We start from the raw sequence: 55,698 nt of genomic DNA, 5'->3' as shown, positions 1-55,698 counted from the left end.
CCTCAGGGAACGTGCCGACCACCGAGACGCCAGGATCGGCGGCCGCGTCGGTCTGATAGACGATGCCGTAAGGCGCTTCACCTCGGGACACCAGAGCGAGCGCGGCACGCACGCTTTCGGCGCTGGCGACGCTCTTTTCCACCGAGGACCAGACGCCGAGCTTTTCGAGCGCCGCCTTGCCGTACTTGCCGGCGGGAACCGCATTCGGCTCACCCATGGCAAGCCTGCCGCCCTTCAACAGACCGGCGAGATCGAAACCGGGCTTGATGTCGACCGGTGCGGCATTGTCCCTGGCGGCGACCAGCACGATGCGGTTGCCGAGCCAGTTGGATTGGGTGCCCTCCTTCACCAGCTTCCTGTCGGAGACGTATTTCATCCAGTCGAGATCGGCGGAGATGAAGATATCGGCCGGCGCGCCGGCCTCGATCTGCTTGGCGAGCGCCGAGCTGGCGGCGTAGGAAACCGTCACGTCCCTGCCCCCCTGGGCGCTCCAGGCCTTGTTGGCGTTGTCGAGCGCGTTCTTCATGCTGGCTGCGGCAAAGACGGTTACCTTTTCCTGCGCTGCGGCCGGGGCGGCAAGGCTGGTCAGCGACAGAAAGGCAGCCGTAGCGGCAGCGGCGGCTGCCTTGATCCAAGAGCGTCGGTTGATGGTCATCATTTCCCTCTCCAATCCTCAAGCGGAATATTCTCCTGAATATATCGAAGGCCAGGGTTTGACTAGCGTTATATACCGCAAAATATCTTGATCGGAGGAAGATGGAAAAACGCGGGTCGCCCGCCGCAGCGGATCTGGCTGCGGCGGATGCGAAGCCTGCGGGTGGGCCTAGATGCCGAGTGCCATGCCGTCCTTGCGAGGGTCGGAACCGCCCCGCAGAACGCCGGTTTTCCAGTCGATCCAGATCGCCTGAGCCCCGCCCATAGCCGGTTCCGGCGCCTTGACCTGGAAACCGCGGCGCTTGAAATCCGCACCGATCGTGTTCCGCAGCCGATGCTCCATCTCCACCTGATTGGTGCCCGGCAACGGGAAGAGGCGCGGCAGGTCGATGGCGCTTTGCAGGTCCATGCCGTAGTCGAAGACCTTGGAGAGGAGATGGGCGTGGCCCATCGCCTGATACTGGCCGCCCATGACGCCGAAGGACATGACCGCGCGGCCGTCTTTCGTCACCATGCCGGGAATGATCGTGTGCATCGGCCGCTTGCCGGGCGCGATCGCGTTCGGATGGTCCGGATCGAGCGAGAAGCTGAAGCCGCGATTGTGGAAGAGCACGCCGCTTTTCGGGTCCATGCGGCCGCTGCCATAGACGAAGAAGATCGAGTTGATGAAGCTCACCACGTTGCGGTCGCCATCGACCACCGAGAGGTAGATCGTATCCTTGTGCGGCACCTCGTCGAATTTCGGCAGATCCTCGATCGCCTTTTCCGGGTCGATCATGTCTGCAAGCTCCCTCGCGAGCGTCTCGGAAAGCAGGTAATCGACCGGCACGTCCACCTTGGCCGGATCGGCGAGGAACCGCTGGCGCGCCGCATAGGCAAGCCGCGTCGCCTCCACTTCGATATGCAGCCGCTCGGCAGACAGCGGATCGCCGGAACCCGGGAAATGGGCGAGGATGTTGAGGATCATCAGCGCGATGACGCCCTGGCCGTTCGGCGGGCATTCGTGGATCTGGTGGCCTCGGAACGTGGTCTTGATCGTCGTCACGTATTCGCCCTCGGCACCGGCGAAATCCTCCAGCGTGTGAAGGCCGCCGATGCTGTTCAGGTAGCGCACCATGCCCTCGGCGATCGGGCCGCGATAGAAGGCATCCCTCCCCTCCCGGCCGATCGCCTCCAGTGTCTCCGCCAGCGCCTTCTGATATTGGATCGAGCCGGCCGGCGGCGCCTTGCCGTCCACCAGGAAGGTGCGGCTAGCGGCGGGGTCCGGGCGGATCACGTCGGCCTGCGCCGCCAGGTCGTGCGCAGTACGCGGCGCAAGCACGTAGCCATCGCGCGCGAGTTTGATCGCCGGCGCCAGAATGTCCGCCATCTTCATGCGGCCGTGATCGGCGACGAGCCGCGTCCAGGCGTCCACAGCACCCGGCACGGTGATCGTATGCGGCGACCTTCGCTCGAGACTGGCGACGCCGAGGGAGCGGAGATGTTCGACGGTCGCGGCCGCTGGCGCCCGGCCTGAGCCGTTATAGGCAAGCACATTGTCCGTGCCGCCAAGCGAGATGAGCGCGAAGCAATCGCCGCCGATACCGGTGGAACCCGCTTCCACGACGCATTGCACGGCGCAGGCGCCGACCGCCGCGTCGATCGCATTGCCGCCGTTTCGCATGATGTCGATCGCCGTCAGCGTCGCCAGCGGTTGGGACGTGGCCGCCATGGCCGTGCGGCCGACGGCCAGCGAGCGGCCGGGTAGTTCGAAGTCTCTCATATCGCTCTCGTCATGGGAAAATGGCGGAGGGTTTCGCGGCGCTTCATGATCTCGTCACGCAACAGACCATGCCGGGAGCCGGCTATCAAGGCCCGATTCATTCCTCCCCGATCGAACTTGATGTATCGCGTGAGGCCTGCCGAAATAATTTGATGTCAAACTATCTTGCTGATTCCCCTGAATTCCAGTAGGTTCCTCCGGGGAGGATAGGGCATGACTGTGGAATCATCTGCTCGGCGTACGGAAGGGGATCGGACAGCCCCTGCGGAGAACGACGCGTTCGTTCCGGCCGCATTTCACAATCTCATCGGCTATCATCTGCGCGTGGCGCAGGAGGCATCCTTTCATGCCTTCGCCAAGGCAGCCGGGAAGGCGGACCTGAAGCCCGGCTGGTATGCGCTGCTGACGGTGCTTGCCGAGCGGGAGAGCATGACGCCTTCCGAACTCAGCCGCATCTGCGGCCGCGACCGCTCGACACTGACGTCGAGCCTCAAGGGGCTTGCCACACGCGGACTGATCGAACGGCGCTCGAACCCGGAGGATCAGCGCAGCTACAGCGTTCGCCTCACGGAAGAGGGGCGAAGCATGCAGCAGCGGTTGCATGCCATCGCCGATGCGCATGACCGCCGTCTCGACGACATAGCCGGAAAAGACAAGGCGCTGCTGATTGCCGTGCTTGGCCGGATCGCGGCGATGCTCGAAGCCTAGCAGAATTTTGAGGGCGGCGGCAGTTCGCATGCCCCGCTGTGGAGGAGAATGTCATGACCGCGACCACGGCCGAGAGCATCACCGCCGGCGGCGCCATCCTGGCGCGCCTGAAGGTGGTCGGCGTCGATTATATCTTTGCCAATTCCGGCACGGATTTCCCGCCGATCATCGAGGGGCTGGCGGAGGCCGCGGCGAAGCAGATCCCGCTGCCGAAAGCGGTCGTCATTCCGCACGAGAACGCCGCAATGGGCATGGCCTACGGCTATTATCTCGCCACCGGTAGGGCGCAGGCGGTGATGGCGCATACCAATGTCGGGCTCGCCAACTGCGCGATCGGCGCGATCAACGCGGCGACCGAACACATTCCCATGCTTCTCTTTTCCGGCCGCACGCCGGTCGTCGAGAAAGGCAGGCTCGGCGCCCGCACCGTGCCGATCGGCTGGGGCCAGGAGATGCGCGACCAGACGGCCATGATCCGCGAGGCGGTGAAATGGGACTACGAGCTGAAATTCCCCGAACAAGCGGTGGAGATCATCGACCGGGCGCATGCCATCGCCACGTCCACGCCGCGCGGGCCGGTCTATCTGAGCCTGCCGCGTGAAGTGCTCTGCGAGCCCTGCCCTGCCGGTGAGTTGAGCGACCCGAGCCGTATCGCGCCGGCGATCGCAGCTCCCCGTGCTTCGGATCTCGAAACGGCAGTCAAGCTCCTGAGCCAGGCCAAGCGTCCGCTGATCATCTCGCAGCGCGGGGCCGGCAGCGAAGAGGGCTTTGCGGCATTGTCTGAACTGGCGCTCGATTGGGGCATCCCGGTCTGCCAGTACTGGGCCGTCCAGCTCGGCGTGCCGACCGATCATCCGATGGCCGTCGGCGTCGATCCGGGCCCCTGGCTCGCGGATGCCGATCTCGTGCTGGTGATCGACTGCCTCGCCCCCTGGTCGCCGGACATCCATCCGCTGAGTGAGGGCTGTAAGGTCGTCCATATCGGCCAGGACCCGCTCTATTCCCGCTTTCCGGTGCGCAACTTCCCGTGCGACCTGGCGCTGACGGGTGACACTTCCGAAATCATCCTGGCGCTGGCACAAGCGGCAAAACCCTATCTCGATGCCACCGTGAAGGAGCGCGACGCGCGACGTGCTGAGGTGAAGGGCGCAGCCGCAAAACGCCGCGCCGAGGTTCTGCGCCAGGCGGAGGCCGGCAATGGCGAACAGATGACCAAGGCCTTCGTCAGCTTCTGCCTGTCGAAGGCGATCGAGGGACGCAGGGCGACCGTGCTTTCCGAGCTCGGCGCCCCGCTCGAACCGCTGACCCTCAGGGACCACGGCTCCTGGTATCAGGAGCCGCATTCGGGGGGCCTCGGCTGGTCCTTCCCGACAGGTCTCGGCATGAAGCTTGCCGATCCGGACCGGCTGGTGACCGCCACCATGGGCGACGGCTCCTACATGTTCTCGAACCCGGTCGCCTGCCACCAGATCGCCGAGGCGCTGGAGATCCCCCTCCTCGTGCTGGTGCTCAACAATGCCGAATGGGGTGCGGTGCGCCAATCGGTGCTCGGCGTCTATCCGGATGGTTATGCGGCGAAATCGAACGATATGCCGCTCGTGTCGCTCGCGCCCTCGCCGGATTTCACCAAGGTCGCCTCCGCCAGCCGTGCCTGGACGACCAAGGTCGAGCGCGGCGACGAGCTGCTTTCCGTCCTGAAGGCGGCGATCGAGCATGTGACGGTCGAGAAGACCCAGGCGCTCGTCGAAATCCGCATCGCATAAAGAAAAAGCCGGGGAAGTTTGCCTCGCCGGCCATTCCGTTTGGGAAGGTCGTCAGAGAATGTGCGTGCCGCCGAGGTTCCTCACGGCCCGGCGGGTCATGACGGCGACAAGGTGGGCGCGATAATCGGCCGGCGCATGCATGTCGCCCATCATCTGCGACGGATCGATGGTGAGACCTTCGAGTGCCTCCGCCGAAAGGTTCTCCGTCAGCCGCTCCTCGGCTTCGGTCCAGCGGAACACGCCTTCATTGCCGGCGCCGGTGATTGCCACGCGGATATGGCCGTCGCGATGCTTGGCGACGAAGGATGCAGCCATGGAATAGCGCGAAGCCGGATTGCGGAACTTGGCGTAGCCGGCGATCTCCGGGATCTTGAACTCGACGCGGACGAGGATTTCGCCCGGCTCCAGCGCCGTCGTGTAGAGGCCCTGGAAATAGTCGTCGGCCGGGATCGCACGGCGATCGGTATGGACGACGGCGTCGAGCGACAGAACTGCGGCGGGATAGTCGGCCGCCGGGTCGTTGTTCGCGGTCGAGCCGCCGATCGTGCCCATATGGCGCACCTGCACGTCGCCGATCGAGCCGGCAAGGCCTGATAGCGCCGGGATCGCCGCCTTGATTTCCCTGGAAGCGGCGACGACCGCATGCTTGGTGGCCGAGCCGATGATCACCTTGTCGGCGCTCACCTCGATGCCGGAGAGTTCCGGAATGGCGCGGACGTCGATCAGGTGTTGCGGCGCGGCAAGCCGGCTCTTCAGCGTCGGGATCAGCGTATGGCCGCCGGAGAGATAGGACGCCTCCTCGGAGTTCTCATAGAGGCTGACGGCTTCGGAGAGCGTCTTCGGCTTGTGGTAGGTCGTTGCATACATGGCCTGATCCTCTCCGCTTACTCGGCCGCCACGGCATGCGCCGCGCGATGCTTCTCGGCGGCGTCCAGCACCGCCTTGACGATGTTGTGATAGCCGGTGCAACGGCAGAGATTGCCTTCCAGCTCATGGCGGACCGTGTGCTCGTCGAGCATGCCGTCATGGCGGCGGATCATATCGACGGACGCCATGATCATGCCCGGCGTGCAATAACCGCACTGCAGGCCGTGGTGCTCGTGGAAGGCCTGCTGGACCGGATGCAGCGTGCCGCCGTCGGCCAGACCCTCGATCGTCGTCACTTCGGAACCGTCGGCGGCGACGGCAAGCACGGTACAGCTCTTCACGGCCTGTCCGTCGAGATGGATCGTACAGGCACCGCACTGGGTCGTGTCGCAGCCGACATGGGTACCGGTGAGGCCGAGATGCTCTCGGATGAACTGCACGAGCAGCGTGCGATCCTCGACGTCGCGTGTCTGCGGCGTGCCGTTGACGGTGATAGTGATGCGGGACATGCGCCCCTCCTCTTCAAATCCACAAAATTCAAGGCCGAGTCCCGATGACAATTCCGGGCAAGCCCGTCGGCCGCGATATGTCAGGTTATGATATATGCATCTCGTTGCGTGTCATCCGTTCCGGAGGGCATCCGCCGTCATTTCCCACCGGTGACCGCCTCGAAGAACGAGAGGTCGAGATATTTGGAAATATCGGTCAACTGCCTGCCGCCCTTGCCGTAGCGCGAACGCAGGTCGAGGACCGTCTTCATGCCCTCCGGCAGGATTTTGGAACCGGGCGTCAAGCCCGAACGCGGCGACAGGAGGCTCGCCATGATCGACGGAACGGCGGCGGGCTGGATATCCGGCATCTTGGCCTGCAGCAGTTCGGCGGCCGCCTCGCGGTTCTTCGGGTCGAGCGTCCATTCGAGACCCTTCAGGTAGGCGCGCATGAACGCCTTTACCGTTTCCGGATTCACGGCGGCATAGGCACGGCGGGCGGCAATCGCACCACCCTGATAGCTGTCGAAATGGTTCGACGAGACGTCGAGCACGTTGAAGCCGGAGCGTTTGGCGATGCTGGTGAAAGGCTCGATCGTCAGCGTCGCGGCATGTTCGCCTGATTTCACCGACTGCCAGCGTTGCGGCGTCGCGCCGACGGCGGCGAAGGTCACGTCGTCGCGGCTGAGGCCGCTCTTGGCCATCATCTCGAAGAGCACGAAGGCAAAGCCGGTGGTGAGAGCATCGAGCGCGATCGAACGGCCCTTCAGATCCTCGTAGGTCTTGACCTCCGGCGCCGTGACGATCGCAAGTTCGAGCTGGGTCGCCCCCATCAGCACGACATAATCCGGATTGACGCCTTCGGCCGCCGCGCCCTGACCCTCGCCATAGGCGACGACATTGTCGAAGGCGGTAAACACGATATCGAACTCCCCGGCGGCGGTCTTTTCGGCCTGGGCAACGGAGCTCGGTGTCAGAGAGACTTCGACATTCAGGCCCTCGGCCGCAAAGAAACCCTGCTCAATCCCAGCAAAGGTCGGCAGGTTCGGCGCGCCCGGAAATGCGATGACGCGAACGGTCTTCAAATCGGTCATGGAAAAACTCCTCAGGACGCCTTGCGTCCGCTGTTCATGGCGCGCCAGACATTGGCCGGGGTGACCGGCATCTGGATGTCCTTGACGCCGAATTCAGAAAGCGCGTCGACAACGGCGTTGACGACGGTTGCAAGCGCCGGCGTCGTGCCGCCCTCGCCGCCGGCCTTGATGCCCAGCGGGTTGGTGGGCGAGATGACCTCGGCGATCTCGCATTTGAAGCTCGGCATGGTGTCGGAGCGCGGCAGGCCGTAGTCCATGAAGGAGCCGGCGAGCGGCTGCCCGCTGTTCTGGTCAATGGCGCAGAGTTCCCACATGGCCTGGCCGACGCCCTGGGCGATGCCGCCATGCGTCTGGCCGTGGACGATCAGCGGGTTGATGCAGCGGCCGACATCGTCGATCGTCGTGTAGCGGACGATCTGCACGTGGCCTGTGTCGCGGTCGACCTCGACCTCGCAGACGGCCGCACCATTCGGGAAGACCGGCGTGTGCATCTCGTTGTCCTTGACGACGCGCAGCGGCCCGTGGCTGGCGCGCGTGCGACGGCCAAGCTCGAAAATGTCGATCGTCCGATTGGAATTCTTAAGCTTGAAGACGCCGCCTTCGAAATCGATCCGGTCCGGTGTCGAGCCGAGCAGTTCGGCGGCGCGCTTCCTGCCCTCGGCGAGAAGATCGGCCGAGGCCATGGCCATGACAGTACCGGCATGACGCATCGATCGGCCCGAATGCGAGCCGCCGCCGACGCTGACGATGTCGGTATCGCCGATGACGATCCAGACCTTTTCGACCGGCACCTGGATCATGTCCGCCACCACCTGGGCGAAGCTCGTCTCATGGCCCTGGCCGCTCGGCTGGGTGCCGATGACCACCTCGATATTGCCGTCGTCCTTGATCTCGATCTCGGCGCGCTCCTTCGGCGTGCCGATCGAGGATTCCACATAGTTGGCGAAGCCGCGGCCGAGCAGCTTGCCACGCCTGGCGGCCTCCGTCTTGCGGGCTTCGAACCTATCCCATTCCGCAAGTTCGAGCACGCGGTCCATGTTCTTTTCGTATTCGCCGCTGTCGTAGACCGAGCCGACCGCATTGGTATAGGGCATGGCCGATGGCGGGACGAGGTTCATGCGGCGCAGTTCCAGCTTGTCGAAACCAAGCCGGTCGGCCGCAAGCTCCACAAGGCGCTCGATCGCATAGGTCACTTCGGGACGGCCGGAACTGCGATAGGCCTGGGTGCACATGGTGTTCGAAAACACCGCGCGGGCGCGCAGCGTCGCATAGGGAATGTCGTAGGAGCCGGTGATCAGGCCCGAGCCCTTGCTGAGCGGTGACAGCGACACGGCCCGACCGCCGACATTCGAAAGGTTGTCGGCGCGGAGGCCCAAGAACTTGCCGTCCTTGCGGATCGCAAGCTCCACCTTGGTCACGAGGTCACGGCCTTGATAGTCGGTGAGGAAGGATTCCGAGCGGGTCGCGGTGTATTTCACCGGCCGGCCGATCTTGGCGGAAGCCCAGAGAACCAGGCCGAACTCCACATAGACGCGGTTGCGGGTGCCGAAATTGCCGCCGACGTCGAAGGAGAGCACACGCAGGTCTTTCGCCTCGATGCCGAGCACTTTGGAAAGTTCGTTCTTCTGGCGCACCGCGCCGCCGCTGCCGGCATAAAGCGTATAGCGCCTGGTTTCCGGATCGTAGGAGCCAAGCGAAGAACGCGGCTCCATGGTGACGCCGGTGACGCGGTGGATGTGGAACTCAGCCTTCACCACATGGTCGGCCTTGGCAAAGGCGGCGTCGGTGCCCTCCTTGTCGCCGAAGGTCGTGTCGATGAAGACATTGTCCGGAACCTCATCCCAGATGGTCGGGGCGCCCGGTTCGGCAGCCTTGGCAGTGTCGGTCACGTAAGGCAGTTCTTCCCAGTCGACGACGACCCTTTCCGCGCCGTCCGCGGCCTGTGCGGCGGTTTCGGCAACGACGATGGCGACCGCCTCGCCCACATGGCGGGCCTTGTCGGCGGGCAGGAGATAATGCGGACCGGTGAAGGCATGGCTGCCGTCCTTTGCCCGCAATTTCATGTCGAAATTGGTGGACGGGACGGGATTGTGCGGGATTGGCTTGATGTCGTCGGCAAGGATATCCTCGCCGGTCAGGACGAGCAGTACGCCTTCACTTGCCAGGGCTTCGGCCTTGTCGATACCGAGAATGCGGGCATGCGGATAGGGCGAACGGACGATCGCCGCATAGGTCTGGCCGGGCAGCGAGAAATCGTCGGAGAAGCGGCCCTTGCCGGTGATCAGGCGGCCGTCTTCCTTGCGCGGGATCGGTTTGCCGACATGCTTGAACAGCGCCTCCCGCACCAGCTTCATCTCGGGCGAAAGCTCGACCGATCCTGGCTTCGGCTGCTTCAGCGGGTGCATGATCACGTCAGGCGCAATGGTCTGCAGCGGGCTTTTCATAAGACCTCTTCTGTTTGAATTCACGGCGGTTTCTCCCGTCCGCCAATCCGTCCAGGAACTCTCTTCGAGCACTTCGAGATGCTGTTGCTCTTCGTATTAATGTATGACAATATGGCAGTATAATGCAATCGAAAAGATCGCCCTGCATTCAGAGGAGCGGTTGCCTCTCACGGCTCGATGCCCTCAGTTTAAGGAAGACACCGGCTTCCCGACCTTCTCAGGCGGCAGCCGGAGCGGTTTGGGAGTGAAACTTACATGACCACGTTCGCGCGCAAGGCGCCCCTCGATCTGCAGGAGCACCTGCAGCGGCTGGACGCTCTCGGGCTTCTGACGAAGATCCAGGTTCCGATCGACAAGGACAGCGAGCTGCATCCGCTTGCCCGCTGGCAGTTCCAGGGCGGCCTGCCGGACGAGCAGCGCCGCGGCTTCCTATTCACCGAAGTGAAGAGCGCCAAGGGCGAGAAATACGACATCCCGGTCGCCGTCGGCGTGCTTGCCGCCTCGCCGGCCATCTACGCGGCCGGCCTCGGCGTTTCCGAAGACGAGATCGGCGATGTCTGGGTCAACGCCATGGAGCGGCCGATCGAGCCGGTCATGGTCGATGAAGCGCCCTGCCAGGAAGTGGTCGTCACCGGCGACGAGCTGAAGCGGGAAGGCAAGGGCCTCGGCTCCCTGCCGGTACCGATCTCGACGCCGGGCTTCGACAGCGCGCCCTATTTCACCGCGACCCTCTGCGTCACCCGCGACCCGGAAAACGGCATCCGCAACATGGGCACCTATCGCGCCGCTCTGAAGGCGGAAGACCGCCTCGGCGTGCGCATGGCGAGCCGCCTTTCAGGCGCCGGCGGCTACCAGCACTGGCTGAAATACCAGAAGATGGGCAAGCCGATGCCCTGCGCCATCGTCATCGGCTGCGCGCCGGCGGTGCTCTTCACCGGACCGCAGAAGCTGCCGATCGACCAGGACGAACTGGGCGTCGCAGGCGGCCTGATCGGCGAGCCGATCCGCATCGTCAAGTGCAAGACGATCGACCTCGAAGTGCCGGCGGACGCGGAAATCGTCATCGAAGGCCTGATCGATCCGGTGCTTCTGGAGCCGGAAGGCCCGTTCGGCGAAAGCCACGGCCACGTGGCGCTCGAAGACTTCAACATGTCGATGACGGTCACCGCCATCACCCGCAAGAGGAAGCCGGTCCTCGTCTCGATCGTCTCCCAGGTGACGCCGAGCGAATCGAGCGTACTGAAGCGCGTCGCCTACGAACCGCTCTTTTTGAACCACCTGAAGAAGGTGCTGAACGTCAAGGGCATCAGGCGCGTCGTCATGCACGAGCCGCTCACCAATATCCGCAAGGTGATCTTCCTGGAATTCGACCACTCGGCGCCGCAATCGGAAATCTGGCGGGGGCTGCAAGGGGCCGCGACGCTGCAGGCGCAGTGCGGCAAGATCGTCATAGCGGTGTCCGACGATATCGACAGCCGCAATGCCGATGCCGTCTTTTGGTCGCTCGCCTATCGCGCCAACATGATCGACGACGTGCATATCACGCCCTACCGCTCCGGCGGACACGGACCGAAATCCGGTTCGAAGAGCGCCGAAGGCACGATGCTGATCGATGCGACGCTGAAGGCGCCGATGCCGCCGCTGGCGCTGCCGGCCGAACCCTACATGGTCAAGGCGCGGCAGATCTGGGAAGACCTGCAGCTTCCCCGCCTCACGCCTCAGCCGCCATGGCATGGTTATTCGCTGGGCGACTGGAGCGACCTGTGGTCCCGGTTCGCCGACGATGCGGTCGCCGGCGACTGGCGCCAGACCGGCGAGAACACGCTTGCCCGCCGCAAAGGCGGCATGAAGCCCGAAACCCCGGCCCGTGACATCGAAAACCCCGAGGGTGGCAAGGGCTGATGCAATCTGCCGGCGCGGATGGTTCGGAGGCCGTCCGCGCCTCTGGCATTTTCAGATCAATCCATACCTATTCAAAACCTTTGCATGCCTTTTGGAGGAACGATGCTGAAGATCGGCCAGTCGCAACTGCGTTTTGAGGACGATGCGCTGATCACCGGCCGCGGCCGCTACCTGAACGACCTCGCCGGCAAGGGCGAGGCTGCGGCCGTTTTCGTCCGTTCCCAGACCGCCTCCGGCAGGATCGTCTCGATCGATACCAGCGCCGCCGACGGAATGCCGGGCGTCGTCGCGATCGTCACCGGCACCGACCTCAAGGCCGCAGGTGTTCAGCCCATCCAGCCGCGCGGCAGGCATCCCGGCCCCGACGGCGGCGAGATGCGCGTGCCGGTCTTCTATCCGCTGGCCGTCGATGCCGTGCGTTATGTCGGCGACCCGGTCGCCGTCGTCGTCGCCGAAACCAAAGAAGCCGCGCTCGCCGCCGCCGAAGCCGTCATGGTCGAGATCGAGGAGCGGCCGGTGGTGATCGATCCGCTGGAAGCCGTTTCCCCCGATGCGCCGCTCGTCTGGGACGAATTCCCCGACAACCGCTGCTTCACCTTCGAAAAGGGCGACAAACCGGGCGTCGATGCGGCGATCGCCTCGGCCCATACGGTCGTGCGGCAACGGCTGAGGATTTCCCGCGTCGTCGCCGCACCGATCGAGACGCGGGGCGCGATTGCCTCCTACGATCCGGCAGCCGGCCTCTACCGGCTCGAACTCGGAACCCAGGCGCCGCACCGCGTTTCCGGCGATGTCGGCCCGGTCCTCAGCGTCTCGCCGGACAAGGTGCATGTGGTCGCCTCCGATTGCGGCGGCTCCTTCGGCATGAAGAACGCCGGCTATCCCGAATATCCGGCCCTTCTCTTCGCCGCGAAACAGACCGGCCGCACGATCCGATGGACCGCCGACCGGCTCGAAGCCTTCCAGTCGGATGCCCATGCCCGCGACATGTGGGCCGATGCCGCGCTCGCGCTCGACGCGGACGGAAAGTTTCTGGCGTTCGACGTGCGTGTTCGCGCCAATCTCGGCGCCTATCTGGGGCCTGCGACGGTGCATCCGCCTGTCGCCAATATCGGCGGCATTGCCGGTGTCTACCAAACCCCGAAAATCCACGCCCGGGTGGACGGGGTCTTCACCAATACCCAGCAGACCGCACCCTATCGCGGCGCCGGGCGGCCGGAAGCGACCTATATCATCGAGCGGATGATCGACCTTGCCGCTTATGAAACCGGCATCGACCGGGCGGAACTCCGCCGCCGCAACCTCGTGCCGAAGGAAGAGATGCCCTGGTCGAGCGGCTTCATCTTCACCTATGATTCCGGCGACTTTCCCGGCGTCCTCGACAAGGCGCTGGAAATGGCCGACTGGTCCGGCTTCGAGGCCCGCCGCGCCGAAGCCAGGACGCGCGGGAAGCTCCGCGGCATCGGGATCGCCAATCCGATCGAGATCGCCGGCGGCCCGGCCGCCAAGCCCAACCCGGAGTTCGCCCGTATGGAAATCTCGCCGGACGGCAAGGTGCGCATCCATGTAGGCTCGATGGACAGTGGCCAGGGCCATGGCACCGTCTTCCGCCAGATCATCGCCGATAAGCTCGGCCTCGACACGGACGGCATGGAGATCGTCACCGGCGATACGCATGAAGTGCCGCAGGGGACCGGCACGTTCGGCTCGCGGACATTGGCGGCTGCCGGAGGCGCCATCTGGACGGCTGCCGATACGATCGTCGAAAAGCTGAAGGAGCAGGCCGCCGAGCGCCTGGAAGCCGATGAGGCGGATATCGTCTTCCAATCCGGCGAATACCGGATTGCCGGTACCGACCGTGCAATCTCCTTTGCGGAGGTGATCGCCGAATCGGATTCCGTATCGGCGGAGAACTTCGTCAGCAACGAAGGCGCCACCTTCCCGAACGGCTGTCATATCTGCGAGGTGGAGGTCGATCCGGAGACCGGCCATGTGGAGCTTGCCGCCTATTCGGTGGTCGACGACGTCGGCCGCATGGTCAATCCGCTGCTGGTGAAGGGCCAGATCACCGGCGGCGTCGCGCAGGGGCTCGGCCAGGCGCTGATGGAAAACGCCGTCTACGATCCGGGCTCCGGACAGCTCCTGTCGGCGACCTTCATGGATTACGCCATGCCGCGCGCCCATGACATGCCGGGTGTGGAGATCGCCGGCTTCCCCGTTCCGACCAGCCAGAACCCGCTCGGTGTCAAGGGTGCCGGCGAAGCGGGCACGGTCGGCGCGCTTTCTGCCGTCATCAGCGCGGTTTCGGACGCCTTGTATCCTTTCGGCATCAGGCACATCGATATGCCCGCCACGCCCGAACGGGTCTGGCGCCGGCTGCAAATGCAACGTACGGAGGAATCGGTACTCTGAGCCCGGTATATCCTTTTGGAAATATCGATTGAATGGAGAGGTGACGGATCGCAAGTTTGTTTGTATGACAGACATGTGATCACACTGGTTTGAACACCGTCGTTTCGAGGAGACATATGGCCAATCCGCTTGCAGAGCCTCTCAACCCGCTTGTTCACGAGCCTGCTCCCCTGCGGAACAAGATCATGAACTCCCTGCGGCGAGCGATCGAGACCGGCGTGCTGGAGCCGGGCACCCGCCTCGTGGAAAAGGACTTATGCGAGAGGCTCAATGTCAGCCGCACCTCGCTGCGCGAGGCTTTGCGCCAGCTTCAGGCCGAGGGCATCCTGACGGACCTCAACAACCGGGGCCTCACGGTCGCCACCGTCACCCGCTCCGATGCGGAAAACATCTACCGCATCCGCGGCGTGCTGGAGCCGCTGATCGTCGAGCAATTCATCGAAAACGCGCCCGACGACGAGGTCCAGGCGCTGAAGGCCCAGAGCGAGGTCCTGAAAAAGGCCTATCGCGGCGGAAATGCCGAGGAGATCGTGGCGACCAAGCGCGATTTCTACGACCGTATCTGCACCGGCGCGCGCAATCCGATCGCCTTCGATCTGTTGAAGAAGCTGACGCTTCTCACCTCCCCGCTCCGCCGCCGCTCCGTCGTCCGCCCGGAGCGCCAGAGCCAGAGCATCACCGAGATCGACACCATTGTCGCCGCGATCGTCAAGCGCGACAAGACCGCCGCAAAGGCCGCTGCAGAAAAGCATGTGGCGAATTCGGCGATCTCCGCCTTCCGGGCCGCAGACGGGGCGCGATAACTTTAGGATCCTATACCCATGCGCCGCATCATCATCGCCATTACCGGAGCTTCCGGGGTCGTTTATGGCGTCCGCGCGCTCCAGCTCCTGAGGAAGATCGAGGACGTGGAGACCCATGCGGTGATCTCGCCTTCCGCCTTCCGGACCGCGACCGATGAGATCGACATGAGCGCGGACGAGATCAAGGGGCTCGCCGACGTGCTCTATAATTACAGGGATATCGGCGCGGCGATTTCCTCCGGCTCCTTCCGCACCGCAGGCATGCTCGTCGCGCCCTGCTCGGTGAAAACGCTGAGCGGGATTGCCAACTGCTACAATGACGAGCTGATCGTCCGCGCCGCCGACGTCTGCCTCAAGGAGCGCCGGCGCGTGGTGCTGCTCTTCCGCGAAACGCCCCTGCATGCGGGCCATATCGCGCTGATGGACCAGGCGACCCGCAACGGCGCGATCGTCATGCCGCCCGTGCCGGCCTTCTATTCCAAGCCGAAGACGCTCGACGACATGGTGACCCAGACGGTGGGCCGCGCGCTCGACCTCTTCGACATCCACCTGCCGATGGTCAAGCGCTGGAAGGAAGGCCCGGACGGCCTCGGCCAGCACTAGGCACGAGATTCAGAGCGCGGCGAGAGCCCTTTCGACCGCAGCAAGCGCTTCGCAGGCTTTGGCGTCCGGCTCGGGGCCGCGAAAATACCGCAGCACGCGCGAGAGATTTTCCCCGGCATCGCCCGATCTCGACCCTGCCGCGATCAGGGTCTCTCCTTCCGTCTCCAGCACCGCCAGCTCGATCTTTTCCGAATTGAGCTCAGCACCCTTCACGCCATTGCGCAGTGCTTCCGTTTCCTTCGTCGGCGCCGGATACGGCCCATTTTTCAGCCGGCGGCGGATGGTCCGCAACGGCTTCACCACCTCGTTCCGCCAGTCGGCGACGAGACCGTCGATACGCGCGAGCTCCGCCTCGCTCAGCGGCACGGAATGCTTCTTGGCAAGCCAGGCGGAAAAGAGAAGCACCGGCACGTCGACGCCGCTTTCGTCCTGCAGGACGAGGCAGGCATCGGCCACATCCGGCGCGGCATAGAGGCGCAGCGCGAAATCCCAAAGTCTCTCCCGACTGTCGGCGGTCATCGTGCCTCTCCCTTTTCAAGCCAGGCTGTTGCGCTTATCAGCCCGGCAGCAAAAGAGGCAAGCTTCGGGAGGAAAATGCGTTGGTTTCCGACGGCGAAAAGCGCGAAGGCATTCATCAATGATGCCAAAGCTATCCGCTTTCGTTGTTGCGTCGCCTCCTTCTTTGTCATACAGTACTATCATCATAGTATCTGACCAATACGGGACGTGCCGGGAGGGCCGGCCCAAGGGAGGGAGTTCTGAATGCTCAAATCGATTCACCTTTTGGCCGTCGCTGCGGCGACGGCCTGTGCCACCATTTTCGGCGCGGTCTCGGCTCAGGCAGATGCCGTTTCCGACTTCTATAGCGGCAAGACCGTCACGATCCTGATCGGCCATCCGCCGGGTGGTTCATACGACCTTTACGCGCAGCTGCTCGCCCAGCATTTCGGCAAGCACATACCAGGCAAGCCGACCGTGATCGTTCAGGGCATGCCGGGCGGGGGCGGCTCGCTGGCGGCGGCGCATTTCTACACCAAGGCGCCGAAGGACGGCACCATGGTTGCGCTCCTGCCGGAATCGCTCGCCCAGGACCAGGTCCTCGACCCGAAGAAAAGCCGCTGGGACGTTTCCAAGATGCGCTTCATCGGCCGTGCCGCCGACGTGACGTCGGTCATGATGGCCCGCAAGGATTCGCCGGTGAAGTCGATCGAGGATTCGCTGAAGACCGAAGCCAACGTGAGCTGCTCCGGCCGCACCACGTCGAGCGCCCAGACCGGCGCGGTGCTGAAGTCGCTGATCGGCTCCAAGTTCAACATGGTCTGCGGTTACGACAGCGCGACTGCCAGCGCGCTTGCCGTCTTCCGCGGCGAAGCCGACCTGACCACCACCGTCTGGGCCAACTGGTCGGTCAATTACGCCCAGCAGCTTGCCGCAGGCGACGTCGTCCCGGTCGTCCAGTTCTCCGAAAAGCGCCTGCCGGACCTGCCGAACACCCCGACGGCTGTCGAGCTGACCAACGACCCGGCCAAGAAGCAGGCGATCGAGTTCTTCGGCGCCGGCGGCGATATCGGCCGCGCTCTGATGACCCCGCCCGGCACTCCGGAAGACCGGATCGAAGGCCTTTCCAAGGCCTTCGACGAGCTGGTGAAGGATCCGGAATTCCTCGCCGACGCCAAGGCCCGCTCGATCCCGATCGTGCCGATGACCGGCAAGGAGGTCGACGAGATCGTCAAGAGGATCATCTCCACCCCGCCGGAAGTCGTCGCGACACTCCAGAAGGCGATCGCGGACGGCTTCAGCAACTGATCCGATCAACCGCGCGGCATTCAGGCCGCGCGGCTTTTGCCTTCGGGCGCTTTTGTCTTTTCCCTTCAAAATTTGAGGAGTCCGACCATGGACCACCAGGGCACGAAGCATTTCGTCCCGGTTGAAACCGGTGCGCCTAAATACGGCAGCGACCTGATCGCCGCGACGATCCGGGAACAGGGTTTCCCCTATATCTGCCTCAATCCCGGCGCGAGCTATCGTCACCTCCATGACAGTCTGGTCAATTATCTCGGCAACGAAAAGCCGAAGATCATTCTGTGCATGCACGAGGAACACGCGATCGGCATCGCGCAAGGCTGGGCGAAGATCACTGACAAGCCGCTCGCCGCGGCCGTCCATTCGAATGTCGGCCTGATGCATGCCACCATGGGCATTTTCGACGCCTGGTGCGACCGCGTGCCGGTCGTGGTCATCGGCGCCACCGGCCCGCTCGACGCCACCAAGCGCCGGCCCTGGATCGAGTGGATCCACTGCACGATCGACCAGGGCGGTCTCGTCCGCGACTTCACCAAATGGGACGACGAACCCGCCTCGCCGGAAGCGGCGGTCGAATCGATCCGCCGCGCCACGATGCTTTCGACCGTCCGCCCTTCCGGCCCGACCTATGTGAACCTCGACGTCACTGTTCAGGAAATGGAGCTCGACAAGGTTCCGGCGCTGCACGACATCTCCCGCTTCAAGGTGCCGGCCGATCCCGAGCCGCCGCGCCGCGATCTTGAAGAGGCGGTCGAAATCCTCGCCAAGGCGAAGCGCCCCGTCATCCTTTGCGGCCGCACCTCGCGCAGCGAGGAAGGCTGGGCCGACCGCGTCAAGCTTGCCGAACTCATCGGCGCCAAGGTGCTGACCCATGTGAAGCTCGCGACCAGCTTCCCGACCACGCACCCGCTGTTCATCGGCGAGACCGGCTGGAAGCTTTCCAAGAACCTGCTCAAGCACCTGACGGAAGCAGACGCGATCCTCTCGCTCGACTGGCTCGATCTCGCTGGCACCGTGAATCAGGTCTTCCCGGCTGGAACCCCGAGCGCCCCGGTCATCAACGTCTCGAACGACTTCAACATCCATCGCGGCTGGAACATGGACTATCAGGGCCTGCCGGCCGTGGACGTCAACATCCCAACGGTACCGGAAACCGCTGTTTCAAGGCTTCTGGAAGCGCTGAGGCCGCGCCTGCCGGTTCCGAAGAAATACGAAAAGCGCCGTCTCGACCCGGAACCGTCCAGGACTTCGGGCGAAATCAGCCTCATGGATCTTGCCAAGGTCTTCAACAAGGTGACGCGCGACATCGACGTCTGCCTCACCTCGCGTCCGCTCGGCTGGCCTGTGAATGCCAACGAGCTCGAGCATCCGCACGACTATCTCGGCCATAACGGCGGCGGCGGCGTGGGCTCCGGCCCCAGCATCGGCATCGGCGCGGCGCTGGCACTGCGCGACATGCAGTCTCCGCGCGTACCGATCGCGATCGTCGGCGACGGCGATTTCACCATGGGCAATACGGCGCTCTGGAGCGCGGCGTCGCAGGGCATCCCGCTGCTCTACGTCATCTCCAACAACAATTCCTACTTCAACGACGAACACCACCAGGCGCAGGTCGCGGTGAGCCGTGGCCGCCCGCCGGAAAACGCCTGGGTCGGCCAGCGCCTGCAGGACCCGGTTCCGGATCTGTTGATGCTGGCGAAGGCCCAGGGCATCGACGGCGAAGGCCCCATCACCGATCTCGCCGCTCTCGCCAGCGCGCTCACGCGCGGCATCGAGAAGGTCAAGGCAGGCCAGCCCTGGGTGATCGACGTCCGCGTGCCGCCGGAATACTGCCGTGACCCAATGGTCGAGCTCGCCTGAAGACGGCTACTGTTTTCCCAGTGCCTTGGCCCCGCTCACCTGAGCGAGGCTTCTTTTTTTGGATAGTGTGATCCGACGAAAGTGTGCTCAACGGCTCCGAATTTTCAATTGGAATCTTTTTCTAACTGATTTCTCTTAGAGTTAGGTATGCCAGTTTCAGGCCAGCTATACATCTAGGTATTTCATGCCGCATGAGCTGCCTTCTCGACAATTTCAGGCGCCTGCTCAATTACCTTAAGCAAAAGGCGGCCGGCCGGATCAGGGGAGCGCCGGCCCTGTTCCCAGTTATTGACAGTGGCGGCAGGGATACCAAAACGACGCTCGAACTCCTTTGCGGATTTCGCGACCTTCTTGCGAATGGCTCGGATGCGCTCGACCGGCATTGGATCGATATTGACCGTTTCGAGCGCGAGTTCGCCGCGCTTCCAAGCAAGCGCTTCCTTCAGCCCGTCTTCAAGAGCAACCCCGAGTTCAGTTCTTTCATCAGTCATTGTCCAACTCCTTGAGCAAAGCCAGGATCACCTTTTTGTCCGCCTGCGAAAGATCGGCTTTCTCGTTCTTGGCATAGGCCGTGATCATCAGAACCGTGTCGTCCGAGAGCATAAGGAAGTAGATCGCCCTTCCGCCTCCTCGCTTGCCACGATTACCAAAACCAAAGCGAATTTTTCGAATGCCACTCAGGCCCTGAATAACATCGCCGGCAGTCGGATTTGCAGCAATCTCCTGCTCCACTGAGGCCATGTCGGCGACCGAAGCACCGATCCGTTTCATATCCTTCAGATAACGCCCGGTACGAACGATTTTCATGATTGACGACTACGCCGTTGGCGTAATTGCGTCAAGAAAAAATGTGCCGTTGGCGTATTAGCCGACCGGCGTCATTGGCCAGCTGTGAAATTCAGGCAGCCGATTTTTCCCACAGCTCCTGCAGAAGGGTGACGAAGGCCGGAGCCGACGGGTCAAGGCGCCCTTTCCGTTTCGAATGACCGCGCCTCAGATGATGTCCGAGACCGCGGTGCGCAGCGCCGGGAAAGCATCGCCGAGATAGGATTGCGGCCAGGGCATGTTCAAAAGATTGTCGAAGAGGACGAACATAGCGACCCAGATGACGAGCGCGATCACCAGCGTATGGATCCAGGGCTGTTTGCCCTCGAAGCGCATGTAGCCGATCATGAAGAAGAGCAGCGTCGGCAGCAGGCCGATCAGCAGCGTGCCCACGAAGACCGAAAGCACCCAGGCGAACATGATGCCCATGCGCTTGTAGAGCTCGCGGTCCGGCATGGCTTCCAGCGGATCGGCTTCGTTCACCTTGCGCGGCTTGACGATCGTCTCGCCGGCCCGCTTCCTCATGTAGATGCCGATCCCCGAGCAGATCACCACGAGGAGACCGACGGCCGAGACCGTCTGCGGCATCAGCCTTGCGGCAAGCGCCCATTCGGTCGAGGTGGCGAGCGCCGTTGCGAACAGGATCGCGGCGAGGACCCACATTCCCGGCAGCATAATGCGGTCGACCAGGGAAATCGGGCCGGCCGGCTCCACCAGTTTCGGCGCCGCAGGTTCGCTGACGGCTGCCCCGACCGCGGCCAGAGCCGGCGTGCGGCGCTTCAGGAAGAATTTTACCGCACTGTAGGCGAAATAGAGAACCGGGATCGCCAGAATGACGACGACGCCGGGACGGGTGAGCCAGTCGGAACCGTAACGGCTGGTGGAGATGAACAGATACTGCTCCACCAGACCGCCGAGGACGAGGCCGAGCAGCACGGGCGCGCGCGCCCAGCCGAAACGTTTCATGCCCCAGCCGATCACCGAGAAGATCAGGAGCACGATGATGTCGCCGATATCGCGGGTGGCCGAATAGGCGCCGATGAAGACGATCGCGAGCACCGTCGGCACCAGGATGCCGGCCGGCACCAGCGCCAGCTTGGCGAGCTGCGACACGAAGGCGAAACAGATGAGCACGCCGATGATGTTGGCGATCATCAGGCTCCAGACGATCGTGTAGGTTATGTCGAGCTGTTCGGTGAGCAGCTTCGGGCCTGGCTGGATACCGTGCATCATGAAGGCGCCGAGCAGGATCGCCATGGTGGCGCTTGCCGGAATGCCGAAGGCGAGCGTCGGGATGAGCGCGCCACCCTCCCGGGAATTGTTGGCCGCCTCGCAGGCGATGACGCCGCGCACGTCACCGGTGCCGAAGCTCTCGGTGCCGCCCTTGACCGACTTTGCCGCCGAACCGTAGGCGATCCAGTCGATCGCCGGACCGCCGAGGCCGGGAACAGAGCCGAGGATCGCACCGAGCCAGGAGCTCTGGAAGACGAGGCGGATGTTCTGGAGCGCATCGCGTACGCCGCGGAACTGGTCGCGCAGGATGCTTTCGCTGCGGTGAAGGGCGACCGACTGGCGCGCGGCGCCGAGCTCGATCAGTTCCGGCACGGCGAAGAGGCCGAGCACGAGGGCTTCAAGCGGTACGCCTTCCCAGAGATAGATGGAATCGAAGGTCCAGCGCAGTTCGCCGGTCTGCGCCTCGTCGCCCACTGAGGCGATGACCACGCCGAAACAGGCGGCAACCAGGCCCTTCATCATGTTGCCCTGGCTGACGGCCGCCACGAGCGTCAGACCGAGCACACAGAGCGCCAGAAGCTCCGGCGTGCCGAAAGCCATCATGAAGGGACGCAGGATCGGGATGGCGATGCCGAGCAGGACGGCGCCGAAAATGCCGCCGATCAGCGAGGCGGTGTAGGAGGCGCCGAGCGCCCGCCCGCCCTCACCGCGGCGTGCCATGGGATAACCGTCCATGACGGTTGCCGCCGAGCCCGCCGCTCCGGGCACCCCGATCAGGATCGAGGGGATCGTATCGGCCGTCGGCGTCACCGCCCACATGCCGATCAAAAAGGCAAGCGCCGTATAGGGGTCCATCGTGTAGGTGAACGGCAGAAGCAGCGCCATGCCCGCCAGACCGCCGATGCCGGGAATGACCCCAATGAAAAGGCCGAGTAGGCAACCCAGCATGATGATCAGGAAGCGCATCGGGTCGAAAATGACCGTAAACGCCGCCATGGCCTGTTCCAGAAGATGCATATGTCCTCCACCGCCCCGCGGCCCGCGAGGCTTATTGTTCGTTTAGCGCTTTGCGAGGCGCCTCCTCCCTCGTTTCCGGAGCTATCACTCCGGGACGGCATCCGCCAGCGAAGCGCCGTGCGTCGAGGGGCCGTCCAAATACGCATGCACTTACACGTGTGATTTCCATCACAAGCGCCTGTGTAGTATTGTATTTTTGTACGACAATGGTGGACTGACCGAACGGCCATTGGCAAATTCAAAAAGCGAAGAGTATTATCATCCAGATGAATTTAGCGAATGTCGATCTCAAGCTCCTGGTGGTCTTCGATGCCATGATCGTGGAGGGCAGCGTTAGCCGCGCCGCTGAAAGGCTCGGCATGTCGCAGCCGGCGCTGTCCAACGCGCTCAACCGCCTGCGGCTGCTCCTCAACGACCGGCTTTTCCTGCGCACGGCGGACGGCATGCGCCCTACCCCGCGCGCGCTGGAGATCGCCGGGCCCGTCCAGGCTGCCATGCGGCAGATTGAGGAGGCGCTGGAGCCGACCACCTTCGAGTCTGGCGATCCGGACTGGACCTTCAGCCTCGCGGTATCCGACCATGCTTCGGTGGTGCTCCTGCCGCTGCTGATCGAACATATCGGGCGGGTCGCGCCGCGGGTCAGTCTCCAGATCCAGTCGCGGCCGAACGAGGAACTGCCGGCGCTGCTCGACAGCAGCGAAATCGACCTTGCCGTTGGCGTCATTCCCAACCTGCCGCGCCGCTTCAAGCATATGCCCCTCTTTGAGGACAAGTATCTCTGCATGATGCGGCAGGGCCATCCGCTCGCCGGCCGTCCGATCACACTCGGCGAGTTCCTTGCGGCCGACCAGCTTGCCGTCAAGCCCGGCATGAGCGACGTAAGCCGCGCCGACCGTTTCCTGGCGCAGGCCGGCCTCAAGCGGCGCGTCGCGACCACGGTCCATCAGTTCCTGGCCGCACCGGCGATCGTTTCCCGATCCGATCTCATCGTCTTGGTGTTCGAGAAGATGGCGCCGATCTTCGATCCGTCGCGGTTTTATTTCTGTCCCGTACCGGTGCCGAACATGCAGGTCTCCGCCACGGCCGTCTGGAGCGACGTGCATACGGACCTTCCCGCCCACAAATGGCTGCGCCGCCAGCTCGCCCAGGTCGCCCGCCAGCTGGCCGAAGAGACCGGCGCGGAGGGTCTGGCACTTTCCGCCGCCGGCTAGGTCGTCCACCCACAAACGCGGCAATCGTCAGATCGGCTGTTGTCTCCCGGGCGCGATTTGCTATAGGAATTGTCATACAGTATGACGCAATGGCGATCCAGGAGGATTTCGAAGTGAACGATCCGTTGAACAGCACCGCCACCACCCGCGACGGCACGAAGATCTCCTATCGCCTCGTGAAGGGAAGCGGCGGAGGCCGCGTCGCGCTCGTGCATTCGCTCGCCATGGACAAGACCTTCTGGGAGCCGACGGCGGCAGCGCTCGATGGTTTTGCCGATGCCTTGATTTACGACTGCCGCGGCCACGGCGCGTCGGGCAAGCCCGCCGGCCCCTACAGCGTCGAGCTTTTCGCCGATGATCTCGCCGATCTCATGGATCATGTCGGCTGGCCTTCTGCCGTGGTTGCCGGCGCCTCCATGGGCGGGTGCGTGGCGCTTGCCTTCGCCGGCAACCATCCGCAGCGCGTCGAAGGGCTCGGTCTTTTCGACACCACCGCCTGGTATGGCGAGGATGCTCCCAAAGCCTGGGCGGAGCGCGCCGACAAGGCGCTTGCCGAAGGCATGGGTGCACTCGTCGGTTTTCAGAAGACCCGCTGGTTCAGCGATGGCTTCCGCGAAGCCAATCCGGACGTGGTCGAAAAGGCGATCGGCGTTTTTCTGAAGAACGAGCTGCCGGCCTATGCGGCGACCTGCGCCATGCTCGGCAATGCCGATCTGCGCGCTGCTCTCCCGAAATTCAACCTCCCCTGCCGCATCGCTGTCGGCACCGAGGACTATGCGACCCCGCCGGAGATGGCGCGTTACATGACCGAGAACATCCCCGGCGCATCGCTTTTCATCATGGATGGCGTGCGGCATTTCACGCCGCTCGAAGTGCCCGCAACCATTGCCGGGCATCTCAAGGAGCTGGTGAAGGCCGCCGAGGCTTGACAGGTCAGCGGGGACGCGATCGGCCTGCAGTCCTTCAATGCAGGCCGCCGACGCCGAGCAGGCGTTCCACCGTACCGTGATCGGTGGCGAGCGCCTGGGGCGTGCCCTGCCAGGCGATGCGGCCGCGTTCCAGGATGATGACGCCATCGGCGAAATCGAGCGCGCTCTGGATGCGTTGCTCGACGAGCAGAATGGTCATTTCGCCGGATCGGGCGAGCGTTGAAAACGCCACCATCAGTTCCTCGCAGATGACCGGCGCCAATCCTTCCAGCGGTTCGTCGAGCAGAAGCACGGTCGGCTTTCCGAGAATGCTGCGGGCGGTCGAAAGCATCTGCTGCTCGCCGCCGGAAAGCTGCCGGCCGAGGTTCTTCCGCCGCTCCTTCAGCCGCGGAAACATGTCGTAGGCCTCGGAAATGGCGCCCTTCGGCCCGTGCTTCAACCCGACGAAGAGGTTTTCCTCGACCGTCAACGTCGGGAAAACGTCGCGGGTCTGCGGCACGTAGCCGAGGCCGGCGAGCGCCCGGGCCGCGCTTGGCTCGTTTGCCATGTCGCGGCCGTCAAGACGGATTTCACCGTGATAGCGCCGGGTCTGGCCGGCGAGCGTGGCAAGCAGGCTGGTCTTGCCCACCCCGTTGCGGCCGAGCACCGCCAGCCGCGAACCGGCGGGCACGAAGAAGGAGACGTCCTCGATCACGCGCGTCGGGCCATAGCCGGCCGAGAGGTTCTTGATTTCAAGCGACGCTGCCGGCATCGGCGTAGTTCCCCAGATAGGCCTCCCGGACACGGGCATCGCCAATCACGTCCTTCGGCGGACCGTCGAAGATCACCGTGCCCGCGGCCAGCACGATCACCCGCTTGGCGAAGCGGAAGACGAGGTCCATGTCGTGATCGATCATCAGCACGGCAAGGCCAGCGGGAAGCCCCTTCAGCGCCGCCTCGATGCGCGACGTTTCCGATTGCGGCACCCCGGCCGCCGGTTCGTCGAGCAGCAGCACTTTCGGCCTGAGCGCGAGCGCCAGCGCGATCTCCAGAAGACGCTGCTGACCGTAGGCAATCTCTCGCGTTTTGATGTTAGAAAGTTCAATAAGACCAAACTGATGCAGTATTTCTCTTACCTCCCGCATGAGCATAGGTCGCCCCGAATAGTGGCCGAGCATTCGGCCGGCGTGGCCTTCCCGCTGCAGGATGGCCAAGGCCACATGCTCCTCGGGCGTCATGTCGAGAAAGAGCCGTGTCACCTGGAAGGAGCGGACGAGCCCTCGGCGCACCCGCTCCGCTGCCCTGAGCGTAGTGATATCCTCATTTCCGAGAAAGACGTGGCCAGAATCAGCCTTCAGATTGCCTGTGACGAGATTGACGAAGGTGGTCTTGCCGGCGCCGTTGGGGCCGATCAACGCGACCCGATCGCCCGGCGCCATGCCGATCGACACGTCGTTGGTGACCGCAAGGCCGCCGAAATTCTTCTTGAGGTTACGGACCTCGAAGAGCGCGCTCATGCCCGCCTCCGCCTGAAGCGGCCGACAAGCGCCACCGCCGAGCCATACAGTCCCTTCGGCGCGAACAGCACGACCATGACCAGCAGCGCCCCGATGATGGTGAGCCAGTGGAATGGGTTGATCGCCGAAAGCGTATCCTCGAAGAACATGAAGACGGCCGTGCCGATCATCGCGCCGTAGAGCGAGCCTGCACCGCCGAGAACCAGCATGACCAGCGCTTCCGCCGAAAGCGTGAAGGAAAGGCTGTCGAGGCCGACGACTTGCGTGGAGATGGCCGAGAGCGCGCCGCCGATGCCTGCCACCGCCCCGGAAATCATGTAGATTCTGAGAAGCACCGAGTGGACCGAGGCGCCCATGGCGCTCACGCGGACAGGGTCTTCCCTCACCCCGCGCGCCAGCATGCCGAAGGGCGAGCGGACGAGAACTTTAAGCGCCACGAAAACAAGGATCAGCAGCGCGAGACCGTAGATATAGGCCGTCTGCCCCCAGAGATCGAATTCGAAGAGGCCGAAGATGGCATTCGGCATGATGCCGGAGAGCCCGTCGCTGCCGCCGGTCCAGCTCGACGCCTTGTTGGCCGCCTCGTGGAAGAGGTGGATGACCGCGATCGACAGAACGAGCTGCGCCAGGCCATGCGCGCGCAAGATCACGAAGCCCGCTGCGAGCCCGGCCACGGCGCCGGCGACGGCTCCGATCAAGGTCATGGTGAATGGCTCGGCAATACCGAAATGCGCGGCCGCGATTCCCGCACCGTATGCGCCTGCCCCGAACAATGCCGCATGCCCGAGCGTTGCGACGCCGCAATAGCCGGTGACGAGATCAAGCGACAGGACCAGGAGCGCCGTCGCCGTCATCCGCGTCAGCAGCGCCAGGTTGTTTGGAAAGAGGTAATAACCGGCTACGCCGATCACGATAATTGCCAGAACCCCGATCAACCCGCCATCAGCAAGACGCCGGATAATCGGGGGGCTGGCCGTCGCACTATGCTCCATCGGTACCGTCATTGTTTCGACCGTCCCAGGAGCCCGCGCGGAAACAGCGTCACGATCACGATCACCGCCAGGTAGAAAAAGAACTCGCCGTATTCAGGCGCGAGATAGCGGCCGGTCGTGTCGATTGCGCCGAGAACCAGACAGGCAAGCAGCGCGCCCGGAATGGAGCCCGCCCCGCCGACCGAAACGACCACGAGAAAGGTCACCATGTAGCGCAGTGCGTAATAGGGTTCCACCGGCAGGAGCTCGGCCCCGACCACGCCCCCGAGCGCTGCAAGCCCGATCGCTACCGCAAAACTCACCGCATAGATGATTTCCGTCCGCACGCCGAGGGCCGCGGCCATCGCGGCATTGTCCACCGCCGCCCGCAGCCGGATGCCGAAGGCGGTGCGTTCGATCAGGAACCAGAGCGCCAGCGCCACGATGAGGCCGCAGACGATCGCGAAGACGCGGTGCGCGGCGATCGAGCGGAAGCCGAGGTCGACAGAACCCTGCAACGCCGGCGGCAGAGGAATGGTCTTCAGCGTCGGGCCGAAGATGAAATTGGCGATTCCGATGACACAGAAGGTGATGCCGATCGTCATCAGCACCTGCGTCAGCTCGGTGGCGCCGTAGAGACGGCGGTAGAGGAAGCGTTCCAGGGGAATGGCGATGATCACCGTGCCAACGACCGCAATCAGGATACCGGCGGCGTATCCTAGGCCCAGATCGCGCGCCGCGTAGGAGGCAAGATATCCGCCGATCATCGCGAAGGCCCCGTGCGCCAGGTTCACCACCCGCATCAGGCCCATCGTCACCGAAAGCCCGATCGAGATCACGAACAGCACCATGCCATAGGCCAGCGCATCGACGGCTATGCTGAACACGGTCTGCATGGTTTGGTGGTTCCTCGATCGATGCGGAGAGCTTTCCCGTGCCTGAATGCCCCTAACCCTCTCCCCGCTCGCGGCGAGAGGGGATGTGCCCGGGCAGCGCCTTCAATCGGGAAAGCGGTGCGTCATAAGTCCTTCTCCCCGCAAGCGGGGAGAAGGTGCCGGCAGGCGGATGAGGGGCAAACAACCCGAAAATCAAACCTATTTCTTCGCAAAAGCCAGACCCGGATCGCCTTGCTTTTCAAAGGTCTGGATCTCCTTGTTGATGTATTTGCCATCTGCGTCCCTGGCGACCTCACGCAGGTAGACGTTCTGGGTGATGTGCCTGCTTTCCGGATCGATGGTGACCGGCCCGCGCGGGCTCGTCCATGAAAGACCCTTCACGGCCTCGACGGCCGCCTTGGCGTCCTTCTTCCCGCCGGTCGCCTCGATCATCCTGGAGATCACATACATGCCGTCATAGGCGCCGACCGCCGGGAAGGTCAGCTCTGCGGGATTGCCGATCGCCTTCTCCGCGGCCGCGACGAAAGCCTTGTTCTCCAGCGAATCGTGCGAGACGGAATAGTGGTAGGTGGTCGTCAGGCCGAGGCCGGCATCACCCAGCGCCGGCAGATCCGACTCCGGCGTCAGGTCGCCGGTCGCGAAGAACTTGATGCCGGCCGTCTTCAGCCCGTTGTCGTTATAGGCCTTCACGAAGGCGAGCGTCGGCGGTCCCGACGGCAGGAAGGTGAAGAGCGCCTCCGCCCCCGAATCCCTCACGCGCTGCATCAGCGGCGCGAAGTCGTTGGTGGAAAGCGGCATGCGGATCGTTTCGACCACCTGGCCGCCCTCCTTCTCGAAAGCTGCCTTGAAGGCGTTTTCCGCATCGATGCCCGGACCGTAGTCGGAAACCAGCGTGATCACCTTGATGACGCCCTGATCCTTCGCCACTTTGGCGATCGGCGTCGTGTTCTGCCACATGGTGAAGGACGTGCGCACCACATAGGGGCTCGCCGTGACGATCGCGGACGTTGCCGCGTTCATCACCACCATCGGCACATTGCCCTGGCTCAAGAGCGGCGCGGCGGCCATGGCATCCGGCGTGAAGTAGAAGCCGGCGAGATATTGCACCCCCTCGCGCACGATGAGCTCCTGCGCCAGCGATTTGGACTGCGCAGGATCGGCCTGCGGTATGTCGCGATAGACGATCTGGATCTCGTTGTCGCCGACCTTGTTGCCGTTGACCGCAAGCCAGGCATCGATGCCCGCTTTGAAATTCTTGCCGGAGATGGCGAAAGGTCCGGAGAACGGACCGATGACGCCGACCTTGATCGTATCGGCATAAGCCGCACTCGACAGAACGGCGACCGCAAATGCGGCTATAACAAGTTTCTTCATAAGGCCCTCCCTAAAAGCCCATCGCCCGGCGGGCGTCTCGCTTACCCGCCACTCAACGGAAGCGGCGGACACTACGTCATGTGAAATAGTCAAGCATTCAAACCGGACTACGGACTGCCCTCCGCCCTTCTAATCAGGCCTCTGGCACGAGCAATTCCACCTGCGGAAAATAGGTCCGGTATTTTCTGATGTCACGTGTAAGCAATGGAGTGCCTTCCGCCGCTGCTTGAGCCCCGATGAAGAAATCCGACAAAACGCCTGTCTTCCTGCCCCCTGCATTGCGATACAGAAGATGAGCTTTTGCGGCGATGAACAAGGCAGACCTTGATATCGGAGCCATGATCAGGCCGCTTCCGTCCACAAAAGCGTTAAGCTCTTCAATCCGTTGATATCGCGTGGCCAGCTCGGCATAGATAATATCATTGATGAACACTGGTCCTCGCAGCGCGGCGGCCTCCAACTGCCCTTCTGACCAGTTCGCCCATCGAGGATCGGCGGTGAGAAGGTCCAGCAGAACGTTCGTATCAACGAGCGTCAATCATCCCCCCGAAGCAAATTCATAAGCTCGTCGGTGTTCATGAGCTCGTCGGTGTTCATGCCCGGCCCGGCGTGGCCGCGAAACTTAGCAAAACGCCCCGTTGGCTTTTTACCGTCAGCGCGCTTTATGATCACATTACCATCATCGGCTCTCTCAAATTCGATCTGAGATCCCGGCACGATACCCAAAAGATTGCGCACTGCCTTCGGAATAGTCACCTGGCCTTTGGCGGTTACGGTCGTGCTCATGGACAAATACCTCGGTAATGCTTTGCTTGAAAAAGGTATTACATGAGGGCACAATTTTCAATGAAGCGCCGTCATCACTTCCCGAGCGACCTGACATTGCCGGCAAGTTCCGCGGCAAGGCGCAGCGACGCACCCGTCGCCATCACCATGGGCGGCAGGATCAGCCATTCGAGCGTCCAGGCGGCGCCGGAGCGCTCCTGCTCGTGCACCATGGCCTGCTGCATGCCGGAAAGCTGCACCGCGTTGAAACGGCCGAGCGAGACCAGCACTTCGGCCGCAACCGGGTTCTGCTTGTGGGCCATGGCGGAGGAACCTCCGCCGCCGGCAAGTTCCATCTCGCCGCCTATTTCGGCAAGCAGCGCCACGTCCTGGCCGAGCTTGCCGAGCGAGCCCGAGATCAACGCCAGGATGCCGGCGAATTCCGCCAGGCGGTCGCGCTGGCTCTGCCATTGCGGCGCATCCGTGAGAAGCAGTTCCCGGGCGAGCGCCTCGCGCACCTCGGCAGCCTTTCCACCCAGTTTTTCCAGGGTGCCGGCGGCCCCGCCGAACTGTACGGCGAAACCATTTTCGGAAAAGGCATCCAGCCGCCGGCGATGCCGCGTCAGAGGGTCCCGCCAGGCGCGGATGCGGTCGGAGACGGTGATCGGGATTGCCGCCTGCATGCGCGTATGCCCCATCAGTGCCCGCGTGCCGAATTTCGCATCGATTTCCCCGAAGGCTTTTTCGAGCGCGGCAAGCCGTTCGATGAAGAGGATGCAGACCTTTTTCAGGCGGATCATCAGCGCCGTATCGATGACGTCCTGGCTGGTCGCGCCGAAATGCACGTGCTTTCCGGCCTCGCCGCCGAGAGCCCCGCGGAGCTGCTTGACGAGTTCGGCAACCACGACGCCGTCACGGCCGGTTCCTTGGCGCAGCCCGGCCATGTCCGGCTGGAACGTGCTGCAAACGGCCGAAATGCGTTCGGCCGCATCGGCGGGGATGACGCCGAAGGCCGCCTCGGCCCTGGCAAGGCCCGCTTCGAAGGCGAGCATGGCGCCGATCTCGACTTGCGCCGAAAACAGCTTTCCGGTCTCGTCGTCGCCGACGAGACCGGAAAGAAACGGGTGCTCGAATGCCGAGACGCTCATGTGCATTCCCGTCGCCGGGCCTCTGATTCTCCGGTTTAGATATCGAAGAATATCGTCTCGTTCTCGCCCTGAAGATAGATGTTGAAGGTGACGGTGTCGCCTTCGCGCTTGCCGATCAGGGTGGGGACGCGGACGCGGTGCTCGATGCGCGACAGGATCGGGTCCGCCGCATTGGCTTCTTCCTCGTCGGAGAAGTACATGCGGGTGTTGAGGCCGAGGTTGATGCCGCGCGCGACGATCCAGAAATTGACGTGCGGAGCCATCGGGCGGCCGTCGCGGAAGGGCACTTTCCCGGGCTTGATCGTCTCGAAGGCGAATTCGCCGGTCGCCATGTCGCCCGGCTGGCGGGCCCAGCCGAAGAAGTTCGGGTCGGCCTTGCCGCGGGTTTCCGAGGGGCTGTTGTAGAAACCGTCGGCATCCGCCTGCCAGATCTCGATCAGCGCGTCCTTGAGCGGCGTCATGGCGCCGTCATAGACGAAACCGCGAATGGTGATGCGCTCGCCGCGGGTCTTCTCATTGACCAGCGAGCCGGAGCCCAGATCGGTCTCGTAGACACCGGTAATGCCGGAAAAGTTCGGCGTGCAGCCGATATGCACATACGGTCCCGCGGTCTGCGAGGCGGATTCCTTCAAGTAGTGAAGCTGCTGGACCATGGATCAGTTACCTTCCTTGCGGTTCTCGAAAAATGTCGAGCGACGGCCGCGCAAGATGATGTCGAATTTGTAAGCTCTCATGTCATGAGGAATTGTGTTCTGCATGTCGAGAGCGGCGATCAGGCCCTTGATGGCGTTCTCGTCCGGAATGGTCTTCACGATGGGACAAATCCAGATCATCGGATCGCCCTCGAAATACATCTGGGTGATCAGGCGCTGCGCGAAACCGTGGCCGAAGACCGAGAAATGTATATGCGCCGGACGCCAGTCGTTGACGCCGTTCGGCCACGGATAGGGCCCCGGCTTGATGGTCTTGAAGAAATAGCCGCCGTTCTCGTCGGTGACCGTGCGGCCGAAGCCGCCGAAATTCGGATCGAGCGGCGCGAGATAGGTTTCCTTCTTGTGGCGGTAGCGGCCGCCGGCATTGGCCTGCCAGAATTCGACGAGCGCACCCGGCACGCCGACGCCGCGTTCGTCCAGCACGCGGCCGTAGACGAGGATGCGTTCGCCGATCGCCATCTCGCCGGGCTTGGCGTAGTTGACGATCAGGTCGTTGTCGAATTCGCCGATGATGTTATGGCCGAACACCGGGCCGGTGATCTCGCTCTTGGTGCCCTCGAGCGAAATCAGCGCGCGCTGAGGCGAGCGCAGCACGGAGGTCTTGTAGCCCGGCGTGAATGCCGGCGGATGCCATTCCCGGTCACGGGGAAAGAAGGGTGTCGTTTCAGGCAGTATGTTCTTCATTTTTGCTCTCCCGCGGAATCGACCGCGTCCATTTCGGCATAAGTGGCCTTGGCGACCTTGAAGGCATGGTTGGCGGCCGGAACCCCGGCATAGATCGCCACATGCAGCAGGGCTTCGCGGATATCGTCCTTTGTCGCACCCGTGTTGGCGGTCGCGCGAATATGCATGGCGACCTCGTCATATTGGCCGAGGGCGGCAAGCAGCGCGATCGTCACCATGGAGCGCTCGCGCTTGGTCCAGTTGGGGCGCGACCAGACCGTGCCCCAGGCGCCTTCGGTGATGAGCTCCTGGAACGGCTGGTCGAACGGGGTCTGGTTCTTTTGCGCCCGGTCCACATGCACGTCGCCCAGCACGGAGCGGCGCGTCTTCATGCCCTGGGCGTAACGTTCCGACGGTGCGGAATTGTCGGCCATGTCTATTCCTCAAGTTGTTCGATGAAGCCGCGAACCAACGCAGCATGGGCGGCAGGCGCCTCGACGCATGGGATATGCGCGGCGTCCTCGATGATCTCAAAGCGGGAGCCGGGAATGAGACCGGCAAGCGACTTGACCAGATCCGGCGGCGTGGAACCATCTTCTTGGCCGGCGATGCAGAGTGCCGGCACGGCGATCTTCTTCGCAGCTTCGGTGAAATCCGCGTCGCGGATAGCCGCGCAGGTGCCGCTGTAGCCAAGGGCCGGCTGGCGCACGAGCATGTTGCAATAGCCCTGGTAGGCGGCATTCGCCGGCTTGCGGAACGGCGCGGTGAACCAGCGTTCCATGATCGCATCGAGAATGCTGCCGATGCCATTCTCTTCCACAGCGGCGATACGCGCCGCCCACATCCCGGCTGTGCCGATCCTGTGCGCCGTATTGGAGAAAATGAGCGCCTTCACGAGGTCCGGACGCTTCTCGTAAAGCCCCAGCGCGATTAGCCCGCCGACCGACAGGCCGCAGACGATCACGTCGGAAAGCTCGAGATGATCCAGCAGGCCGGCGAGATCGGCTGCATGATCCTCGATCGAATAAGGCGGGTTGCCGAGACCGGAAAGCCCGTGGCCGCGCTTGTCATAGGTGAGGATCGTGTGGTCCTCGGCAAGCTTGGGCAGTTCGTTATGCCAGATGCGGCTGTCCGTTCCGAGCGAATTGATGAAGACGATAACGGGCTTGCCGTCGCCTGCGCGGCGGATGTCGTAATGGATGACAATCCCGTTGATGTGTACAAACTGCATCCGCGCCTCCTCACACATTTGTAGATTGCACTAGTTTCCGGTTAGGTAAAATGATATTTCGGCGTAATCTCCTAACCGCAAGGTTATTTGATCTTGATCAACTCCCGAGTCAAGTTTCGGCATCTGCATACATTCGTCGAGGTCGCTCGGCAAAAAAGCGTCGTCAAGGCTGCCGAAATCCTCAACGTCAGCCAACCGGCCGTTACCAAGACCATCCGCGAGCTCGAAGAGGCGCTTGGCGTTTCCGTCTTCGAGCGCGAAGGCCGCGGCATCCGCATCACGCGTTACGGCGAAGTCTTCCTCCGCCATGCGGGCGCGGCGCTGACGGCGCTTCGCCAGGGCATGGACTCGGTTTCCCAAGAACTCTTCGACGCCGCTCCGCCCGTCCGCATTGGCGCACTTCCCACCGTCTCCACCCGGGTCATGCCGCGCGCCATGACGTTGTTCCTTGCGGAAAACACGGGCAGCCGCGTGAAGATCGTGACAGGGGATAATGCCGTTTTGATGGAGCAGCTGCGGGTCGGCGATCTCGATCTCGTCGTCGGACGCCTGGCGCCACCGGAAAAGATGACCGGACTTTCCTTCGAACACCTCTATTCCGAACAGGTGGTGTTTTCCGTCCGCAACGGTCATCCGCTGCTTGAGGCCAAACAGTCGGTTTTCGAGGGGCTCGCGGATTATCCGGTGCTGATGCCGACGCGCGGCTCGATCATCAAGCCCTCGGTCGAGCAGTTCCTGATCGCCAACGGCGTGGCGGGCCTGCCGATCCAGGTGGAAACGGTGTCGGATGCCTTCGGCCGCGCCTTCGTGCGTTCGAGCGATGCGATCTGGATCATTTCGGCGGGCGTCGTCGCCGCGGATATCGAGGACGGCCTTCTCGCGATCCTGCCGATCGACACGAGCGAGACCCGGGGACCTGTGGGACTTACCATGCGGGCCGACGCCCATCCGCCGGCTCCGCTTTCCATTCTCATGCAGACCATCCGCCAGGCAGCGACAGAGATCATGCGGGGGCGGTGATCCGAGCTCAGCCTGCCCGAAGCTCCGGGAACTTTCTGTTCAGCTCGCCCGCCGAGGCGATCACCGTATCCTCGGCGCGCAGCGTCACGGAAATGTTGTCGGCGACGTTCAGCGTCTCCTCGAAATGCACGGGCATCTTCTCGCCGCTCTGGCGCACCAACGTCGCTTCGTTGCGGAAACCCTGCTTCAGCAGCCAGTCGCGCGGCGCGGTCAGGCTCACCGCCACCCGGAAAGCGCCGTCGTCTTCCCTGCGCGCCTTCAGTTTGTAAGTCACGGGCGACCGGCTGCCGGCGATGTCGATCTGCCCGGGATAGCCGGCTTCCTTCAGATGTTCGGTCATATGCCGCTGCTCCTTTCCGTTCGGTGGGCCTGAGGGAGAACCGGTGCCTATCCGCTTTGTTCCGTCTGAAAGAGCCCTTGGCGATCAACACCGGTTGACGCCTGTCAACCACCGTGATCGAAAGAGCCGCTTATCGGCCAAGCGGAGGAAGACGATGAAGGACCGGGAATTGCTGCAAGCGTTGTTCGGCGCTGCCGTGAAGGCGGCCGATCCGCTGACCGGAATTCGGAAGCATCTGCCCTCCCCGCCAAGGAACGGCCGCACCGTCGTCATCGGTGCCGGCAAGGGCGCCGCCCAGATGGCGGCAGCCCTCGAAAGCGTCTGGCCGGAACCGCTCACCGGCGTCGTCGTCACCCGCTATGGCTACGGATGCGAAACGAAATCGATCGAGATCCTCGAAGCCTCGCATCCGGTGCCGGATGCGGCAGGCCTTGCCGGAGCAAGGCGGCTGGTCGAGACCATGTCCGGCCTTTCCGAAAACGATCTCGTCATCGCGCTGATCTGCGGCGGCGGCTCGGCGCTCCTTCCCGCTCCACCGGAAGGCCTCACACTCCAAGACGAGATCGCGCTGAACGAGACGTTGCTTGCCTCCGGTGCACCGATCTCGGCCATGAACGTCGTGCGAAAGCACCTTTCGACCATCAAGGGCGGCAGACTTGCAGCCGCCACGAAGGCTCGTGTCGTCAGCCTGATCGTTTCCGACATTCCCGGCGACAATCCGGCCTTCGTCGCCTCCGGGCCGACCATTCCGGACGTCACGACGCGGCAGGATGCGCTCGCCATCGTCGAGCAGTACCGGCTGAACCTGCCGGAGGCGATGATCGCCCATCTGAATTCGCCGGCCGCCGATGCGCCGCAGCCGGACGATCCGGTCTATGCCCGCCACGAACATCATGTGATCGCGTCCGCCGGCGTGTCGCTGGAGGCCGCCGCCGAGGTCGCCCGCGCCCGTGGCGTGACACCTTATATCCTTTCCGATTCCATCGAGGGGGAATCCCGCGACGTGGCACTGGTACATGCGGCACTCGCCCGCGAGATGAGTTCACGCAACCGCCCCTTCGCCAAACCGGCCGTGCTGCTTTCCGGCGGCGAGACGACGGTGACGCTGAGGAGCAAGGGGGGCAAAGGGGGCCGCAACGGTGAATTCGCGCTGGCCCTGGCGCTGGCGATCGACGGCTACGGAATTACGGCGCTGGCCGCCGATACGGACGGGATCGACGGCTCCGAAGCCAATGCCGGCGCCTTCGCCGACGGCACGACAGCGCGCCGGCTTCGGGCTGCGGGCTTCGACGGGAGAAAACTGCTCGACGGCAACGACAGCTTTTCGGGATTTGCGGCAATCGGTGACGTGTTCACCACTGGGCCAACGGGAACGAATGTCAACGATTTCCGGGCGATTTTGGTGAGGTAGGCGGCAAGCCCTCCCGTGTTAAAGGAACGTGGACCCGTTGAGGCTCACTCCCACTTCTCCCGTCGGATGAGAAGTGGGAGCAAATGGCGGGTGAACTACTGCAGCTGCGGCTTCCGCAAAAAATCGTTCCGATCGGCGGATTTGACCCTCAGCCAGGCCTCGCGGCCATCGCGCAGGATGCGCATCGGGATTTCCGATCCCGGCGGGCCGCTTTCCCAGATCTTGCGATAGAAATCCGCAAGCCCGTCGACCTCGCCGTCGCGGATTTCCGAAATGACGTCGCCGCGCCTCAAGCCTGCCTTCGCGGCGGGGCCGTTTTCCGTCACGCTCATGACGACGACTTCGCCGTTGCTTTCAGCCGAAAAAGCCCCGAGCCAGGGCCGCGGCGGCCGGTTGAACTCGCCGCGATGAAGCAGATCGTCGAGGATAGGCCGCAGCAGATTGATCGGCACGGCCATGTTGATGTCGGCGATCTCGCCGCCGCGGCTCATCTGCAGGCGCAGCGAACCCACACCCAGAAGCTTGCCTTCCGCGTCGATCAGCGCCGCGCCACCCCAGGACGGATGCGCAGGCGCGATGAAGATCGCCTCGTCCAGCAGGTATTCCCAATAACCGGCGAATTCCTGCTTGGCGACGATATTGCCGCGCAGATACTGGCCTTCGCCATCGGCAAAGACGATCGGGTCGCCGATCGTGGCCGATGCCGAATCGCCCATTTCCAGCGCCGGAAGATCAAGCGGGGCGAGCGCCTGCACGAGGCCGAAGCCGCTCTCCTGGTCGTAGGCCAACGCATGGGCGGGCACGACGCGACCGTCATGACGCGTCAGCCAGACTTCCTCTGCCTCGGTAATGAGATAGCCGATCGTCAGCACCAGTCCGTTGTCGCGAATGACGACGCCCGACCCTTCCCGGCGGACGCCGAGCGTATCGGCCGTGAAGGCGTTTTCCGGAATTGAGGCTCGCACGGCCACGATGGACCGCAAAATTCTCTCGATATCCATGATGCAAATCCTGATGAGGCGATACGTGGCTCACGAGGCCCGCCGGGGTCTGCAGAACCGAACGTATCGTACCTTTAAGGTATGAATATGAACGGTTCGGTGCAAGGGGATGGGACTGGGCGGTGTGCTTTGGAACGCCTATGCTCACCGGTTCGTAGACGTTTTCTCCGGCTTCCGCTAATGGCTGGAGCAACAATACAACCGGAGAACGGAATGCCGGAGCAGGATGTCATCGTCGTGGGCGCGGGTTTCACCGGCCTCACCGCCGCATTGGAACTCGCGCATGCAGGTTTGGACGTTCTGCTGCTCGAGGCGCGCGATCGCGTCGGCGGCAAGGTCGAGTCCGAGGTGCTGCCGGACGGCACCCGCATCGATACCGGCGGACAATTCTTTTGCCGCGACATGCCGGAGCTGATGGCGCTTATCAAGGCGCACGGCAAAACGCCGGTGATGACCTATGCGGAGGGCAACACCGTTTTCCGGCCACCCCTTCCGCCGCAAAAGGGATATGATCTCTGGCGCCAGGTGGACGCATTGCGCGACCGGATGATCGCCACCGATCCCGATGATCCCGAGCTCTCGGATCTCACCGTCGCCGACTGGGTCGCCCGGCAGGACATCCCCGCGGATGTTGCAAAAAGCTTCCTGCGCCTGGTGAAAGGTCTGTGGTGCCGGTCGCCCGACGAGATTGCCTTCACCTATCTCGCCTCGAACGACCGGCGCATCACCAATACCCATTCGGAAATGGAAATGTTTCTGGGCGGCACCGCGCATGCGCTTGCCGACGAGCTTGCCGCAAAACTCGGCAACCGGCTGAAGCTGAACACCGCCGTCTCCCGCATCGATCATTCCGCCGGGGGCGTCGAGATCTGGAGCGGCGCGCAGCGGTTCTCCGCCGGCAGGCTGCTCCTAGCCCTGCCGCCCGTCACGGTTCGCAAGCTCGTCTTTTCCCCTGCCCTTCCCGCCCACGTGGACCAGGCTTTGCGGGCCTGGGCTCCCGGTTATGCGATCAAGGTGCAGGTTAGCTACGCCAAACCTTTCTGGCGCGACCTCGGGCTGAACGGCACGGTGATGTGGCAGGAGCCGCAGGGTCTCTACGCCTGCGATACGAGCCGCGGCGATTATGCGGGTCTTGTCATGTTCATCGGCGGACCACTGGCGCTGCAATGGCACGGCAAGCCATTGGAAGAGCTGCGCGGCTTCGTTCGGGAACGGCTCATCGATGCTCTCGGCGAGCCGGGCGGGGACATGCGGGATATCCACGTTCGGGACTGGATCGACGATCCCTGGAGCAGTGGGGCCTATAGCGACGTCATCGTCGATCCCGACGCCCGCGATGCGGAAGACGTGCTCAACGCCGGGGTGCCGCCGATCCATTTCGCCTCGTCGGAGCTCGCAATATCCTATCCGGGTTATATCGAAGGCGCCATCGTGGCGGGCAGGCAGGCCGCCGCACGGCTTCTTCGAATTGGGGGCTGATCGATCAGCGTTTCCGATCCTTCGCGGCTTCTTTTTCATTGGCATGAATCGGCAAGGCCGGCATGATCGGCCCATGATCAGAAAGCAATCCCTCGACACCTTCGCCGTCACGGCGATGCTCATCCTCTGCTCTCTCTGGGCCCTGCAGCAGATCGCGATCAAGGCGATCATCCCGGACGTGCCGCCGTTCTGGCAGGCGGGCATCCGGTCGCTCGGCGCCGCCATCGTGATCGCGGGCTGGTTCCGTTATGCCCGGCTGACGTGGACCCGGGGCCTTTTCTGGCCGGGCCTTCTGGTCGGCACGCTCTTTTCGGCGGAATTCGGGCTCCTCTACGTCTCGCTCGGATATACCGATGCAGCGCGCGCCGCGCTGCTGCTTTACACCGCCCCGTTCGTCGTCGCGATGGGCGCGCATTTTCTGATGCCCGGAGAACGGCTGTCGATCGCGGGTTGGATCGGTATCGTCATTGCCTTCATCGGCACCGGGCTGGTGCTGCGGGCATCCGTTTCCGTCGACAGCCAGAAATTTTTCGGCGATGCCTGCGCGCTTGGGGCTGGAATCCTTTGGGGCCTGACGACGCTCGCCATCCGCATGACCGGTCTGGCGCAGGCCCCCGCCTCGCAGACACTGCTCTACCAGCTCGCCGTATCCGCCGTGCTGCTGACGGCAGCGGCCTTTCTTTTTGAGGGACCGCCTGTCATGCCCGGTTCCCTCATGGCCTGGTCGTCGCTGGCCTATCAGACGGTCATCGTCGCGGCGCTCTCCTTCCTGGCCTGGTTCGCCTTGATCGCCCGCTACTCCGCGACCAAGCTTTCCGTCTTCACCTTCCTTACGCCGCTGCTGGCCGCGCTTGCGGGCATCGTGCTGCTCGGCGAGCGGATCGACGGGCACCATGTCCTGGCGCTCGTCTGCATCGTGGCGGGCATCGTCGTCGTCAATATCTATGGCCATCGGCGAGCGCCGGCGGGGGGCGTCCGAGAGAAGCCATGAAAACCGGAAAGGTGCATTCTGCCGAATGTAGCGTCGGGATACCGATGGAAGATGAATTTCCTGTCGACAACACGTATGCAAATATGTTTTCAGCATGAGCATGCGCCGCAGAGACGGCAGATGATGGTGAGAATGGAACCGGCAGAAAACGACATTCCCCGTGTACGCGGCTCGGGCACCCAGAGCGTCTATACGATCCTGCGCCGGGAAATCCTCGCCATGACGCTGCCGCCGGGAAGCCCCCTGGATGAGGTCCGCCTTTCGGAGCGGTTCGGCATGTCCCGCACGCCGATCCGGGAGGCGCTGCTGAGGCTCTCCGGCGAGGGCCTGGTCACGACGCTTCCAAACCGCAACACGATCGTCGCGCCGATCGATTTCGCCTCGCTGCCCACCTATTTCGACGCGCTGACGCTGATGTATCGCGTCACCACCCGTGGCGCTGCGATCCACGGTTCTCTGGAGCTCATGGCCGATATCCGCAGACGGCAGGAGGAATTCGCCGCGGCCGTCGATGCGCATGACGCCTTCGCGATGATCGAGGCGAACCGCGAATTCCACGTCGCCATCGCCGAACTCGCCGGCAATTCCTATTACACGACCTTCTTCACCCGGCTTCTCGATGAAGGGCGGCGCATCCTGCGTCTTTATTACCGCACCTTCGACGACCGCCTGCCGCGCCAATATGTCGATGAACACGAGGAGATGATCGCAGCGATAGAGGCCCGGGACATCGAAAAAGCCGATCGCCTGGCCGTCCGGCACGCCGCCCAGATCGTCAGGCAGATTCAGGATTACATCGCCCGCGATCTTGCATATCCCCTCGATCTTTCGGCCACCTGAACCCGCATCTTCCGCATTTGTCACACAGGATAACGTCATGAACAACCCTTCGGTGGACGCCGTCGTCATCGGGACAGGCATCATCGGCGCGATGGCGGCGCATTATCTGCGGGAAGACGGGCGCACGGTTTTGATGATCGAGCGCGGCGAGGTGGCGAGGGGCGCCAGCAGCGGCAATGCCGGCATCCTCGCCTTTCCGGAAATCATCCCGATCGCGGCACCCGGCATGATGTGGAAAGCGCCGAAATGGCTGCTCGATCCGCTCGGCCCCTTGAGCCTTCCGCCTTCCTATGCGCTGAACATGGCGCCGTGGCTGTGGCGCCTGTGGCGCGCCAGCGCCCGCCCGGCCTTCGAACGCACGGTCGCGATACACGCCGGGATCATGCCGCTGGCGCGCAGCGAAATGCTGCGGGTCATCGAACGCGCCGGCCTCAAGGCGATGGTGAGCCGGACCGGCACGCTCGATCTCTATGACAGCGAAGCGAGTTTCGATGCGGCCGCCGCCGACTGGGCGGCGAAGCGGAGGGCAGGCTTCGAGTTCAGGCGGGTGGGCCGCAGCGAGATCGACGCCCTCCAGCCCGGGCTCGCACCGCAATTCCGGCACGGCATGTTCACGCCTGACGGCCTGCAGGTCTCCGACCCTTACGAATTCACCAAGGCGCTCGTGGATCATGTCATCGCACGCGGCGCCTCGATCCGGATCGGCGAAGTGACGGGCTTCGAGCCGACCGCGACAGGCGCCCGCGTGATGCTGGCAGATGGCTCAGCCTTCGAAGCGAAGACCGTGGTGCTCGCCGGTGGCGCCTGGTCGAAGGCGATCGCCGCAAGTCTCGGCGACCATGCGCCGCTTGAAACCGAGCGCGGCTATAACACGACCCTGCCGCCCGGCGCATTCCCGCTGCAGCGCCAACTCTACTTCAACAACCATGGCTTCGTGGTGACGCCGCTCTCCTCCGGCATCCGAGTGGGCGGGGCGGTCGAGCTCGGCGGGCTCAGGATGCCGCCGAACTACAAGCGCTCCGAAGCCATGCTGAAGAAGGCGAAGGATTTCCTGCCGGACCTGAAGACCGAAGGCGGGCGGCAATGGATGGGCTTTCGCCCGTCCCTGCCCGATTGCCTGCCCGTCATCGGCCCGTCGGGCGCAACGCCGGCGGTAATCTACGCCTTCGGCCATGGGCATCTCGGCCTGACGCAATCGGCAGCGACCGGCCGGCTGGTCGCGGATATCGCGGCAGGGCGGCCATCCTCCCTCCCCATCGAACCGTTCCGCATCAGCCGTTTCCGTTGATCTTTCTAGCAACACGGGTGTCGGATTAGCGTACTCAAATGTCATGTCGACAAACTAAATACAAACCTGTATAGACCTTTTCCAGAGCGAAAAAGGAACCGGACATGTCCTGGCCTCACCCCGTCCAGAGGATTGCCGATGACGAGCGGCAGCAGCGCCTTCGGCGGCTGCAGGCTGCGCTCGCGGAAAGGAGATTCGGCGGCCTGCTGCTCGGCTCGACGGAAAGCCTGCGTTACTTCACCGGCCTCGAATGGCATCCGAGCGAGCGGCTTGTCGGCGCGCTGGTGACGCCGGATTCGGTCACCTATATCGCGCCCGGCTTCGAGCGGAGCCGCGTCGAGACCCTGCCGCACCTGCCCGGCGAAATCGTCGTCTGGCAGGAGGATGAGTCGAGCGCCGCCTTGGTCGCCTCGCTTCTGCCCGCGGACGCGAAGCTCGCGCTCGACGACGCCCTGCCGCTCTTCGTCTGCCATCAGCTCGCTGCGGTTTTCGGCGCGGACCGGCTCGCAGATGGGGGCCGGCTGGTCCGCGACCTCAGGCTGCGTAAGTCGAAGGCCGAGATCGCTCTCATCCAACATGCGATGAACCTGACGCTGGAGGTCCACCGCCGCGCGCATGCCTTCATCAAGCCGGGCGTCAGGGCCTCCGAAGTCGTTCTCCATATCGACGAACAGCACCGGGCGCTTGGCGCCGAGGGCGGCTCATCCTTTTGCATCGTCTCCTTCGGACTGGCGACCTCGCTACCCCATGGTGCCGATGGCGACCAGGTCTATGCGCCGGGCGATGTCGTGCTGGTCGATACCGGCTGCCGGCTCGACGGCTATCATTCGGACCTCACCCGCACCTATGCGCTGGAGGAGCCGACGCGGGAATTCTCGGATGCCTGGGCGATCGAGCGCGAGGCGCAACAGGCCGTTTTCGATGCCGCCCGTCCGGGCGCCACCTGCGGCAGCCTCGACGACGCGGCCCGCCTCGTGCTTGCCAAGCACGGGCTCGGGCCGGATTATGTCCTGCCCGGCCTGCCGCATCGCGCCGGCCACGGGCTCGGCCTGGAAATTCACGAGGACCCCTATCTGGTGCGCGGAAATTCGACCGTATTGGAGCCCGGCATGTGCTTCTCCAACGAGCCGATGATCGTTTTTCCCGATCGGTTCGGCATCCGCCTCGAAGATCATATCCACATGACCGAAACCGGGCCGCAATGGTTCACGCAGCCGGCCAAGAGCCCGACCGAACCCTTCGCGTGACAAGAATTGCGGCGAGCGCGCACAGTATGATCCATCAACCAGAGGAGTTCCTGCGATGACAACCGGCTGGACCGGGGTTTTCCCCGCGGTGACGACACAATTCAACGAGGACTTCTCCGTCGACCTCAAGGCGACGCAGGGCGTGCAGGACGCGCTGGTGCGTGATGGCGTCAATGGTCTCATCGTCATGGGCACCTGCGGCGAGAACAATTCGCTCGACCCGGAAGAGAAGCGCACCATCCTGAAGGCCGCCGTCGAGGTCGTGAACGGCCGTGTGCCGGTCGTGACCGGCGTTTCCGAACTCGACACCCGCCGCGCCGTCGCCTATGCGAAGGATGCCGAAAAGCTCGGCGCCGACGGCCTCATGGTGCTGCCGGCCATGGTCTACGTGCCGAAGCCGGAAGAGCTCGTCGCCCATTTCAAGGCGGTTGCCGAAGCGACCTCCCTGCCGATCATGCTCTACAACAACCCGCCGGCCTATCGCGTCAACATCGGAGTCGACGTGCTGCGCCAGCTGGAAGACGTGCCGAACATCAAGGCCGTCAAGGAAAGCGCGCCGGATCCACGCCGCTTCACCGATCTCATCAACGCCTTCGGCGACCGGTTCGACATCTTCGCCGGTCTCGACGACGTAGCGCTCGAAGGCCTGATGCTCGGCGCCAAGGGCTGGGTCTCCGGCCTCACCAGCGCCTTCCCGCAGGAATCCGTGGCACTGGTGGCCGCCGCGGCCCGGAGCGACTGGGAGGAAGCCCGCCGCATCTATCGCTGGTTCATGCCGCTGCTTCACCTCGACGCCGAGCACGACCTCGTCCAGTCGATCAAGCTTGCCGAGCAGATCATGGGCCGTGGCTCCGAGCGGGTCCGCATGCCGCGCATGCCGCTTTCCGGCGCCCGCCGCGCGGAAGTCACCGCCATGGTGGAGAAGGCGGCCGCGACCCGGCCGACATTGAGCAGGAGGGCTGCTTGAAGCGGCTCGACGTAAATCTGATCTTTTTGGATGCCGGGTCTTGCGCCCGGCATTTTTCATTTGCCGGTCACTGCCCCTGCCCCTGCCCCTGACCCTGCCCCGGCTCGTTGCTCTGGTCGAGCACGCGGGTAAGGCTGAGCGCGACGAGCGTGCAGATCGCGCCGGAGATCAGGTAGCCGCCGATGAAGATGATGCCGAAACTGCTGGCGAGCCCGAGCGCCACCAGCGGCGCAAAAGCCGCGCCGACCAGCCAGGCGAGATCGGAGGTGAACGCCGCCCCGGTATAGCGGTAATATTGCCCGAAGCGGGAGGAAACGGCACCCGAGGCCTGGCCGAAGGAAAGACCAAGGATCGCGAAGCCGATGATGATGAACGCGGCCTGCCCCGTGCCGCCGGCATCCAGCAGGAAGGGCGCGGAGAACGAGAAGATGGCGATGATGACCGCGCCGATCATCAACTGGCTGCGCCGGCCGATGCGATCGGCGATGACGCCCGAAAGAACGATGCCGCCAGCCCCGACGACGGCCCCCGCCACCTGGGTCCAGAGGAATTCCGCTGCCGATTGCCCGCCATGAAGCGTCACCCAGCTCAAGGGGAAGATCGTCACCAGGTGAAACATGGCGAAGCTGGCAAGCGGCGCGAAGGCGCCAAGCACCACGTCATGGGCATGCTTGCTCAGCATTTCGAAGACCGGACGCGGTTGCAGCTCGTTGGCTTCCAGCGCCGAGCCGAACTCCTTGCTGGCGACGATGCGCAGACGGGCGAAGAGCGCCACCACGTTGATCGCGAAGGCGACGAAGAAGGGATAGCGCCAGCCCCAGGAAAGAAAGTCCTCTTCCGAGAGATTGGCGACGAAATAACCGAACAGGATGCTCGCCAGCGCAAAGCCGATAGGCGCACCGAGCTGCGGTATCATCGCATACCAGCCGCGGCGGTTGGGCGGCGCATTGAGGTTGAGCAGCGAGGCAAGCCCATCCCAGGCACCTCCAAGCGCAAAACCCTGACCGAGCCGGAACAGCGCCAGAAGTGCCACCGCCCAATACCCGATCGTCTCATATCCCGGCAGGAAGGCGATCGACGCCGTCGAGCCGCCGAGGATGAAAAGCGCGATCGTCAGCTTGGTGCCGCGCCCGTAGTTGCGGTCGACCCACATGAAGACGAAGGACCCGACCGGCCGTGCCAGGAAGGCCAGCGGAAAGATCGCGAAGGACATGAGGGTGGCCGCCACCGGACTTGGCGCGAACGGAAATATGAGCTTCGGGAAAACGAGCACGGAACCGAGGCCGTAGACGAAGAAATCGAAGAACTCCGACATGCGGCCGATGATCACACCGAGGGCAATGCTGCCCGGCGAAACCGGCTTGTCGTCATGAATGCGACGGGCGTCCCGTTCCATGCCTGACGATGTGGGGTTGACGACCGTACTCATGCATTCTTTCTCCTGGCGGGAATCTGCTCCCTGATTAGATGTTGATCAAACACCCGCAGAGATCAAGGAATTTGCGGTAAAAAAGCCTATCCGCGACTTTTGGCGGTCCCTCTGGTCGGAGCGGCATCGCGTCCTAGATTGTCGGTTGGCGAACATTGGTGCCATGCGTTTCGGTGGCGCGGGACAACGATTGAAGACGGCAGGGCGGCTTTTTGCTGCACTGCGACAGATTGTTGCACTGCGACGAACGACCTCATTCCGGCCGATGGCTTGCCGCGATTAGTGGGCAGTAGACAAAACGCAAATTCGAGCCCGAGATGCACACTCCGTTGAAATTCGCCGCCCGGCTGTTCGTTCTCCTGCCTGTTCTGGCGCTCGCCGGATGCAACATGGTCGTCATGTCGCCTTCCGGCGATATCGCCGCGCAGCAGCGAGATCTGATCGTCGTCGCTACGGTTCTGATGCTGCTGATCATCGTGCCTGTGATCTTTCTCACGCTGTTCTTCGCCTGGCGGTATCGCGGCTCCAATAGGACGGCCCCCTACGATCCCGAATGGCACCATTCGACCCGGCTCGAAGTGATCATCTGGTCGGCGCCGCTCGCCATCATCATCGCGCTCGGCGCCGTCACCTGGATCAGCACCCACAAGCTCGATCCCTACCGACCTCTCGACCGGATCGACGCCGAACGTGCCATCCCGGCCGAGGCAAAGCCGCTGACGGTCGAAGTGGTGGCGCTCGACTGGAAATGGCTGTTCTTCTATCCGGACTACGGGATTGCCACCGTCAACGAGATGGCCGCCCCCGTCGACGTGCCGATCAATTTCAAGATCACCGCGTCTTCGGTCATGAACGCCTTCTACATTCCGGCGCTTGCCGGCATGATCTATGCCATGCCCGGCATGGAGACGAAACTTCACGCCGTCATCAACAAGGAAGGCGAGTTCGAGGGGTTTTCCGCCAACTACAGTGGTGACGGCTTCTCCCACATGCGCTTCAAGTTTCACGGACTGCAGCAGGCGGGTTTCGACGAATGGGTCGAACGGGTGAAGGGGCAAGGCACCGCGCTCAACCGCGACGCTTACCTGAAACTGGAAAAGCCGAGCGCCAAGGAGCCGGTCCGCTATTACGCCAGCGTCGAGAACGGGCTTTACAATGCCGTGCTCAACATGTGCGCCACGCCCGGCAAGATGTGCATGAACGAGATGATGCATGTCGACATGATGGGCGGCGGCGGCCGTGAAAGCCATGAGAACCGCGGCCGGCTGGAATATGACAGCCGCCACAATGTCGAAAGTTCACCGGGCGCGACCTTCCCGGCCAGCGGCGAGCCGGCCCGCACCCAGGAGCCCAGAGAGGGCGTCGACGGTCAGCCGCCAGCCGATCCGCAATCGATGAACCACGACATGAACAACATGCACCAGAGCCACCCGGCCCCAGACGGCAATCAGGGCGGACCGGCGCCGAAGCAGCTCAATCCCGACACTCCCACACCGCCTGCATCGCAGCCCTGAGCCCGTATTCGGCAAGATTTTGGATAGACCCATGTTCGGCAACAGCACATTGACGGAATTCATCTTCGGGCGGCTCAGCCTCGAAGCCATCCCTTATCACGAGCCCATTCTCGTCGTGACCTTCCTCGCCGTGGCGCTGGGCGGCATCGCCATTCTGGCGCTGATCACCAGGTACAGGCTCTGGGGCTATCTCTGGAACGAATGGTTCACCAGCGTCGATCACAAGAAGATCGGCATCATGTACGTGGTGCTGGCAATCGTCATGCTGCTGCGCGGCTTTGCCGACGCGATCATGATGCGCGTTCAGCAGGCGATCGCCTTCAACGGATCCGAGGGCTATCTGCCGCCGCACCACTACGACCAGATCTTCACCGCGCATGGCGTGATCATGATCTTCTTCATGGCCATGCCCTTCGTCACCGGGATGATGAACTATGTCGTGCCGCTGCAGATCGGCGCCCGTGACGTCTCCTTTCCGTTCCTCAACAACTTCTCCTTCTGGATGACGACGGCGGGCGCGATCATCATCATGCTGTCGCTCTTCGTCGGGGAATTCGCCCGCACCGGCTGGCTCGCCTATCCGCCGCTGTCGGGCGCCGATTACAGTCCGGGCGTCGGCGTCGACTATTACATCTGGGGCCTGCAGGTGGCCGGCATCGGCACGACGCTTTCCGGCATCAATCTCATCGCCACGATCGTGAAGATGCGCGCGCCCGGCATGACGTTCATGAAAATGCCGGTCTTCACCTGGACCTCGCTCTGCACCAACGTGCTGATCGTCGCGAGTTTCCCGATCCTGACCGCCACGCTCGCACTGCTTTCGCTCGACCGTTACGCGGGCACGAACTTCTTCACCAACGACCTGGGCGGCAATCCGATGATGTATGTCAACCTCATCTGGATATGGGGTCATCCGGAGGTCTACATCCTCGTGCTGCCGGCTTTCGGCATCTTTTCGGAAGTGGTGGCCACTTTCTCCGGCAAGCGCCTCTTCGGCTACGCCTCGATGGTCTATGCGACCTGCGTCATCATGATCCTCTCCTATATCGTCTGGCTGCACCACTTCTTCACCATGGGCTCGGGCGCCTCGGTGAATGCCTTCTTCGGCATCACCACGATGATCATCTCGATCCCGACGGGCGCGAAGATGTTCAACTGGCTTTTCACCATGTATCGCGGGAGGATCCGCTACGAGGTGCCGATGCTGTGGACCGTCGGCTTCATGGTGACCTTCGTCATCGGCGGCATGACCGGCGTCATGCTGGCCATCCCGCCGGCCGACTTCGTGTTGCACAACTCGCTCTTCCTGATCGCCCATTTCCACAACGTCATCATCGGCGGCGTGGTCTTCGGCCTGCTGGCGGGCGTGAACTACTGGTATCCCAAGGCCTTCGGCTACAAGCTCGATCCCTTCTGGGGCAAGATGAGCTTCTGGTTCTGGCTGATCGGCTTCTACGTCGCCTTCATGCCGCTCTACGTGCTCGGTCTGATGGGCGTCACCCGCCGCGTCGGCCAGTTCGAGGATCCTTCGCTGCAGATCTGGTTCGTCATCGCCGCCGCCGGCGCCGTGCTCATCGCGCTCGGCATCGCCTCCTTCATCATCCAGCTCGTCGTCAGCTTTTTGAAACGCGATCAGCTGCGCGATACGACCGGCGATCCCTGGGACGGCCGCACCTTGGAATGGTCGACCTCCTCGCCGCCGCCGGACTACAATTTCGCCTTCACGCCCGTCGTCCACGACCACGACAGCTGGTACGACATGAAGAACCGCGGCTACGAGCGTCCGCTCGGGGGCTTCAAGCCGATCCACATGCCGAAGAACACCGGAACCGGCGTCATCCTCGCCGCGATCAGCGTCGCCTTCGCCTTCGGCATGATCTGGTACATGTGGTGGCTGGCGGCTCTGTCCTTCGTCGCCATGATCGCGATCGCGATCGGCCATACCTTCAACTACAGCAGAGATTTCTACATCCCCGCCGAAACCGTGACCGCAACAGAGGACGCGCGCTCGAAACTGCTCGCGGAGCGGACCTGAGATCATGAGCGAAACTCAAGTTCAAGAAACCGAAAAGCCGGAATTCTACCTGACGGAAGAGCATCATCCGGAAGGCAGCACCATGCTGGGCTTCTGGCTGTACCTGATGAGCGACTGCCTGATCTTCGCCGTCCTCTTCGCCACGCACGGCGTGCTTGGCCGCTCCTACGCCGCCGGCCCCTCCCCGACCGACCTTTTCGACCTGCCGCTCGTCGCCATCAATACGACGATGCTGCTCCTCTCCTCCATTACCTACGGTTTCGCGATGCTGCAGATGGAGCGGAACGCCAAGGCGGAGACGCTGTTCTGGCTCGGCGTGACCGGCCTCTTCGGCGCGGCCTTCCTCGGGCTTGAGCTCTACGAGTTCTACCACCTCATCCAGGAAGGAGCCGGACCGACGCGCAGCGCCTTCCTCTCCTCCTTCTTCACACTGGTCGGCACCCACGGCCTGCACGTGACCTTCGGCATCATCTGGCTGATCACGCTGATGGTGCAGGTCTCGATGCATGGACTGATTGCGGAAAACAAGCGCCGGCTGATGTGCCTGTCGATGTTCTGGCACTTCCTCGACGTCGTCTGGATCGGCGTCTTCTCCTTTGTCTATCTGATCGGATACCTCGGATGAGTTCGCAACCGCACGCCCCCGCCCATGAAGATGCCCACAACGTCCACCATGGGCACAGCAACGGCCACGAGGCCGGCCACGGCACGCTGAAAAGCTATCTGATCGGCTTTTCGCTTTCCGTCATCCTGACGGCCATCCCCTTCTGGCTCGTCATGGGCGGCGTCTTCGACAGCAAGCTTTTGACCGCCTTCTTCGTCATGGGCCTCGGGGTCGTACAGATCGTCGTGCACATGATCTTTTTCCTGCACATGAACCCGCGCTCGGAAGGCGGCTGGACGATGATGGCGCTGATCTTCACGCTGGTGCTCGTCGGCATCACGCTCGCGGGCTCGCTCTGGGTCATGCATCACCTCAATGCAAACATGATGCCCATGTCGCCGGAGATGATGAAGAACATGCCCTGACGGTGAGGAGGGTAGGCTGATGGCCCTCGACCAACCTGCAACCGGCGAAAGGGCGGACGCAAAGCCCGCCCGCTCTCGCCTCCTTTTCGCAGCGGGCATGCTGCTCCTGACCGTCGTCTTCCTGGGCCTCGGCACCTGGCAGGTGCAGCGGCTGTTCTGGAAACTAGACCTGATCGCCCGCGTCGACGCGCGGGTGAATGCGCCGCCGGTGCCCGCGCCGTCATCGTCTGCCTGGCCGGCGATCAACGCTGACAACGACGAATACCGCCGAGTCACGGCGGCGGGGGTTTTCCGTCACGACAAGGAGACCCTGGTTCAGGCGGTCACCGAGCTTGGCGCCGGTTTCTGGGTCCTCACGCCGCTCGAACCGGCGGACGGAACGACGATCCTCATCAATCGCGGCTTCGTGCCGGCAGACAGGCGGGATCCGCAGACCCGCGCAGAGGGAGAGATTTCCGGAAATGTCCGGGTCACCGGCCTTTTGCGGATGCCCGAGCCTGACGGTGCTTTCCTGCGCTCGAACGATCCTGCGAACGGCCGCTGGTATTCACGCGATATTACGGCGATCGCCGCCGCCAAAGACCTCGCCGGTGCCGCACCCTATTTCATCGATGCGGACACGACGCCCAATCCGGGCGGGCTTCCCGTCGGTGGGCTGACGGTCGTTCGTTTCCGCAACAGCCACCTCGTCTATGCGATCACCTGGTATCTGCTCGCTGTGATGAGCGCCGGCGCGGCTTGGGCGATCCACCGCAAGCGGATCGGCTGAACCGACGGGCGCGGCGGTCCCAATTCACTTCTCCAAGTAATTTCTAATTTTTTGGGTGGCGGGCTGGAACTTGTGCCCTAGCTACCGCAGTGCACCATCGCAGATGGAGCACCTGGGAGGACCGATCGGGAGGATCTCCAACCGGAACAGGAGAAGGCTTGATGACCAAGACCGTTTTGAATGCCGTTGGTGACACGTTGTACTACAGCGGCACCTCAACTGCCTGGTTTTCCGCGACGGGCTCAGGGCCGACGCTGAACGGAACTGCCGGTAACGATTCGATATGGGGCGACAGCTCCGTGAACGTGACGATGAAGGGCGGCACGGGCGACGATATCTACTATCTCTATTCCAGCATCAACAAGGCTTATGAAGCTCCGGGGGCCGGGATCGATACCATCGATACCTGGATGAGTTATACGCTTCCCGAGAACTTCGAGAATCTCCGGGTGACCGGCGACAATCGCTTCGCATTCGGCAACGATGCCGACAACATCATTTCCGGAGGATCGGGACGGCAGACAATCGACGGCGGGGACGGCAACGACGTCCTGACCGGCGCAGGCGGTGCCGACACCTTCATATTCACCCGCGGCAACGGCAGCGATCTGATCACCGATTTCGGGCCGGACGACACCATTCGACTGAATGAATACGGCTTCACCTCCTTCGATCAGGTTCGCAGCCATCTTACACAGGAAGGAGCCGATCTGCGGCTCGATCTCGGCAGTGGTGAGAGCCTGCTTCTTGCCGACACCGCGGTCGACGATCTCAGCGCCGACCAGTTCGAACTCAGTCTCGATCGTTCGGCGCTGACGCAGACATTCTCCGACGATTTCGACTCCCTCTCGCTCCACGACGGCACGAGCGGCACCTGGGACGCCAAATTCTGGTGGGCGCCTGAAAGCGGAGGCTCACTGCATACCAACGGCGAGCAGCAGTGGTATATCAACCCGTCCTATGCCCCGACCGCTTCGGCAAATCCGTTCTCGATCAACAACGGCGTCTTGACAATCACCGCCGAAGCGACGCCGGAGGCGATTGCCGACGAGGTCGGCGGGTACGATTATGTCTCGGGCCTGCTCAATACCCATTCCACTTTCGCTCAGACCTACGGCTATTTCGAAATCAGGGCCGACATGCCCGATGATCAGGGTGCCTGGCCGGCCTTCTGGCTGCTTCCGCAAGACGGGTCCTGGCCGCCGGAACTCGACGTGGTGGAAATGCGCGGGCAGGATCCGAATACGGTCCATGTTTCGGCGCATTCCAACGAGACCGGCGAAAAGACCACCCAGACCTCAGCCGTCAAGGTGCCCAGCACGGAGGGGTTTCATACCTACGGGATGCTGTGGGATGAGGATCAGATCGTCTGGTATTTCGACGATGTCGCCGTTGCCCGGGCGGATACGCCGGCGGACATGCACGACCCGATGTATATGCTGGTGAACCTGGCGATAGGTGGCACCGCCGGAACTCCAGGCGCGGACTTGGCGGACGGGGCGGAAATGAAGATAGACTACATCGCCGCGTATTCGCTTGACGACCATGCCGCACCGGCGACATCGGTGGACCAATCGACAAGCGATTGGTTGATTTAGAGTTCCGATTATTATCCCCCTGTGGGCTAGGACGAGCTCGGGAGGGCGTACGCGCCCTCCTGATCGCAGCCGGCCTGCCTTGGTTATTGGCGCCTTTCGACGTAGTCGCTCCTGACGATGCCGTGACGCTGGAGCTTGTCGTAGAAGGTCTTGCGGGGAATACCGAGCGCGGCAATCGTCTGCTGCACATTGCCGTCGAACGATGTCAGCGTTTCGCGAATGATGTCGGCCTCGTAGCGCTCCAGGCGGTCCGGCAGGGAGACGGCATCGCTCCTGATATCGGCCCGTGGCGTCGACAACCCGACGGGCTCCACACCCAGGACGATCCGTTCGGCGAAATGCGAAAGCTCGCGGACATTTCCCGGCCAATCATGCTCACGCAGATACCTGCCGACCGCAGGGGTTGTCACCGGCACATCGCGATCGAAGCGGCGCGCTGCGCGTTCCGCGAAATAGTTAAACAGGAGGGGCACGTCGTCACGCCGTTCCCGCAATGGCGGAATGGCGAGCGTGACGACATTCAGCCGATAATAGAGATCTTCGCGAAAGGTCTTCCGCTGTTCGGGGTCAGCGAGATCGATCTTGGCGGCAGCCACGACGCGCAAATCCACCGGCCGCACTTCATTGGTGCCGAGCGGAGTCACTTCCCGCATCTCGAGGACCCGCAGCATCTGGACCTGAGTGGAAGGCGGCATGCTCTCGATCTCGTCGAGGAAAAGCGTCCCACCGCTCGAATGCTCTATCCGCCCGATCCGCTTCTTCTGCGCCCCGGTGAAGGCGCCGGGCTCATGCCCGAAAAGTTCGCTCTCAATGACCTGCTCGGGCAAGGCGCCGCAATTGAGCGCGACGAAATTGCCTTTGGACCGGCGGCTCCATCCGTGCAGCAGGCTTGCAACCACTTCCTTGCCGCTTCCCGTCTCACCCGTCACCAGCACGTCGACATCCGTATCGGCAATCTGCCGGAGCATATGACGCAGGCGCTCCATGACGGATGTCTGACCGATGAGAGGCAGGCCCTGCTCCGCCTGTTGCGCGGCATCCCTGAGGCGACGATTTTCGATGACGAGGCTGCGTTTTTCCGCCGCACGCCGGACACATTGGACGAGCCGCTCGGTCGCAAATGGCTTGGCGATGAAGTCATAAACCCCATCCTGGATGGCTTTGACGGCCATCGGGATATCGCCATGACCGGTCATCAGGATCACCGGCAATTCGCTGTCGAGGCGCCGAATCCGCTCGAACATCTGCAAGCCGTCGATCCCCGGCATACGAATGTCCGAGACCACGACCCCTTCGAAGCTCCCGTCGAGTTCTGCAAGCGCCTGCGCAGCGGAGGTGAAGAGCGAGACATCGAGCCCTGCGAGTTCCAGGGTCTGACCCGTCGCCCTCAGCAAATCCTTATCGTCGTCAACAAGAAGGACCGGTATCGCCATGTCAGTCTGCCTTTTTCAATTGAACCATGAAACGCGTTCCACCCTCTCCGCTCTCGACCTCGATATGGCCTCCGTAATCGGTCACGATATCCTTCGAAATCACCAGGCCGAGTCCCAGGCCTTGCTCCTTTGAGGAGTTGAACGGTTCGAAGAGCTCATTCAGGACGTCCGGCGGAATCCCAGGCCCACTGTCGGCGACGGTAACGGTGATCCACTCCCGTGAAGCCTCCACCGAGACGCTGACACCGCCTTTGTCCTGCGCCTCTATCGCCTCCAGCGCATTCTGGAAGAGGTTGATGAAGACCTGCTCCAGCCGCAATCGGGTGCCCAGCACCTTCATGCCCTCGGGGATCGGTCCGACCCTCAGCATCTCCAGCCTTCCGGTGAAGCGGCTGCGCAGCAGCAGCAAGGCACCCTCGATGACGTCCCGCAATTCGACGGGCTCGGGCGCCGTACGGCCCTTGCGGGCAAGCGCCTTCAGGTCCTCGGTGATCGCCCCTATCCGCTCCGTAAGGCCGGCGATAAGATCAAGGTTCTCCGCGACCGGCCTGGTCTGCTGTCGTTCGAGAAAGACTTTGGAATTGTCGGCGTAGGCACGGATCGTTGCGACGGGCTGGTTGATTTCATGCGCGACACCCGCCGCCACCTGTCCGAGGATCGCCAGCCGGTTGGCATTCACAAGATCCTGCTGGACCACCTGAAGCTGCGCCTCGGTCACACGATGATTGGTGATTTCCGCCTGCAGCCTGTCGCGGGCAAGGCTGAGATCCCGCGTCCGCTCCGAAACCCGGCGCTCCAGCTCTTCGCGTGCCATCTGTTCCCGGACGATCACCATCCGGGCCGTCTGACGCCGACGCAACCAGACCGCTGCAGCAGCCATGAGCAGCAGCAAGGCGACCACCGCAATCAGCCTCGCCTCCCGCATCGCGCCGGCAAGCGGCGCATCGATCGGCAGCAGATACTGGAACGACCAGGCGGTCGAGGCAACCGGAACCGCAATGCGCAGGTAGTTGGCCGCGCTGTTGCCCGGAGGAACGGCGCGAATGATGGAGGCATCCGGCGCGAGCGTCTCGGCCGCCGAGAAAGGCAGGGGCAGCAATGGAGCATCGCCGAACTGCAGGCTTTCGCGGATGGCGGAGAGGTTTTCCGCGGCGAGCGCTTCGGTCGTCATGAATCGCCAGGACGGGATGCTGGTGATCAGCACGACATGATTGTCGTCCACCACGAAAGCCGGACGTTGCGCATCCCGCCAATCGCGTTCGAGCTGTTCGAATTCCATCTTGACCACGACGACGCCGAGGGGCGCGGACGCAAGGCCGACCCTCTGGGAAATGTAGAGCCCGGGCCGCTTGCTGACGGTGCCGAGCGCGAAATGTTCCGCCGTGCCATTCTGCATAGCGCCGGAGAAATAGCTGCGGAAGGCGTAATCATTGCCGACGAAGCTCGTCGCCTCGCGCCAGTTGCTGGCGGATATGGTGACGCCGTCAGGCCCGACGACATAGAGGACCGAGGCGTTGGTGCCGGCGACGAGGTTTTCGAGCTTGCGGCTCAACGCTTCCCTCTTTTCCTGGGAAGCATCGGACAGCGCCTCGGCCACGTCCCGGTCATGGGAGAGCAGCAAAGGCAGCGCCCGCGGTCGCTCGAGCACGGCGCGCAACAGTGCGACCTTCAG

The 55,698-nt window shown here is 63.2% G+C and carries 52 protein-coding genes (2 of these 52 only partly in view); 24 read left to right on the top strand and 28 right to left on the bottom strand.

The genetic code is table 11. The features are described 5' to 3' along the window. Nucleotides 1-655: the 5' portion of a molybdate ABC transporter substrate-binding protein gene (modA, locus tag ACMGE0_RS14755; protein WP_436816731.1), read on the bottom strand. The gene continues 140 nt to the left of window position 1, outside the view; the window shows 655 of its 795 coding nt (coding positions 1-655); the start codon lies at nucleotides 653-655; its stop codon lies beyond the left edge, outside the window. Between the two features lie 168 nt (nucleotides 656-823). Further along, nucleotides 824-2,416: a gamma-glutamyltransferase gene (gene ggt, locus ACMGE0_RS14750; protein WP_436816620.1), complete on the bottom strand. Its 1,593-nt coding sequence runs from the start codon at nucleotides 2,414-2,416 to the stop codon at nucleotides 824-826. Nucleotides 2,417-2,629: 213 nt separating this feature from the next. On the opposite strand from ggt, the gene ACMGE0_RS14745 reads away from it, so the two are divergent. Continuing rightward, nucleotides 2,630-3,124, top strand: coding sequence for a MarR family winged helix-turn-helix transcriptional regulator (locus ACMGE0_RS14745; protein WP_436816619.1), 495 nt, complete (start codon nucleotides 2,630-2,632; stop codon nucleotides 3,122-3,124). Between the two features lie 53 nt (nucleotides 3,125-3,177). Further along, nucleotides 3,178-4,887 carry a thiamine pyrophosphate-requiring protein gene (locus tag ACMGE0_RS14740; protein ID WP_436816618.1) on the top strand — a complete coding sequence of 570 codons (1,710 nt, stop codon included), beginning with the start codon at nucleotides 3,178-3,180 and terminating at the stop codon, nucleotides 4,885-4,887. A 51-nt stretch (nucleotides 4,888-4,938) separates the two neighbouring features. Here ACMGE0_RS14740 and ACMGE0_RS14735 read toward each other — a convergent pair whose 3' ends face one another. The 4 genes from ACMGE0_RS14735 to ACMGE0_RS14720 all read right to left on the bottom strand — a co-directional run bounded on the left by ACMGE0_RS14735 (nucleotide 4,939) and on the right by ACMGE0_RS14720 (nucleotide 9,780). Then, nucleotides 4,939-5,754: an FAD binding domain-containing protein gene (locus tag ACMGE0_RS14735; protein ID WP_436816617.1), complete on the bottom strand. Its 816-nt coding sequence runs from the start codon at nucleotides 5,752-5,754 to the stop codon at nucleotides 4,939-4,941. Between the two features lie 17 nt (nucleotides 5,755-5,771). Further along, entirely contained in the window at nucleotides 5,772-6,263 is a 492-nt protein-coding gene (locus ACMGE0_RS14730; RefSeq protein ID WP_436816616.1) for a (2Fe-2S)-binding protein, read from the bottom strand. 137 nt (nucleotides 6,264-6,400) lie between these two features. Further along, nucleotides 6,401-7,336, bottom strand: coding sequence for an ABC transporter substrate-binding protein (locus ACMGE0_RS14725; protein ID WP_436816615.1), 936 nt, complete (start codon nucleotides 7,334-7,336; stop codon nucleotides 6,401-6,403). Between the two features lie 11 nt (nucleotides 7,337-7,347). Beyond that, complete coding sequence (locus ACMGE0_RS14720) at nucleotides 7,348-9,780, bottom strand: xanthine dehydrogenase family protein molybdopterin-binding subunit (RefSeq protein WP_436816614.1); 2,433 nt, start codon at nucleotides 9,778-9,780, stop codon at nucleotides 7,348-7,350. A gap of 255 nt (nucleotides 9,781-10,035) precedes the next feature. On the opposite strand from ACMGE0_RS14720, the gene ACMGE0_RS14715 reads away from it, so the two are divergent. From ACMGE0_RS14715 to ACMGE0_RS14700, 4 genes are all read left to right on the top strand, one after another. Next, entirely contained in the window at nucleotides 10,036-11,682 is a 1,647-nt protein-coding gene (locus ACMGE0_RS14715; RefSeq protein WP_436816613.1) for a UbiD family decarboxylase, read from the top strand. A 102-nt stretch (nucleotides 11,683-11,784) separates the two neighbouring features. Beyond that, on the top strand, nucleotides 11,785-14,094 hold the full coding sequence (locus ACMGE0_RS14710; protein ID WP_436816612.1) for a xanthine dehydrogenase family protein molybdopterin-binding subunit: 2,310 nt from the start codon (nucleotides 11,785-11,787) through the stop codon (nucleotides 14,092-14,094). A 116-nt stretch (nucleotides 14,095-14,210) separates the two neighbouring features. Beyond that, a complete protein-coding gene (locus tag ACMGE0_RS14705; protein WP_436816611.1) occupies nucleotides 14,211-14,897 on the top strand; it encodes a GntR family transcriptional regulator in 687 nt (228 codons plus the stop codon). Between the two features lie 18 nt (nucleotides 14,898-14,915). Then, nucleotides 14,916-15,500: a UbiX family flavin prenyltransferase gene (locus ACMGE0_RS14700; RefSeq protein WP_436816610.1), complete on the top strand. Its 585-nt coding sequence runs from the start codon at nucleotides 14,916-14,918 to the stop codon at nucleotides 15,498-15,500. Between the two features lie 9 nt (nucleotides 15,501-15,509). Here the strand turns inward: ACMGE0_RS14700 and ACMGE0_RS14695 are convergent, their stop codons facing one another. After that, nucleotides 15,510-16,019: a TIGR02444 family protein gene (locus ACMGE0_RS14695; RefSeq protein ID WP_436816609.1), complete on the bottom strand. Its 510-nt coding sequence runs from the start codon at nucleotides 16,017-16,019 to the stop codon at nucleotides 15,510-15,512. Beyond that, nucleotides 16,016-16,189: a hypothetical protein gene (locus tag ACMGE0_RS14690; protein WP_436816608.1), complete on the bottom strand. Its 174-nt coding sequence runs from the start codon at nucleotides 16,187-16,189 to the stop codon at nucleotides 16,016-16,018. The genes ACMGE0_RS14695 and ACMGE0_RS14690 overlap by 4 nt, the downstream gene beginning before the upstream one ends. Nucleotides 16,190-16,262: 73 nt before the next feature. Between ACMGE0_RS14690 and ACMGE0_RS14685 the strand changes: the two genes are divergently transcribed. Together ACMGE0_RS14685 and ACMGE0_RS14680 are read left to right on the top strand one after the other, a co-directional pair. Further along, nucleotides 16,263-17,306 carry a Bug family tripartite tricarboxylate transporter substrate binding protein gene (locus ACMGE0_RS14685; RefSeq protein ID WP_436816607.1) on the top strand — a complete coding sequence of 348 codons (1,044 nt, stop codon included), beginning with the start codon at nucleotides 16,263-16,265 and terminating at the stop codon, nucleotides 17,304-17,306. An 87-nt stretch (nucleotides 17,307-17,393) separates the two neighbouring features. Further along, on the top strand, nucleotides 17,394-19,163 hold the full coding sequence (locus tag ACMGE0_RS14680) for a thiamine pyrophosphate-binding protein (RefSeq protein ID WP_436816606.1): 1,770 nt from the start codon (nucleotides 17,394-17,396) through the stop codon (nucleotides 19,161-19,163). A 182-nt stretch (nucleotides 19,164-19,345) separates the two neighbouring features. Here ACMGE0_RS14680 and ACMGE0_RS14675 read toward each other — a convergent pair whose 3' ends face one another. The 3 genes from ACMGE0_RS14675 to ACMGE0_RS14665 form a co-directional block, all read right to left on the bottom strand. Beyond that, nucleotides 19,346-19,654, bottom strand: a complete 309-nt coding sequence (locus tag ACMGE0_RS14675; protein ID WP_436816605.1) for a helix-turn-helix domain-containing protein — start codon at nucleotides 19,652-19,654, stop codon at nucleotides 19,346-19,348. After that, nucleotides 19,647-19,970 carry a type II toxin-antitoxin system RelE/ParE family toxin gene (locus ACMGE0_RS14670; RefSeq protein WP_436816604.1) on the bottom strand — a complete coding sequence of 108 codons (324 nt, stop codon included), beginning with the start codon at nucleotides 19,968-19,970 and terminating at the stop codon, nucleotides 19,647-19,649. The genes ACMGE0_RS14675 and ACMGE0_RS14670 overlap by 8 nt, the downstream gene beginning before the upstream one ends. 186 nt (nucleotides 19,971-20,156) lie before the next feature. Beyond that, entirely contained in the window at nucleotides 20,157-22,238 is a 2,082-nt protein-coding gene (locus ACMGE0_RS14665; RefSeq protein WP_436816603.1) for a tripartite tricarboxylate transporter permease, read from the bottom strand. Between the two features lie 266 nt (nucleotides 22,239-22,504). Between ACMGE0_RS14665 and ACMGE0_RS14660 the strand changes: the two genes are divergently transcribed. Next, the gene (locus tag ACMGE0_RS14660; protein WP_436816602.1) at nucleotides 22,505-23,449 is read left to right on the top strand and encodes a LysR family transcriptional regulator; all 945 of its coding nucleotides are present in this window, start codon (nucleotides 22,505-22,507) and stop codon (nucleotides 23,447-23,449) included. Between the two features lie 113 nt (nucleotides 23,450-23,562). Beyond that, nucleotides 23,563-24,378 (top strand): alpha/beta fold hydrolase, encoded by an 816-nt coding sequence (locus ACMGE0_RS14655; RefSeq protein WP_436816601.1) that lies wholly within the window; start codon nucleotides 23,563-23,565, stop codon nucleotides 24,376-24,378. A 34-nt stretch (nucleotides 24,379-24,412) separates the two neighbouring features. On the opposite strand, the gene ACMGE0_RS14650 is transcribed toward ACMGE0_RS14655, so the two are convergent. From ACMGE0_RS14650 to pcaD, 12 genes are all read right to left on the bottom strand, one after another. Beyond that, complete coding sequence (locus tag ACMGE0_RS14650) at nucleotides 24,413-25,129, bottom strand: ABC transporter ATP-binding protein (RefSeq protein ID WP_436816600.1); 717 nt, start codon at nucleotides 25,127-25,129, stop codon at nucleotides 24,413-24,415. Further along, nucleotides 25,110-25,874 (bottom strand): ABC transporter ATP-binding protein, encoded by a 765-nt coding sequence (locus ACMGE0_RS14645; protein WP_436816599.1) that lies wholly within the window; start codon nucleotides 25,872-25,874, stop codon nucleotides 25,110-25,112. Before ACMGE0_RS14645 ends, ACMGE0_RS14650 begins: the two co-directional genes overlap by 20 nt. After that, on the bottom strand, nucleotides 25,871-26,866 hold the full coding sequence (locus ACMGE0_RS14640; protein ID WP_436816730.1) for a branched-chain amino acid ABC transporter permease: 996 nt from the start codon (nucleotides 26,864-26,866) through the stop codon (nucleotides 25,871-25,873). The genes ACMGE0_RS14645 and ACMGE0_RS14640 overlap by 4 nt, the downstream gene beginning before the upstream one ends. An 8-nt stretch (nucleotides 26,867-26,874) precedes the next feature. Beyond that, nucleotides 26,875-27,741, bottom strand: coding sequence for a branched-chain amino acid ABC transporter permease (locus ACMGE0_RS14635; protein ID WP_436816598.1), 867 nt, complete (start codon nucleotides 27,739-27,741; stop codon nucleotides 26,875-26,877). Nucleotides 27,742-27,939: 198 nt separating this feature from the next. Then, nucleotides 27,940-29,115, bottom strand: coding sequence for an ABC transporter substrate-binding protein (locus tag ACMGE0_RS14630; protein ID WP_436816597.1), 1,176 nt, complete (start codon nucleotides 29,113-29,115; stop codon nucleotides 27,940-27,942). 133 nt (nucleotides 29,116-29,248) lie between these two features. Beyond that, nucleotides 29,249-29,653 (bottom strand): type II toxin-antitoxin system VapC family toxin, encoded by a 405-nt coding sequence (locus ACMGE0_RS14625; protein WP_436816596.1) that lies wholly within the window; start codon nucleotides 29,651-29,653, stop codon nucleotides 29,249-29,251. Next, nucleotides 29,650-29,901, bottom strand: coding sequence for an AbrB/MazE/SpoVT family DNA-binding domain-containing protein (locus ACMGE0_RS14620; protein WP_436816595.1), 252 nt, complete (start codon nucleotides 29,899-29,901; stop codon nucleotides 29,650-29,652). Before ACMGE0_RS14620 ends, ACMGE0_RS14625 begins: the two co-directional genes overlap by 4 nt. A gap of 74 nt (nucleotides 29,902-29,975) precedes the next feature. Continuing rightward, nucleotides 29,976-31,028: a 3-carboxy-cis,cis-muconate cycloisomerase gene (locus ACMGE0_RS14615; protein WP_436816594.1), complete on the bottom strand. Its 1,053-nt coding sequence runs from the start codon at nucleotides 31,026-31,028 to the stop codon at nucleotides 29,976-29,978. A 35-nt stretch (nucleotides 31,029-31,063) separates the two neighbouring features. Continuing rightward, complete coding sequence (pcaG, locus tag ACMGE0_RS14610) at nucleotides 31,064-31,681, bottom strand: protocatechuate 3,4-dioxygenase subunit alpha (RefSeq protein WP_436816593.1); 618 nt, start codon at nucleotides 31,679-31,681, stop codon at nucleotides 31,064-31,066. Between the two features lie 3 nt (nucleotides 31,682-31,684). Next, nucleotides 31,685-32,425, bottom strand: coding sequence for a protocatechuate 3,4-dioxygenase subunit beta (pcaH, locus tag ACMGE0_RS14605; protein ID WP_436816592.1), 741 nt, complete (start codon nucleotides 32,423-32,425; stop codon nucleotides 31,685-31,687). Next, nucleotides 32,422-32,838 (bottom strand): 4-carboxymuconolactone decarboxylase, encoded by a 417-nt coding sequence (gene pcaC, locus ACMGE0_RS14600; RefSeq protein WP_436816591.1) that lies wholly within the window; start codon nucleotides 32,836-32,838, stop codon nucleotides 32,422-32,424. Before pcaC ends, pcaH begins: the two co-directional genes overlap by 4 nt. 2 nt (nucleotides 32,839-32,840) lie before the next feature. Next, nucleotides 32,841-33,635: a 3-oxoadipate enol-lactonase gene (pcaD, locus tag ACMGE0_RS14595; protein ID WP_436816590.1), complete on the bottom strand. Its 795-nt coding sequence runs from the start codon at nucleotides 33,633-33,635 to the stop codon at nucleotides 32,841-32,843. Nucleotides 33,636-33,728: 93 nt separating this feature from the next. Here pcaD and pcaQ point away from each other — a divergent pair, with 93 nt between their 5' ends. Further along, nucleotides 33,729-34,655: a pca operon transcription factor PcaQ gene (gene pcaQ, locus ACMGE0_RS14590; RefSeq protein ID WP_436816589.1), complete on the top strand. Its 927-nt coding sequence runs from the start codon at nucleotides 33,729-33,731 to the stop codon at nucleotides 34,653-34,655. A 7-nt stretch (nucleotides 34,656-34,662) separates the two neighbouring features. Here the strand turns inward: pcaQ and ACMGE0_RS14585 are convergent, their stop codons facing one another. Continuing rightward, entirely contained in the window at nucleotides 34,663-34,995 is a 333-nt protein-coding gene (locus tag ACMGE0_RS14585; protein WP_436816588.1) for a hypothetical protein, read from the bottom strand. 154 nt (nucleotides 34,996-35,149) lie between these two features. Between ACMGE0_RS14585 and ACMGE0_RS14580 the strand changes: the two genes are divergently transcribed. Then, a complete protein-coding gene (locus ACMGE0_RS14580) occupies nucleotides 35,150-36,406 on the top strand; it encodes a glycerate kinase type-2 family protein (RefSeq protein WP_436816587.1) in 1,257 nt (418 codons plus the stop codon). 95 nt (nucleotides 36,407-36,501) lie between these two features. On the opposite strand, the gene ACMGE0_RS14575 is transcribed toward ACMGE0_RS14580, so the two are convergent. Next, on the bottom strand, nucleotides 36,502-37,407 hold the full coding sequence (locus ACMGE0_RS14575; RefSeq protein ID WP_436816586.1) for a S1C family serine protease: 906 nt from the start codon (nucleotides 37,405-37,407) through the stop codon (nucleotides 36,502-36,504). A 213-nt stretch (nucleotides 37,408-37,620) separates the two neighbouring features. On the opposite strand from ACMGE0_RS14575, the gene ACMGE0_RS14570 reads away from it, so the two are divergent. The 6 genes from ACMGE0_RS14570 (at nucleotide 37,621) to ACMGE0_RS14545 (ending at nucleotide 44,219) form a co-directional block, all read left to right on the top strand. Next, entirely contained in the window at nucleotides 37,621-38,886 is a 1,266-nt protein-coding gene (locus ACMGE0_RS14570; RefSeq protein ID WP_436816585.1) for a flavin monoamine oxidase family protein, read from the top strand. A gap of 73 nt (nucleotides 38,887-38,959) precedes the next feature. Beyond that, nucleotides 38,960-39,877 (top strand): DMT family transporter, encoded by a 918-nt coding sequence (locus ACMGE0_RS14565; RefSeq protein WP_436816584.1) that lies wholly within the window; start codon nucleotides 38,960-38,962, stop codon nucleotides 39,875-39,877. Nucleotides 39,878-40,000: 123 nt separating this feature from the next. After that, on the top strand, nucleotides 40,001-40,717 hold the full coding sequence (locus tag ACMGE0_RS14560; RefSeq protein ID WP_436816729.1) for a GntR family transcriptional regulator: 717 nt from the start codon (nucleotides 40,001-40,003) through the stop codon (nucleotides 40,715-40,717). A 37-nt stretch (nucleotides 40,718-40,754) separates the two neighbouring features. Continuing rightward, nucleotides 40,755-42,005, top strand: coding sequence for an NAD(P)/FAD-dependent oxidoreductase (locus ACMGE0_RS14555; RefSeq protein ID WP_436816583.1), 1,251 nt, complete (start codon nucleotides 40,755-40,757; stop codon nucleotides 42,003-42,005). A 104-nt stretch (nucleotides 42,006-42,109) separates the two neighbouring features. Next, nucleotides 42,110-43,252, top strand: coding sequence for a M24 family metallopeptidase (locus tag ACMGE0_RS14550; protein ID WP_436816582.1), 1,143 nt, complete (start codon nucleotides 42,110-42,112; stop codon nucleotides 43,250-43,252). 55 nt (nucleotides 43,253-43,307) lie between these two features. Then, nucleotides 43,308-44,219, top strand: coding sequence for a dihydrodipicolinate synthase family protein (locus ACMGE0_RS14545; RefSeq protein ID WP_436816581.1), 912 nt, complete (start codon nucleotides 43,308-43,310; stop codon nucleotides 44,217-44,219). 67 nt (nucleotides 44,220-44,286) lie between these two features. On the opposite strand, the gene ACMGE0_RS14540 is transcribed toward ACMGE0_RS14545, so the two are convergent. Continuing rightward, nucleotides 44,287-45,648, bottom strand: a complete 1,362-nt coding sequence (locus tag ACMGE0_RS14540; RefSeq protein WP_436816580.1) for an MFS transporter — start codon at nucleotides 45,646-45,648, stop codon at nucleotides 44,287-44,289. 317 nt (nucleotides 45,649-45,965) lie between these two features. Here ACMGE0_RS14540 and cyoA point away from each other — a divergent pair, with 317 nt between their 5' ends. The 6 genes from cyoA to eglC all read left to right on the top strand — a co-directional run bounded on the left by cyoA (nucleotide 45,966) and on the right by eglC (nucleotide 52,593). Next, entirely contained in the window at nucleotides 45,966-47,162 is a 1,197-nt protein-coding gene (gene cyoA, locus ACMGE0_RS14535; RefSeq protein ID WP_436816579.1) for a ubiquinol oxidase subunit II, read from the top strand. Nucleotides 47,163-47,193: 31 nt separating this feature from the next. Continuing rightward, complete coding sequence (gene cyoB, locus ACMGE0_RS14530) at nucleotides 47,194-49,197, top strand: cytochrome o ubiquinol oxidase subunit I (protein WP_436816578.1); 2,004 nt, start codon at nucleotides 47,194-47,196, stop codon at nucleotides 49,195-49,197. A 4-nt stretch (nucleotides 49,198-49,201) separates the two neighbouring features. Beyond that, complete coding sequence (gene cyoC / locus ACMGE0_RS14525; RefSeq protein ID WP_436816577.1) at nucleotides 49,202-49,822, top strand: cytochrome o ubiquinol oxidase subunit III; 621 nt, start codon at nucleotides 49,202-49,204, stop codon at nucleotides 49,820-49,822. Beyond that, the gene (gene cyoD / locus ACMGE0_RS14520) at nucleotides 49,819-50,226 is read left to right on the top strand and encodes a cytochrome o ubiquinol oxidase subunit IV (RefSeq protein WP_436816576.1); all 408 of its coding nucleotides are present in this window, start codon (nucleotides 49,819-49,821) and stop codon (nucleotides 50,224-50,226) included. Before cyoC ends, cyoD begins: the two co-directional genes overlap by 4 nt. A gap of 19 nt (nucleotides 50,227-50,245) precedes the next feature. Next, entirely contained in the window at nucleotides 50,246-50,995 is a 750-nt protein-coding gene (locus ACMGE0_RS14515) for an SURF1 family protein (RefSeq protein ID WP_436816575.1), read from the top strand. Between the two features lie 161 nt (nucleotides 50,996-51,156). Then, entirely contained in the window at nucleotides 51,157-52,593 is a 1,437-nt protein-coding gene (gene eglC / locus ACMGE0_RS14510; protein WP_436816574.1) for an endo-1,3-1,4-beta-glycanase EglC, read from the top strand. 83 nt (nucleotides 52,594-52,676) lie between these two features. On the opposite strand, the gene ACMGE0_RS14505 is transcribed toward eglC, so the two are convergent. Further along, nucleotides 52,677-54,026 (bottom strand): sigma-54-dependent transcriptional regulator, encoded by a 1,350-nt coding sequence (locus tag ACMGE0_RS14505; protein WP_436816573.1) that lies wholly within the window; start codon nucleotides 54,024-54,026, stop codon nucleotides 52,677-52,679. A gap of 1 nt (nucleotide 54,027) precedes the next feature. Beyond that, nucleotides 54,028-55,698, bottom strand: partial view of a sensor histidine kinase gene (locus tag ACMGE0_RS14500; RefSeq protein ID WP_436816572.1) — the 3' portion only. It continues 180 nt past the right edge of the window; only the last 1,671 of its 1,851 coding nucleotides appear in the window; the start codon falls outside the window, past its right edge; the stop codon is at nucleotides 54,028-54,030.

Source organism: Neorhizobium descurainiae, from assembly GCF_051400715.1.
Classification (GTDB): Bacteria; Pseudomonadota; Alphaproteobacteria; order Rhizobiales; family Rhizobiaceae; genus Neorhizobium.
This window is presented reverse-complemented; position numbering and strand designations above follow the sequence as displayed.

Coding starts and splice junctions, on each gene's coding strand:
- ggt (WP_436816620.1), bottom strand. CDS start 2,416: ATGAGAGACTTCGAACTACCCGGCCGCTCGCTGGCCGTCGGCCGCACG.
- ACMGE0_RS14745 (WP_436816619.1), top strand. CDS start 2,630: ATGACTGTGGAATCATCTGCTCGGCGTACGGAAGGGGATCGGACAGCC.
- ACMGE0_RS14740 (WP_436816618.1), top strand. CDS start 3,178: ATGACCGCGACCACGGCCGAGAGCATCACCGCCGGCGGCGCCATCCTG.
- ACMGE0_RS14735 (WP_436816617.1), bottom strand. CDS start 5,754: ATGTATGCAACGACCTACCACAAGCCGAAGACGCTCTCCGAAGCCGTC.
- ACMGE0_RS14730 (WP_436816616.1), bottom strand. CDS start 6,263: ATGTCCCGCATCACTATCACCGTCAACGGCACGCCGCAGACACGCGAC.
- ACMGE0_RS14725 (WP_436816615.1), bottom strand. CDS start 7,336: ATGACCGATTTGAAGACCGTTCGCGTCATCGCATTTCCGGGCGCGCCG.
- ACMGE0_RS14720 (WP_436816614.1), bottom strand. CDS start 9,780: ATGAAAAGCCCGCTGCAGACCATTGCGCCTGACGTGATCATGCACCCG.
- ACMGE0_RS14715 (WP_436816613.1), top strand. CDS start 10,036: ATGACCACGTTCGCGCGCAAGGCGCCCCTCGATCTGCAGGAGCACCTG.
- ACMGE0_RS14710 (WP_436816612.1), top strand. CDS start 11,785: ATGCTGAAGATCGGCCAGTCGCAACTGCGTTTTGAGGACGATGCGCTG.
- ACMGE0_RS14705 (WP_436816611.1), top strand. CDS start 14,211: ATGGCCAATCCGCTTGCAGAGCCTCTCAACCCGCTTGTTCACGAGCCT.
- ACMGE0_RS14700 (WP_436816610.1), top strand. CDS start 14,916: ATGCGCCGCATCATCATCGCCATTACCGGAGCTTCCGGGGTCGTTTAT.
- ACMGE0_RS14695 (WP_436816609.1), bottom strand. CDS start 16,019: ATGACCGCCGACAGTCGGGAGAGACTTTGGGATTTCGCGCTGCGCCTC.
- ACMGE0_RS14690 (WP_436816608.1), bottom strand. CDS start 16,189: ATGACAAAGAAGGAGGCGACGCAACAACGAAAGCGGATAGCTTTGGCA.
- ACMGE0_RS14685 (WP_436816607.1), top strand. CDS start 16,263: ATGCTCAAATCGATTCACCTTTTGGCCGTCGCTGCGGCGACGGCCTGT.
- ACMGE0_RS14680 (WP_436816606.1), top strand. CDS start 17,394: ATGGACCACCAGGGCACGAAGCATTTCGTCCCGGTTGAAACCGGTGCG.
- ACMGE0_RS14675 (WP_436816605.1), bottom strand. CDS start 19,654: ATGACTGATGAAAGAACTGAACTCGGGGTTGCTCTTGAAGACGGGCTG.
- ACMGE0_RS14670 (WP_436816604.1), bottom strand. CDS start 19,970: ATGAAAATCGTTCGTACCGGGCGTTATCTGAAGGATATGAAACGGATC.
- ACMGE0_RS14665 (WP_436816603.1), bottom strand. CDS start 22,238: ATGCATCTTCTGGAACAGGCCATGGCGGCGTTTACGGTCATTTTCGAC.
- ACMGE0_RS14660 (WP_436816602.1), top strand. CDS start 22,505: ATGAATTTAGCGAATGTCGATCTCAAGCTCCTGGTGGTCTTCGATGCC.
- ACMGE0_RS14650 (WP_436816600.1), bottom strand. CDS start 25,129: ATGCCGGCAGCGTCGCTTGAAATCAAGAACCTCTCGGCCGGCTATGGC.
- ACMGE0_RS14645 (WP_436816599.1), bottom strand. CDS start 25,874: ATGAGCGCGCTCTTCGAGGTCCGTAACCTCAAGAAGAATTTCGGCGGC.
- ACMGE0_RS14640 (WP_436816730.1), bottom strand. CDS start 26,866: ATGGAGCATAGTGCGACGGCCAGCCCCCCGATTATCCGGCGTCTTGCT.
- ACMGE0_RS14635 (WP_436816598.1), bottom strand. CDS start 27,741: ATGCAGACCGTGTTCAGCATAGCCGTCGATGCGCTGGCCTATGGCATG.
- ACMGE0_RS14630 (WP_436816597.1), bottom strand. CDS start 29,115: ATGAAGAAACTTGTTATAGCCGCATTTGCGGTCGCCGTTCTGTCGAGT.
- ACMGE0_RS14620 (WP_436816595.1), bottom strand. CDS start 29,901: ATGAGCACGACCGTAACCGCCAAAGGCCAGGTGACTATTCCGAAGGCA.
- ACMGE0_RS14615 (WP_436816594.1), bottom strand. CDS start 31,028: ATGAGCGTCTCGGCATTCGAGCACCCGTTTCTTTCCGGTCTCGTCGGC.
- pcaG (WP_436816593.1), bottom strand. CDS start 31,681: ATGGTCCAGCAGCTTCACTACTTGAAGGAATCCGCCTCGCAGACCGCG.
- pcaH (WP_436816592.1), bottom strand. CDS start 32,425: ATGAAGAACATACTGCCTGAAACGACACCCTTCTTTCCCCGTGACCGG.
- pcaC (WP_436816591.1), bottom strand. CDS start 32,838: ATGGCCGACAATTCCGCACCGTCGGAACGTTACGCCCAGGGCATGAAG.
- pcaD (WP_436816590.1), bottom strand. CDS start 33,635: ATGCAGTTTGTACACATCAACGGGATTGTCATCCATTACGACATCCGC.
- ACMGE0_RS14585 (WP_436816588.1), bottom strand. CDS start 34,995: ATGACCGAACATCTGAAGGAAGCCGGCTATCCCGGGCAGATCGACATC.
- ACMGE0_RS14580 (WP_436816587.1), top strand. CDS start 35,150: ATGAAGGACCGGGAATTGCTGCAAGCGTTGTTCGGCGCTGCCGTGAAG.
- ACMGE0_RS14575 (WP_436816586.1), bottom strand. CDS start 37,407: ATGGATATCGAGAGAATTTTGCGGTCCATCGTGGCCGTGCGAGCCTCA.
- ACMGE0_RS14570 (WP_436816585.1), top strand. CDS start 37,621: ATGCCGGAGCAGGATGTCATCGTCGTGGGCGCGGGTTTCACCGGCCTC.
- ACMGE0_RS14565 (WP_436816584.1), top strand. CDS start 38,960: ATGATCAGAAAGCAATCCCTCGACACCTTCGCCGTCACGGCGATGCTC.
- ACMGE0_RS14560 (WP_436816729.1), top strand. CDS start 40,001: ATGGTGAGAATGGAACCGGCAGAAAACGACATTCCCCGTGTACGCGGC.
- ACMGE0_RS14555 (WP_436816583.1), top strand. CDS start 40,755: ATGAACAACCCTTCGGTGGACGCCGTCGTCATCGGGACAGGCATCATC.
- ACMGE0_RS14550 (WP_436816582.1), top strand. CDS start 42,110: ATGTCCTGGCCTCACCCCGTCCAGAGGATTGCCGATGACGAGCGGCAG.
- ACMGE0_RS14545 (WP_436816581.1), top strand. CDS start 43,308: ATGACAACCGGCTGGACCGGGGTTTTCCCCGCGGTGACGACACAATTC.
- ACMGE0_RS14540 (WP_436816580.1), bottom strand. CDS start 45,648: ATGAGTACGGTCGTCAACCCCACATCGTCAGGCATGGAACGGGACGCC.
- cyoA (WP_436816579.1), top strand. CDS start 45,966: ATGCACACTCCGTTGAAATTCGCCGCCCGGCTGTTCGTTCTCCTGCCT.
- cyoB (WP_436816578.1), top strand. CDS start 47,194: ATGTTCGGCAACAGCACATTGACGGAATTCATCTTCGGGCGGCTCAGC.
- cyoC (WP_436816577.1), top strand. CDS start 49,202: ATGAGCGAAACTCAAGTTCAAGAAACCGAAAAGCCGGAATTCTACCTG.
- cyoD (WP_436816576.1), top strand. CDS start 49,819: ATGAGTTCGCAACCGCACGCCCCCGCCCATGAAGATGCCCACAACGTC.
- ACMGE0_RS14515 (WP_436816575.1), top strand. CDS start 50,246: ATGGCCCTCGACCAACCTGCAACCGGCGAAAGGGCGGACGCAAAGCCC.
- eglC (WP_436816574.1), top strand. CDS start 51,157: ATGACCAAGACCGTTTTGAATGCCGTTGGTGACACGTTGTACTACAGC.
- ACMGE0_RS14505 (WP_436816573.1), bottom strand. CDS start 54,026: ATGGCGATACCGGTCCTTCTTGTTGACGACGATAAGGATTTGCTGAGG.